The sequence below is a fragment of the Pseudomonas sp. GM25 genome (genome assembly GCF_000282255.1).
Classification (GTDB): domain Bacteria; phylum Pseudomonadota; class Gammaproteobacteria; order Pseudomonadales; family Pseudomonadaceae; genus Aquipseudomonas; species Aquipseudomonas aphyarum.
The window spans coordinates 1-57,671 of sequence record NZ_AKJQ01000045.1 but is presented as its reverse complement, the minus strand read 5'-3'; the positions used below and the strand labels follow the sequence as shown (position 1 = coordinate 57,671).

Genomic DNA, 57,671 nt, shown 5'->3' with positions numbered 1-57,671 from the left:
GCCGAGCCACGGGTCAGCGACTTCGACCCAACGCCCAGGCGCAAACCATTTCACACCATTGACTTCAAGCCGCGTGACCTGACCTGGGTGGAAACGCTCGTGGGCGCGGAACCAGTCTTCCACGCGGTCATCGATCCAGCCGTGGAAATGCCAGAACACCGGGTTCACATGAGATGAAAACGGATCGCCGAGGAAGTCGTTTTCCGGGGCGAACCAGCGCGCGGCAAAATCGTCCAGATCCCGGGCCAGCGGCACCGGCTGACCGTTGGACGGATCACGCGGCACCGAAGCCCAGCGCATGTGCAGCCAGTCGTGCAGCCCCAGCTCGACTTCGGAGCCGAACTGACCGAGGGTCATCTTCGACAGATACTGTGGATCGCGGTACTGCGACTCCCAGACCTCGAAGTTGCTCTGATAGGTCTCGGCGGTCTTGATATCGCTGACCCACTGGCTGAATTCATCGTCGCCATCGGCCAGCCAGGTCGGCGGCAGTGCGGTGCCGTCGTGATTATCGAAGTAGCGGGCAAAACCCTGACGGTCGCGCACCAGCTCCGGCTGCGGCAGCGGAAAGAACTCCCACGACGGCAGATCCTGCAGCGAACGCGCCGTCCCGAGCATGTGCCGGTGCATGAAAAAGAAATCGATCCCTGAACCGTTGCGGTCCTTGCGCTTGCCCCGGGCGTCACGCTCCTGATCGCGAGGGCCGGGCTGCCAGCCGAGGCCGCGTATGGCGTTGCGTTTGTCCTCGGACAGGGTGTGCCATTTGTCCCGCGTCGCGTGCCACACCTGGTGGAACAGCCGATGCTCGGGCGACACCAGCCAGGCCAGCAAAGGCGCATTCAACGGCGTGCGCTGGCGGGCTTCGGGAAACAGGCATTTGACCGCGATGAAGCGGTGATCCTGCGCCGGCAAGGCCAGCGCGCGATCGAGGCGCTGGACACTGCCACTGAGGGTGCCGCTGCCGGCGTTGCCGAAATCCGCCCAGACCTCGTCGAGGATCATGTTCAGTTCGTAGTCGACGCTGCCGCCGGTGCCCAGCAGGCGCCAGCTGAGCTTCGAAGCCTCGGCCCCGGCCAGATCGCCGAGTATTCGGTAACGAGGTGTGTCGGCAGAGCGCAGACGCTCCGGCGTGTCGAGAAAACCGCACACGCCCCGGCCTTTCTGACCGATGTCGATGAACACTTCCAGGCCCTGGGTCGGCAAGCCGTCCAGGCCCGCATCACGCCCAACGAAGCGGATCTTCCAGACCCCGCGCAGCGCATTCGCCAGGCGTTGCCCGGCCACGTCGGCGACATCGAAAGACGCCTCACCGGGGGTGATCGTCGGGTCGGGCTTCGTCCATTCGCGATGCCCGAAATAAGCTGCAGGTACGGCAGCGCCGGTCAGCGCCAGGCCTGCCATGAACCATCGTCGAGAAATCCTCATTGCCCTACCTGTGTTCAGCCCTGAAGCAGGCTTTATCCAAGCTAGAACGTTTGCTGAGCGAACAAATTTAAGCGCCCTCGGGGCGGACTAATTTTCTCCCGCGCCCGCTCGTTCTTCCCAGATAGCAAAGGCCTCTGTGCCTGCACCTCGACGGCGAACCTGACTGAGATGGCAATGACAAAACCACGTTCGAAAAAGGCTCTTTACATCGGCCTGCCGCTGGCCCTGGCGATCAGCGCCGGCGCCGGTTTCGCGGTCTGGGATATCTGGTTCAAGGACAATCCCGGCTACCCTCGCAAAGTCATGCAGCAGGCCGAAGAGCTGCACGAACACATGCTCTCGTTCGACAGCCACATCACCATCACCCAGAACTTCGGCACCACCGGCCACGAAGTCGACAAGGACGGCAGCGACCAGTTCGACCTGGTCAAGGCCAATCGCGGACGCCTGTCCGGCGCGGCACTGACGATCTTCGGCTGGCCGGAAATCTGGAACGGCGCCAATGCCCCGCACAAACCCACCGCCGGCTTCGTCGACGAGGCGCGCAACCAGCAGGAAATCCGCTACAAGATCATTTCCGGCATGGTCCGCGACTTCCCCAACCAGGTCGGCATCGCCTACACCGCCGACGACTTCCGGCGCCTGCACGGCGAAGGCAAGTTCGCGATCTTCATCAGCATGCTCAACGCCTACCCGCTGGGCCACGACCTGAACCTGCTGGACCTGTGGACGGCGCGCGGCATGCGCATGTTCGGCTTCAGTTACATCGGCAACAACGACTGGGCCGACTCGTCGCGCCCGCTGCCGTTCTTCAATGATTCGCCGGACGCCCTCGACGGTCTTTCGGATCTGGGCAAGCAAGCGGTCAAGCGTCTGAACGACCTGGGCGTGATCATCGACGTGTCGCAGATGTCGACCAAGGCCCTGGAGCAAGTCGCGCAACTGAGCCGCACCCCGCTGGTGGCGTCGCACTCGGCGCCACGCGCCATGGTCGATATCCCGCGCAACCTCAGCGACAAGGAAATGCAGCTGATCAAGAACAGCGGCGGCGTGGTGCAGATCGTCGGCTTCTCGCAATACCTGCGACCGCTGACCCAGGGCACCCAGGACAAGCTCAACGAGCTGCGCAAACGCTACGACCTGCCGCCGCTGCCGAACCTGGCCGTAGCCCTGATGCCGGGCGATCCGATCATCTCGGCGTGGTCGGAGCAGAAATTCGGCGAATACGCCGGCCAGCTCTACGCAATCCTCGAAGGCGAACCCAAGGCCAGCCTCAAGGACCTGGGCGACGCCATCGATTACACAGTCAGAAAGATCGGTATCGACCACGTCGGCATCAGCTCGGACTTCAACGAAGGTGGCGGCGTCAAAGGCTGGGAGAACGTCGGCGAGATCCGCAACGTGACCGCCGAACTGCTGTCGCGCGGTTACACCGAAGCCGATATCGCCAAGCTCTGGGGCGGCAATTTCCTGCGGGTCTGGGACCAGGTGGAAAAATCCGCCAAACCGGCACTGGCCACTGCCCGGGAAGCCGCCAAGCCATGAGCAACCGTCGTGACTTTCTCAAGCAGGCCGGGATCCTCGCCGCCGCATTGCCATTGGGTGCGAGCCTGCCGAACATCGCCAACGCTTCGACCGCCGCCGCCTCGCTGCCACGCAACAAGTGGGCGCAGTTGCAGCAATTGTTCGATCAGGATCCGGCGTGGCTGCACTTCTCCAACTTCCTGATCACCACCCACCCGCGCCCGGTGCGCGAGGCGATCGAAATGCACCGCGCCGCCCTCGACAAGAACCCAGGGCTGGCGATGGACTGGGACCACGGCGTCACCGAAAAACGCGAGGAAGCCGTGCGCGTGCTGGCCGGCCAATACGTGCAGGCCGATGCCCGGCAGATTGCGCTTACCGGCAGCACCACCGAAGGCCTGGCGATGATTTACGGCGGCGTGCAAGTGCGCGCCGATCAGGAAATCCTCACCACGGCCCACGAGCATTACGCAACGCACACCATCCTCGAACTGCGCACCCAGCGTGACGGCACCAAGGTGCGCAAGATCCGTCTGTTCAAGGATCCTTACCGGATCAGCAAGGATGAACTGCTGGCCAATATCGACCGCAGCATCCGCCCGGAAACCCGCGTGCTGGGCATGTGCTGGGTGCATTCGGGCAGCGGCGTGAAACTGCCGCTCGCCGACATCGGGGCGCTGGTCGACAAGCATAATCGCGGGCGCAGCGAAGCCGACCGGATCATCTACGTGGTGGACGGCGTGCACGGTTTCGGCGTGGAAGACGTGGGCTTCCCGGCCATGAACTGCGACTTCTTCATCGCCGGCACCCACAAGTGGATGTTCGGCCCGCGCGGCACCGGGATCGTGGTCAGCCGCACGCCGGAAGTGAAATACGTCACGCCGATCATCCCGACCTTTTCCGAGGCCGAGCACTTCTCCACCACCATGACCCCGGGCGGCTATCACGCTTTCGAACACCGCTGGGCGCTGACCGAGGCGTTCAAGTTGCACCTGCAACTGGGCAAGGCCGACGTGCAGGCGCGCATTCATGAACTCAACAGCTACCTGAAAAAACGCCTGCTGCAACGCCCGCAGATCGAGCTGGTCACGCCGTTGAGCCCTGAGTTTTCCGCCGGCTTCACCTTCTTCCGGGTCACTGGCAAGAACAGCGACAAGATCGCCGCGCACCTGATGGCCAACAAAGTCGTGGCCGACGCCGTCGAGCGCGATGTCGGGCCAGTGATCCGCACCGCACCGGGCCTGCTCAACGATGAAGCCCAGATCGACCGCCTGCTGGCGGTGCTGGATCAGGCGCTGTGAGCCGAACCTTTTTCCTTTTGACGAGACTCGAAATGAACAGTGAACTGCCTCGTTTTGCCTTGAAAAGCCTGTCGGCGCTGACGCTCGCCGCCCTCGCCGCCTGCCTGCTGCCGACCACTGCCCAGGCCGCCACCCCGCCGGTACCGGGCAAGGTGTTCAAGGACTGCAAGGACTGCCCGGAAATGGTTGTGCTGCCCACCGGCACGTTCACCATGGGCACGCCTGAAGACGAAGTCGGCCGTGAGCCCGACGAAGGCCCGATGCACCCGGTGACGTTCGCCAAACCGCTGGCGATCAGCCGTTTCCAGGTGCTCAAGGGCGAATGGTTTGCCTACCTCAAGGACACCGGTTACGTCATGCCCGACGGCGATACCCGCCCGGGGCGCGCGTGCAAGGCCGGGGTTCCCGACTACGCCGGCAGCGACCCACGCAAGCAGTACACCGACAAGCACCCGGCGGTGTGCATGGACTTCGCCGAGGCCAACGCGTACGTGGCCTGGCTATTGAAAAAGACCGGCAAGCAATACCGGCTGGTGAGTGAGTCCCTGCGCGAATACGCCGCCCGTGGCGGCACCACCGGGCCGTTCCCGTTCCCGTTCGATGAGGGCAAGGAATACAGCATCGCCAAGCACGCCAATACCTACGGTGCGGCCGATGGCTACAACTTCACCGCGCCGGCCGGCAGCTTCCCGCCCAACGCCTTCGGTGTGTACGACATGCACGGCAACGTCTACGAATGGACCGCCGATTGCTACAACGAAAACTACGAAGGCGCGCCGAGCGACGGCAGTGCGTGGGAGACCGGCAAGTGCCAGTTCAAGCGCATTCGCGGCAACGACTGGGGCGAAGCACCGGTGTTCTCCCGCTCCGGCAACCGCAATGCGCTGGTGCCGACCGAGCGTGGCGACTGGATCGGTTTTCGCGTGGCGCGCGACCTGTAACCGCGAGCACCGCAGCGGCACTCGTCGCTCGCTCGTCGCTTGAGTCCTCGATAAACCCGCGGGCGGCTAAATCGCTGCCCGCGGGTTTCGTCTTTTAACCAGCCCTACCCTTGAACCAATGCCTTGACCGGCACCAAAAGCGGAAACCTCCATGACCACAAAATCGCGCGGAGCCATCAGTGAAGTCCTCGGCCTGCTCAAGCCTTACCGGGTCGTCGTGGCGCTGTCGATCCTGCTCGGCATGCTCGGTGGCGTCAGCGTCACCGCCCTGCTGGCGACCATCAACAAAGCCCTGAACGGCGCCGGCAGCCCTTCGGCCACGGTATTGGCGACGTTTGCCGGCCTCTGCGCCTTTGCCCTGTTGACCTCGATTCTGTCGGACATCGGCACCAACCACGTCGGCCAGCACATCATTGCCGGGCTGCGCAAATCCCTGGGTGAAAAGGTCCTGCTGGCGCCCATCGAACAAATTGAACGGTTCCGCAGCCACCGCCTGATTCCGGTGCTGACCCACGACGTCGACACGGTCAGCGATTTCGCCTTTTCCTTCGCGCCGCTGGCCATCGCCTTTACCGTGACGCTCGGTTGCCTGGGCTATCTGGCGTTCCTGTCGCTGCCGATGTTCATCCTGCTGCTGGTGGCCCTGGTGGTCGGCATTGCGGTGCAATACGTCGCCCGCAACAAAGGCATCAAAGGCTTCGAAACCGCTCGCGAAGCCGAGGATGAACTGCAAAAGCACTACAGCGCGATTGCCGCCGGCGCCAAGGAGTTGCGCATTCATCGGCCGCGTCGCCAGCGCATGTTCAGCCAGCGCATCGAAGGCACCGCCGATTTCATCTGCCGGACCCACATTCGTTCGGTCAACATTTTCGTGATGGCCAAGACGTTCGGCTCGATGCTGTTTTTCGTGGTCATCGGCCTGGTGCTGGCGCTCCAGTCCTTGTGGCTGGGCACTGACAAAGCGGTGCTCAGCGGTTTCGTGTTGGTGCTGCTGTACATGAAAGGCCCGCTGGAATACCTGATCACCACCCTGCCGGTGATCAGCCGCGCGAACATCGCGTTCAAGCGCATCAACGATCTGGCCGAGCAGTTTTCCTCGCCTGAGCCGCACCTGCTGCTGAGCGAATCCGCACCGGTGAGCAAAACCCCGGTCCAGCAGCTGCAAATGCACAACGTGCATTACGCCTTTCCCCCGGTCAAAGGCAGCGCCGCCTTCGAACTGGGCCCGGTCAATCTGAACATCGCTCAGGGCGACATCGTGTTCATCGTCGGCGAGAACGGCGGCGGCAAGACCACCCTGATCAAACTGCTGCTGGGGCTGTATGCGCCACAGCGCGGTGAAGTCCTGCTCAACGGTCAGGTGGTCGATGCCCGGGCCCGCGATGACTACCGCCAGCTGTTCACCACGATTTTTGCCGACTACTACCTGTTCGATGAGCTGGTACAGGGCGATCAACAGGTCCCTGCCGATGCCGGCCGGTATCTGGAGCGCTTGGAAATCGCCCACAAGGTGAGCATTCAGGATGGCGTGTTCAGCACCACCGATCTGTCCACCGGCCAGCGCAAGCGTCTGGCCCTGATCAACGCCTGGCTGGAGGAACGTCCGGTGCTGGTGTTCGACGAATGGGCCGCCGACCAGGACCCGGCATTCCGGCGGATTTTCTACACCGAGTTGCTGCCGGAACTGAAACAGATGGGCAAGACGATCATCGTGATCTCCCACGACGACCGCTATTTCGACGTCGCCGATCAACTGGTGCGCATGGAGGGTGGCCGGGTCGTCACCCACAAAAAGCCCCTCGAAACCGCCTGAGCGAAAGCGCCCTTTCAGCCGACAGCGCCTGTGCGCTGGCGGCCTTCTACCTGAATGTTTATCGCCGTGGACCCGACTGTCGGCAATGCCGTCAGCGACCACGGCGCTGCCAACCACGAGAGACCGATGAACGACTTACTCGATGATGAAGTGCTGGCGCTGCTGATGGCTGATGCCGGCGTGCAACTTCAAGGCATCCCGGCCCGCCCCCACCCGGTCCCGGCGCCGCTCTCCTTCGCCCAGCAACGCTTGTGGTTCGTGCAACAGCTGACGCCTGACAGTGCCGCCTACAATCTGCCCCGCGCCGTGCGCCTGAACGGCGTTGTGCAAGCCCGGCATCTGCAAGCGGCGCTGAACAAAGTCATCGCACGCCACGACGTGCTGCGCAGCGCGATCGTCGAGATCGACGGCGTGGCGATGCAGGTCGTCGATGAGCACGCGACACTCGAATTGGTCGTCGAAGACCTGCGCCATCTGAGCGCCGAAACACGTGATCCCGAACTTGCCCGACGCATTGCCGTCGAGGCCGGTCTGCCCTTCGATCTGAAAACCGCGCCGCTGATGCGCGCGACGCTGCTGCAGACCGCTGACGATCAACACCTGCTGCTGATGAACATGCACCACATCGCCTCCGATGCCTGGTCCAATGCCATTCTCATGCAGGACCTGATGCAGGCCTATGAACAGGTCGTGGCGGGCGATCCGTCGCCACTGCGCCGACCGGCCATCCAGTACGCCGACTACGCCAACTGGCAACGCGGCGAATACCTCGAGAGCGCCGCGTGTGCCGCCAGTGCCGACTATTGGCGCAACTACCTGGGGCAGACCCTGCCGCCGCTGGAACTGCCGACCGACTTTCCTCGCCACGAACAGCAGACCCACCCGGCCGGCAAACACGACTTCAGCCTGCCGACGGCGCTGACACAGAATTTGCACCGCTTCTGCCAACAGTGGGGACTGACACCGTTTGTGGTGGCGCTCGGCGCCTGGCAATTGCTGTTGAGCCGCTACAGCAACCAGCAGGACTTCACGGTCGGCGTGCCGAATGCGAGCCGCAATCGCAGCGAAACCCAGGAACTGGTGGGCTTCTTTGTCAGCGCCCAGGTCTACCGCGTGCGCATCGTTCCACAGCTGCCGTGCCAGGATTTTCTCCAGCGCCTGCGCCGCGAAACCCTCGCCGCGCTGGATCATGCCGACTACCCGCTGGAGCTGAGCTTCGACGACCTGCAACTGCGGGCGAACGGGCAGATCAACCCGCTGTTTCAAACGCTGTTCAACTGGCGCACCGAGGCCTCCGGCGAGGGCCCGCTGATGTTGGGCGACCTGGCGCTGGACTTCCTTCCGGCGGACACGACCCAGGCCAAATTCGACCTGTCACTGGACATCGCCTATTCGCTGGAGCGCATCGACGCCAGCCTCGAATACAGCCGCGACCTGTACACCCCCGCGACCCTCGAACGCCTGGCCGGTCACTGGCAGAATCTGCTGCACGCCATCACCGAAGATCCGCGCCGCGCGCTGAGCGAACTGCCGCTGCTGAGCCGCGATGAACGCCACGTGCAGCTCGAACAATGGAACCCGCCCGCCTCGGCCTTGCCCGACGAAGGCGTGCACCAGTTGTTCGAGCGCCAGGCACTGGCCACACCGGACGCGGTAGCGCTGATCGTCAATGACCTGCACGTGAGTTATGCCCGGCTCAACTCGGCGGCCAACCGACTGGCGAACACCCTGATCGCCTGCGCCGTCGGCCCCGAAGTCCGCGTGGGCATCGCCGTCGAGCGCTCGGCGCACATGATCATCAGCCTGCTGGCGGTGCTCAAGGCCGGCGGGGTCTATGTCCCGCTCGACCCCGACTACCCGCAGGAACGCCTGACCTGGATGATCGAAGACAGCGGCCTGGATGTATTGCTGACGCAGGATACGCTGCTTGAGCGACTGCCATCGCCGCCGTCGGTCAAGGTGGTGTGCGTCGATGAGGTTGATCCTCTCGATGACCGACCTGTCGACAACCCGCCCTGCCGCACCTTCGCCAGCAATCTGGCGTACGTGATGTTCACCTCGGGCTCCACCGGTCGCCCGAAAGGCGTTGGCATCACTCACGGCGCGCTGACCCGTCACGCGCAAATCGGTCGGGAGTTCCACGGTCTGACGCCTGCCGACCGTTTGCTGCAATACGGCACGTTCAATTTCGATGCGTTTGTCGATCAGCTCTACCCGGCGCTGATCTGCGGCGCTTCGGTGGTGCTGCGCGGGCAGGACATCTGGGACAGCGAAACCTGGTATCAGCAGCTGCTGGAGAAAAAATTCACCGTCAGCGAACTGACCACGACGTACTGGAACTTGCTGGCCAAGGACTTCGCGGCCGCCGGCCCACGGGACTACGGATCGCTGCGTCAGGTGGTGGTCGGCGGCGAAGCCATGCCGCCGGAAGCGGTCGCGGCCTGGGGCCAGGCCGGTCTCGGTCACGTGCGTCTGCTCAATGTCTACGGCCCGACGGAGGCGACCGTCGACTCCACGCTGCTCGATTGCAGCGACTACGTCACCGGGTGCACGCCCCTGCCCAAAGCCATGCCGATCGGTCGACCGCTGGCCGGTCGTGCCGTGTACCTGCTCGACAGCGGCGGTCAGCCAGTGCCCGTCGGCACCGTGGGCGAACTGATGATTGCCGGCGACCTGCTCGCGCGGGGCTATTTCAATCGACCGGAGCTGACCGCCGAACGCTTCATCCCGGATCCGTTCAGCAACCGGGGCGGACGCCTCTATCGCACCGGCGATCTGGCCCGCTATGGCGTTGACGGCGTGATCGAATATGTCGGGCGCCTCGACCACCAGGTGAAAATTCGCGGCTTCCGCATCGAACTCGGCGAAATCGAGTCCTGCCTGCTGCAATGGCCCGCCGTGCGTGAAGCCGTGGTCATCGCCCACGAAGGCGCGACCGGCACGCAGTTGATCGGCTATGTCGTGCCGCATGCGAGCGAGCCACCCGAGGACGAACTGCGCGAAGCCCTCAAGGCAGAATTGAAGGTGCGCCTGCCCAACTACATGGTCCCTGCTCACCTGGTGGTGCTGAGTGCATTGCCACTGAGCCCCAACGGCAAACTGGATCGCAAAGCCCTGCCACTGCCTGATCTGCATCAGACGCAGCGGCCGTTTCGTGCGCCGCAAACGCCCCTTGAAACAGCGCTGGCCGAACTCTGGCAGGAGGCGCTGCATGTCGAGCGCGTGAGCCTGGACGACAATTTCTTCGAGCTGGGCGGCCATTCGATTCTGGCCATTCAGTTCATTTCCGCCTTGAACGCGCGCCTGGGGATCAAACTGGCCCTGCAACAAATGCTCGCGCACCCCACGGTCGAAGTGCTGGCCCGGTTCATCGGCATGGAACATCAACAGCAGGTGCAATGCGTGGTCGAACTGACTGGCGCCACGTCAACCGCCACACCGCTGTTCTGCTTGCACCCGAGCGGCGGCATCGTCTTCTGTTATCAGCCGCTGGCCAAGCGTCTGAGCAAGCACGCTCGCACCTTCGGCATCATGCACAAAGGCTTCGCCGACAAGGACGCCAGCACCCAGACCTGGCCCGAGATGATTGCCGAATACACCGAACAGATTGTCGAAAAACACCCCGACGGCCCCTATCGCCTGATGGGTTGGTCGCTGGGTGGCGCGATCGCCATGGACGTGGCTGCTGCACTGGAGCACCAGGGCAAACAGGTGACGTTCCTGGGGCTGGTCGACACCACGCTGCCGGAAAGCATCTTCCCTGCGGATCTGCCACGCAAACCGCTGGAGGAAGACAACCCCGAGTACCTCAGCGCAGACAACGAACTGTCCGTTGCCGTGGAAATGTTCAGCCTGATGTTTGCCCATCTGGAAGAGCCGGCGGCGCGTTACATCGCCGAGAACCCGACAACCAGCCTCAAGGCCTTTTATCAGTGGGCCAGCCAGCAGGCCGCCACCGACGAACAGGAAATGATCGCCACCCTGGAGGCCATCAAACAGGAAATCATGAACGCTCAGGCGTTCGACATCCACGAGCGGCTGGTCAAGAGTTTCGATGCGTTCTCGCTGCCAACCCTCAAGGTCAAGGCCAGCTGCTGGTGGTCGTTGCAGCACAAGACCCTGGAGCAAGTCCTGCACTCGGAGCAGGTGCTGCGCCAGTACAACCTCAGCGGACAGTTGCAAGGTTCCGTCCATTCGCCATTGCCGCACCGCAGCATGATCTATGGCGAAAGCCTGCTGGACTCGTTTGAATCCGTGCTCCTCGCCTGCGAGGGCGTGACGCGGGACTGACCCTTCGGCAACACTCAAAAAACGCAGACGCCTCGGCCTCTGCGTTTTTTCATGCCTGCTGTTTTGTTCGGGTGTGCCTTGTTTCAACAAGGTGCCGGCGAGAAACTCCGGGCATAAAAAAACCGGCCCACCCTCCTTGTTCAGGAGCGTGGGCCGGTTCGGCGCCCGGTCAGTGCATCAGAACTGCGGGGTGTACTTCACGGAGAACATCACGTTGCGTGGGTCACCGAAGTTGTTGTTACCACTGAGCTGGTTGTACGCCGCGTTTACGTAGTTCTTGTCGAACAGGTTATTCGCGTTGACCGCCAGACCGATCTCCGGCGTCAGCTGATAAGCGACACGGGCGTTCCACACGGTGTAACCCGCCACCTCGTAATTGCCTTCGTAGCCCAGGGTGTGGTTTTGAGCGGTGAAACCAAGCCCGGTGCTCAGACGGTTCAAATCACCGGTGAACTGGTAGTTACCCCACACGCGCAGCATGTGTTTCGGCGTCCAGGTGCTGAACGTGCGACCTTCCATGTCCGGGTCGTCGAGGTACTTGGTGGTGTTGTAGGTGTAACCGGCAAACAGTTGCAGGTTGTCGGTCACAGCACCACTGATCTCGGCGTCCAGACCCTGGCTGCGCACTTTGCCCGCCGCCGTGGAGCAGTACCAGCCGTCACATTCCATGCCGCCGGAAACATCATCGACCGCACGGTTTTTCTGGTCGTAGCGGAACAGCGCCAGGGAGGTGTTGACCCGGCCATCCATCAGCTCGCCCTTGAGGCCGATTTCGTAGTTGCTGCCGATGATCGGCTTGAGCATCGAGCCATTGGCATCGCGCACCGTCTGCGGCTGGAACACGTCGGTGTAGCTGGCATACACCGCCCACTCGCGGCTCAGGTCATAGACGATACCGGCGTAAGGGGTGACTTCCCCGGTTTCGTTCGATTTGCTCGGATCGGCGGTGACGTATTCATCGCTGAAGGCGGCACGGTTCTTGGATTTGTAGCTGAAGTCATACCAGCTGACACGCGAACCCAGCACCAGCGTCAGGTCATCGACCGGTTTGACGCGCCAGGTGCCGTACAGACCTTTCTGACGAATATCGTACTTGCTGTCGGTGGCACGGCCGCCGGCGGTGTTGAGCAGACTGTCGTAGCTGATGTCCGGACGATCGTTATTGACGTTGAAGATCGTGTCGGTGGCGTTGTTGTTGAAGGTACGGGCGAGCTGGTCATCCGTCTCCAGCTGGGAGTAGTTGCCGCCGATCATGACTTCCTGCTGCATCGACAAGGCTTCGAACTTGCCGGTGAGGTTCATGTCGAGACCGACCTTGGTGGAGTCGAAGTCGGTGATGAAGTCGGCGTACTGAATACCGCTGCCATCCGGCTTCAGACCGGCACCGGAGCTTTGCAGACGCTGGCTTTTCGACTCGTTGGTTTCGGTCATCTGCACGGCACCGACCTTGAACGCCCAGTCGTCGTTGAAACGGTGTTCGAGATCAGCGTAAAGGGTGGTGACGTTGATCTGCGAGTGGTTCCATTTGGCACCGCCGTAGGTCGAACGCGAAACGTCCGGCATTCTGCCGTCGGCGTAACGCGGCAGGCCACGGATCATCGGACGCGACTCGGCCTCGGTGCGGCTGGCCGCCAGGCCCAGGGTGGTGTCTTCACTCAGGTCGAAGTCCAGCGAGCCGTACAGCGAGTGGGTCTTGCTCCATTCGTAGTCGACGAAGGAATCGCTCTGGTCTTCATCGGCAACGAGACGGCCACGGATAGTGCCGGCCTGGTTCAGCGGGCCGCCCGCGTCCAATTGCAGACCGTAGTGATCCCACGAGCCGGCCTTGCCGGTGATGCTCACGGTCGGTGCCGCCTGACCGCGCTTGCGCACCAGGTTGATGGCACCGCCAGGGCTGCCGGTTCCTTGCAACAGGCCGGATGCACCGCGCAGGATTTCCAGACGGTCGAAGAAGATCAGGTCCTGGGTCGCCCAGTTGCCCAGCGAGTAGGTGTTACGTGGAATCGGCACGCCGTCGTACTGCCAGTCGTCGATCTGGAAACCGCGCGACGACACGATAATGCCCTTGCCGACGCCCTGCAGGCCGACGATGCCAGTGGTCTGGTTCAGCGCGTCCTTGAGGTCGACCAGGTCCTGATCGTCCATCTGCTTGCGGGTCATCACGGTGACCGACTGCGGAATTTCCTTGAGGGTGTGAGTGCCCTTGCCGATCGTGACGGCGTTGGAGGTGTACGAGTTGCTGCCTTCGGTGGTTGCCCCGACCTGTTGCGCACTGATGTTGGTCGCGCCCAGTTCCAGACCCTGTGTGGCCGTGCCGCGCACCAGCATCAGGGTGTTGCCCTCGATGCTGTAACGCACGCCGGTGCCGCGGAGCAATTCGGCGATGGCGGTCTGCGGACTCATCTTGCCGCTGACGGCGTGGCTCTTGAGTCCGGCCATGTCGTCAGCGTTGTAGATCACTTGCTGGTTGGTCTGCTGACCGAACGCCTGCAATGCCTGTGGCAGCGATTGGGCCGGGATGTTGATGCTGACGTCTTCAGCCATCACTTGAGCGCTGAGCGGCAATACGCAGACCAGCCCCAGACCGGTCAACACTCGGCGCGAACGCAGGCCGCGGGACATGACGAGTGCCTTGAACAGAGGTTTCAACTCATGAATTGCTGACATCGTGCTCTCTATTATTGGTAGAAGTGGAAATCCATTGGGCCGAAGGGCCCGCCGCTGTCTGCACAAGTGAGCCGCGCACTCGATGGCCCTCGGGGCGATCTGTCAGTGCGCGGTCGACCGGCCCCTCCCCGGGCACGGTCATCTGGCTGGACAACGGCGAAATTTTTCGCTGAACAAATCCGGTGACCTGGCTGCCCTGCCCGACCCGATTTGCCCACATACCTTAGTAAGACGCAGCACCTCCAAAAAACCGGAATGAGTTTATTTATCATTAGCGCGAAAAGTTAAAAAAAAGGCCGACGCTGTTGGGCGACGGCCTTTTGTTTCATGCCATGTCAGCTGCCTTGCGCAGCCTTGGCGGCTTGCAGCTGCCGCGCCTGCTCGGCCAGGCGGGCCTTTTCCTCGGGGCTCATCGCGTCCATGCGCAGGCGTACCTGGGCCATTTTCTCCAACTGGCCCGGAGTGCTTTCCACCGCCCGCAACGCCATGGCCAGCGACGCCACGGTCGGATGATCGAAGACCAGCCCCGGATGAACTTCGCACTGCAGCAACTTGCGAATCCCGGCCACCAGCTTGATCACCAGCAACGAATGGCCACCGGCGGCAAAGAAGTCACGATCAACGCCCAGCCGCTCGAGCCCGAGCAACTGCGCCATGCGCGAGGCCAGCAATTGCTCGAGTGCATCGCGCGGCGCGACACCTTCGTCATCCGCCGCCCTGCCCGCCAGCTGCTGCAATGCCTTGCGGTCGATCTTGCCGTTGGCCAACCGTGGGAAACGGTCGATCAATTGCAGATGCTGCGGCACCATCACACCGGGCAGACGAGCGCTCAGTTCGGCGCGTGCAGCGTCCAGCAAGCCCGCCGACAGACCCTGATACGCGACGACGAAGGCCAGCAATCCCTGCTCGGCGGACGCGGCCGGCAGCACCAGCGCTTCGGCCACCGGCGCAAGGCGCAGCAGCTCGGCTTCGATCTCCGCCAGTTCAATGCGGAAGCCACGCACCTTGACCTGCTGATCGCGCCGACCGTGCAACTGAATGCCGCCGTCCACGCGATAGCGCGCCAGGTCGCCGCTGCGATACAGACGCTGCGCCGGATCAAACGGGCTCTGAATGAACGTCTGCTCATCAGCTTCGGCATTCAGGTAGCCACGGCACAACTGCGCACCGCCCAGGTACAACTCGCCCAGCACACCGACCGGCGCCAGACGCAATTGCGCGTCCAGCACGTAAACCTGGTTGTTGCCCAGCACCTGCGTCAGCGCCGAACAATCGCCGGCAGCGCCGTGCAGAGCCAGTGGATGAATCATGACCCCGACCGTCGCTTCGGTCGGACCGTAGTGGTTGAACACCCGGCAGTCGCTGCGCAACCGCGCAATGCGCTCGATCAGCGTCGTGGCAATCGGTTCACCGCCCAGCACCAGCGTGCGCGGCAGGCTTGCCCGCTCGCTGTCGAGCAGCGCGGCGAGGTGCGACGGCACGATCTTCAGGCAGTCGATCTGTTGCTGTTGCAGGTACTCGGCGAACAGCGCGCCGTCCTGCATCTGCTCATCGCTGGCAACGTGCAGCGTGGCCCCGTTGAACAACGCACCGAACAACGCGGTGTTGCCCAGATCCGCCGCCACCGTCGAACTGAAACCGACGTTGCGGCACTGTTCCAGACCCAGGGCCTGACTGGCCTGAGCCGTGTAGTTCAGCAGTTGCCGATGCTCGATCACCACGCCTTTCGGCACACCGGTGGAGCCGGAGGTAAACAGTACATACGCAATGTCGTGGCCCTGGGTGGCGAGCGCCGGCAACGCTGCACTCGACTGGCTGACATCAGCCAGGGTCAACGCCTTGTGCGGCTGCCCCTGCCAGGCCGGCAGATGCGCGGCGTCGGTCAGCAACAGTGCGGCGCCGGCCTGTTCCAGCATCAAGGCCTGACGTGCCTGCGGCCATTGCACATCCAGCGGCAGATAAGCCGCACCGATGCGCCAGCTCGCCAGCATGGCGATCACCAGATCCGCCGAGCGCGGCAGCGCCAGCGCAACGATCGAGCCTTCGCCCAGCCCCTGCGCCTTGAGACCTTGCGCGACGCTGTCCACGTGGACTTGCAACTGGCCGTAGCTCAATGACTGTCCGGCGTCGGTCAGGGCGATGACATCCGGGGTGCGCAGCATCAGATCGGCGATTCGCTGCGGCAGAAAACGGCTGTCGGCCAATGGCTGCGCTGACGGATTGATGGCCAGCAAACGCTGCTCTTCGGCATGACCGAGCAGGTTGAGCTGCGCCAGCGGGGTGTGCGGGGCGGCCAGGATCGAATCCAGCAGAACGCCGAACTGCTCCAGCACCACGCTCGCGGCTGCCGGCGAATAACGCGAGCTCGCGTACCGCAGTTCCACCGCCGCCGGTTGCTGTGCGTCGTCCAGTTGCACCTGCAACAAGCATTCAAAGGCATCCGGCTGCACCGGCAAGGCATCCGACACCGTCCAGCGCAAACCGCCGCTGTTGCCGCTGCGACCGGCCTGGCCGAGGGTAAAGCCGTAGGCCGGGCGCGCTGCATCCGGCGCCAGATCCGGGGTCCAGTATTCCTGCCAGGTGCGGTGTTCTTCGAGGCCTGCGGCCAGTTCCACCAGCCAGTCGCTGAAGGCTGCGCCGGCCGGCAACGACACCGACAGCGGCAAGGTTTTCTCGAAAACCCCTACGGCGCTGGCGAAGTATTCATAGTCGCTGCGGCTGTCATGGCGTACACCGACCAGTGCCTGCTCAAGCCCGCTCAAGCGGCCCAGCAACACCCACCACACACCTTGCAACAGCGTGGCGACGGGCTGGCCGAGCTGCTCGGCCAGGGCCTGCAAACCTGCGCGTTGCGCCGGTTGCAGCGTCAGTGACAGGCGCTTGTCGGCGCCGGTCGCTGCCTGACTTGCACTGCGGGCGGCCAGCCAAGGGGTGGCGATGTCGACCTGGGCACCTTGCAGCTGTTGCTGCCAATAAGCCCGCGCCGTGGTCGCGTCTTCGTCGAGCACCACTTCGCTGCGCCATTCCAGGTACTGACTGAACTCGCCCGGTGCCTCGTCTTCGGCAGTCTCAGCACCGGCGTAGGCTTGCTGCACCTGCTCCAGCAGCAGATGCAGCGATTGCGCATCGGCACTGTGGCGAGCGATACCGATCAGGCACTGCCATTGCTGCGGCGCCAGTCGATAAAGCATCGCCTGAACACCCGCCGATTCGCCGACCACAAAAGCGCGGCCCATCGACTCGTCGATCTGCGCCTGAACGTCCTCGGCACCCTGCTCGGTTGCCTGAATCGTCAGCGGAAAACGGGCGACCGGGATCGCGTTCTGACGCAGGCCGTGGAAACCGGCGACCTTGCTCAATTGCGCCAGCAACATCGGCTGTTGCGCCAGCAGCGTATCGAAAGCGGCCTGCAGGCGTTGCGGATCGAGGTCGCCCTCCAGGGTCACGCTCAACCAGCGCAAGGCCTCACCGCAGGTCGCCGTGTTCGACAGTTGCTCCAGCAGCGCCTGTTGCTCGGGCGTCAGGGCGAATCCGCTTTCCTGCGTGTCCATCATGACTTCGTTCATGCTCCGGTTTCCTCGGTGTTCACTGCGCCCGGGGCGGTTTGCCCGGTGGCCGGCGCACGTTCAAGACTGCTGTGGTCGTACATGTCGCCCATCGCCACGACAATCTTGCGCGGCCCCTCGAACGGATCACGGGCATGGGCCACGAGCATGTTGTCGAGCAGGATCGCGTCGCCTTTCTGCCAGTCGAAACGCACGGCGCACTCTTCGTACAGATCGCCGATGCGCTGCATCACTTCGTCTTCGATCGGGGTGCCGTCGCCGTAGTACACGTGACGCGGCATGCGCTCGGGCCCGAACATCGACAACAGGTCCTCACGCACATCCGGTTCCAGCCAGTAGATGTGGTGCAACTGCACCTGATTGAAGAACGACTTGGCGCCCGTGATCGGGTGACGAATGATCGCCGGCCCCGGTGTGCGGGTTTGCAGTTCGTTGTTGTCCAGCCAGCGCCACTCGATGCCGCCGGCCCGGCAACGGGCTTCGACTTCGGCGCGGTCCTCGGTCTTGAAGAAGTGCTGCCACGACACATCGAGGTTGTCGGTGAACGTGCGCACGTACAGCAGGCCCTTGGACTCGAACTTGTCACGCAGGTCGGCCGGCAGTTTTTCGTACATCAACCGGCAATCCACCACCGGCGTCGCACCGCCCACCGGTGCGGCCACCTCGCAATAGAACATCTGCTTGCGCGGCCAGCGGTCCTGGTGGGAGCTCTCGTTGTGGAACAGGATCATCTTGCGTTCCGGGTACGGCGTTGAGCGGTAGGTGTTCTTGCCGCCCTCCTTCTTCGGCAGGTCGCCGTACTGGCCGTACAGGCCCGGCTGAATCGCTTCGGCGAACGCCTCGAAACCCTGAATGCCATCGAGTTCAAAACCGCGGAACAGGATGCCGGCGTGGGTGGCGAGTTTTTCTTCGATCAGCGGCCGGTTGTTCTTGATCCATTCGATCAAGTCCAGTTGCGGCTCGTTCGGCTCCACCAGCAGCGGGAATGGCTGGGGTGCCGCGATCAGCGATTCGCGTACCGGGGCCGGGCGAACCTTGGCCACCGGGGCGGCGCCGCGCTTGAGGAACTTGCCCAGTTTGTCGGCCTTGGGTCCGGGCGCAGCGGGTTTGGCGGCCACTGCGAAATTGTCGACTGGCATGCTGATAGCTCCCAATTGAATGTCCTGATCAGCGACGATCTGTTCCAACAGGGCTATCCAGGCCTTCACCAGGTACTGAATGCGCTCGTGTCCGAACAAGGTTGTGGCGAATTGCCAATTACCCAGCAATTGCCCTTCTTCTTCGTCAACGAACAATGCCATGTCGAATTTAGAATGGGTCTGCAACGCCGCCAGCGGTTCAACGCTCAAGCCTCCCATCGATTGCGTGCGCCCCGGCAGGTTGTTCATCACGAACAACACCTGCACCAGCGGGTTCATGCCCTTGTGACGCGGCACGCCGCAGCTTTCGACGATCATGTCCAGCGGCAGGTCCTGATGCTCCAGCGCACCGAGCAGGTTGTCCTGCGTGCGGGCCAGGAAGTCCGAGAACGCGCTGTGCGCCTCGAAGCGCGAACGCAGCGGCAACACGTTGACGAAGAAGCCAATCAGACGCTCCAGTTCCGGCTGCTCACGCCCGGCGACGTCCGCGCCGACCAGCACATCGTCACCCCCGCTGAACTGATGCAACAGCACCTGGAACGACGCCAGCAGCGTGCTGTACAGCGTCACCCCGGCGTCGGTGGCCACCTTGCGCAAGCCCTGGCTCAGATCCGCCGGCAGACGGAACTGCACGGCATCGCCGTCGTACGACGCCACCGCCCCGCGCGGCTTGTCCAGTGGCAGGTTCAGCTGCCCGCTGTAACCGTCGAGCCGGTCTTTCCAGTAAGCCGCCTGCTGACCGAGAACGCCTGCGCGCTCCAGTTCCTGTTGCCACAGGGCGAAGTCGGAGTACTGCACGTCCAGCGCCGGCAACGGCGTGTGGTCGCCCGCCTTGCTCAGTTCGTAGATCTGCACCAGCTCGTTGACCAGCACGCCCATCGACCAGCCGTCGGAGATGATGTGGTGCATCGAGAACAGCAGCACATGTTCGGTCGGCGAGAGGTGCAGGATGCGCCCGCGCCACAGCGGCGCCTGCTCCAGATCGATCGGCGTGTGCGCGTTGTCCAGCACCGCCTGCGCCACCTGCTCTTCCTGGGCACTGCGCGACAGACCGGACAGATCGAGCACCGGGAAATCGACGTCGACCTGCTCGGCGATCAAGGCGATCGGGTCACCTTCATCGTCCTGGGAGTAAGCGGTACGCAGCACCTCATGACGGCGCACCACTTCGGCGAAGCTGCTGATGAACCGCTCGGTCGACAGCTCGCCGCGCAGGCGCAAGGCCAGCGGCATGCCGTACGCCGAACTGCCGCCGGACAACTGCTCGGCGACCCACAAACGGCGCTGCACCAGCGACAACGGTGCCGTCGACTTGGCGCCAAAGGCCTTGAGCGGCAAGGCCTGGCTGCCAGCGTCGGCAGCCGTCGGCGCCTGGGCCTGACTCATCCACGCCGCCAGATCCTTGAGGCGCGGATGGTTGAACAGATCCCGCAGACCCAGCGAGCCGGTGCTCAACTGACGCAAACGCGACACCGCCTGCGTGGCCAGCAACGAATGCCCGCCCAGCTCGAAGAAGTGGTCTTCGCGGCTCACCTGATCGAGTTCCAGCACGTTCTGCCAGATCGCTGCGATCTGCTGTTCCAGCTCACCGACCGGCGCCACGAAGTCCCCGGCCGAAACCACACTCTCGACACTCGGCAAGGCCTTGCGATCGATCTTGCCGTTCGGCGTCAGCGGCAGGCTGGCGAGGAACAACAGGTGCGCCGGGATCATGTAGTCCGGCAGGTTCGCCTTGAGCTGCGTCTTCAACGCTTCGCGCAGCAAGGTTTGCGCGGCGGCATCGGCGCTCACCACGGCCGCGTCGTCCATCACCACGTACGCCACCAGTTGATGGCTGGAAGCGATCGGTTGCGCGACCACGAGTGCCTGGCTGACACGCTCGATCTGCAACAGACGGGCCTCGATTTCACCCAGCTCGATACGGAAACCGCGCACCTTCACCTGATGGTCGATACGCCCGACGTACTGCAAGGTGCCGTCGGCCTGATAACGGGTCAGGTCGCCGGTGCGGTACATGCGCTCGCCATGGCCGGCGAACGGGTTGGGCACGAACTTCTCGGCGGTCATGGCCGCCCGGCCCAGATAGCCTCGGCTGAGGCCGGCACCGGCCAGGTAAAGCTCGGCCGACACGCCCAGTGGCGCCGGTTGCAGATCGCCGCCCAGCACGTAACTGGCGGTGCGCGCCATCGCCCGGCCAATGTTGGCCGTGCCACCCGCCTCACGACGGGTCCAGGTGGAATAAACGGTGTCTTCCGACGGCCCGTACAGGTCGATGACGTCTTCGATGCTCGCCTGTTTGTAAAGCAGGTCCACCAGATTCTGCTTCAGCGCTTCGCCGCACAGGTTGATGAGCCGCACACCCGCCGGAATGTCGCCGGCGTCCTGCAAGGCATTGATCGCCGACGGCACGGTATTGATCAGGCGCACCTGATCGCGGGCCGGCAGTTGCGGCAGTTCAAGGGCGTTGCGGGCGATGATCAGCGAGCCGCCGTTGGCCAGGGTGACAAACAGCTCCCACACCGACAGGTCGAAACAGACCGAGGTCGAAGCCAGCACGCCTTGAATGTCATCGCGGCTGTAAGTGTTTTTCGACCAGTCGCTCAGCGCCATCACGTTGCTGTGGGTGATCGAAACGCCCTTCGGCTTGCCGGTGGAACCGGAGGTGTAGATCACGTAAGCGAGATTGTCCGCGCACACGTCCGTGACCGGCGCAATCGCGCTGTTGGTCGACAGGTCGAGTTGATCCAGAAGCAACACTTGCGTATCGCCACCGACCGTCAGAATCGCAGCCACCTCGGTTTCAGTCAGCAGCACCCGGGCGCGGCTGTCTTCGAGCATGTAAGCGACCCGATCCGCCGGGTAATCAGGGTCGAGCGGCACGTAAGTGCCACCGGCCTTGAGCACCGCCAGCAGCGCCACCAACAGTTGATCGGAACGCTGCATGGCCACGCCGACCCGCACTTCCGGGCCGACTCCGCAGTCGATCAAACGGTGAGCCAGGCGATTGGCCCGGGTGTCGATGTCGGCATAAGTGAACGACTGATGACCGAAGGTCACGGCCCGCGCGTCCGGCTGGGCAGCCACCTGACGCTCGATGGCCTGGTGGATGCACAGCGCCTCGAGGGGGTTGGCCTCGACCGGATTCCAGTCATGCACGATCCGTTGCTCGTCCGCCGCTTCCAGCAGGTTCCATTCGCCCAGGCAGCCTTCGGCGCTGAGGTCGAGGCGCGTCAGCAGCTGTTGCAGCTGCGCGGCCAGTTTGACCACGGTCTCGGCAGCAAAGCTTGTGCGCTGATAGCTGAAATGCACGGTCAGTTGCTGGTCGAGGTTGACCATCAACGTCAGCGGATAGTTGGTCTGCTCGTAGCGGTCGACCTCGCCGAAGCGCAGGTCATCCGATGCGGCCTGCTGCAAGGCTTCGGCAATCGGGTAGTTCTCGAACACCAGAATGTTGTCGAACAACGCCTCCCCGCTCTGCCCGGCCCAGCGCTGAATGTCGAACAGCGGCGTGTGTTCCTGCTCGCGCAGCAACAGATTCTGCGCCTGCACCTGTTGCAGCCATTGCGACAATGGCTGTTCGGCACGGGGGCTGGCGATGATCGGCAAGGTGTTGATGAACAGGCCGATCTGACCTTCGACGCCGCTCAACTGCGCCGGACGACCCGACACCGTGGCGCCGAACGCGACCGTGTCCTGCCCGGTGTAGCGCTGCAACAGCAACAGCCACGCTGCCTGCACCAGTGTGTTGACCGTGACCTTTTGCACGCGGGCAAAACGGTTGAGTTCAGCGGTCGCGCGACTGTCGAGCGTGAGCAGGTGCTCGCCCTGACCTGCCACCGAGCTGTCCGCGCTGTGCGGCACCGCATCGGCCAGATAGGTCGGCATGTCGAAGTCAGCCAACTGGCCCTTCCAGAATTGCTCCGTGACCTGCGCATCCTGCTGCGCCAGCCACTGGATGTAATCGCGATAGCGCCCGGCACCGCTCACCGGCGCCTGGCCGTGGTAGCGCTGCAGGACTTCGCCGAGCAACTGCGAGTTGCTCCAGCCGTCCATCAGAATGTGGTGCGAGGTGTAAATCAGATGGAAGCGCTCGGCTGCCACCCGCACCACCACCAACCGCAGCAACGGCGCCGCGTGCAGGTCAAAACCTTGCTGACGCTGCGCACGTTCCAGCTCGCTCAGGGCCTGTTCCAGGTCACTGCGCTCACGCCAGTCGAGCACGCTGAACGGCACCTGCAACCCCTTGTGCACCACTTGCAGCGCATGGGGCAGATCACCTTCCCAGACGAAACCGCTGCGCAGCACGTCATGGCTGTCCATCGCCGCTTGCCAGGCCTCGCGGAAACGCTCGACCTGCAAACCGTCCACGGCCACGCACATCTGGTTGATGTAATCGCCCGACTGCTGCGCGTAGAGGGTGTGGAACAACATGCCCTGCTGCATCGGCGACAGTGGATAAATGTCTTCGACCAGACGCGGCGCAGTCGGCAAACCGTCGAGCTGCGCCTGAGTCAGACCCGCCAGCGGGAAGTCCGACGGGGTCAGGCCTTCCACGCCCGGGGTCAGGCAGTGGCCAATCAGCGCGGCGAGTTCATCGGCGTAGTCGCGGGCCAGCGCTTCAATGGTGGCGCTGTCGAAGCGTTCTTCGCTGAACGTCCAGCCGACGCTCAACTCACCGCCATACACCTGACCGTTGAGGGTCAGCCAGTTGCCCAGCGGCGCATCCGGGCTTTGTTCCAGGCCGGCATTGTCCGGGGCCGGCGCGAACAGTGCGCCGTCATCGGCTTCGAAACTGCCGTCGAACTGACCGAGGTAGTTGAAGGTGATGCGCGGGGTCGGCAACGCCTGCAAGCTGCTTTGCGCGTCGGCATCACCGAGGTGACGCAGCGCGCCGAAACCGATGCCCTTGTTCGGGATCGAGCGCAGCTGTTCCTTGATCCGCTTGATCGAGTCGCCCGCGCCTTCGGCCGGGGTCAGACGCACCGGGAACAGGCTGGTGAACCAGCCCACGGTACGGGTCAGGTCGACGCCATCGAACAGCTCTTCGCGACCATGACCTTCCAGTTGAATCAGGGTCGACGACTGCCCGCTCCAGCGCCCGATCACTCGGGCCAGCGCGGTCAGCAGCAAATCGTTGACCTGGGTGCGATAGGCCGCCGGGGCTTCTTGCAGCAGTTGCCGGGTCAGCTCCGCGCTGAGGCGAGTCTGCACGGTTTGCGCCAGACGATTCTGCTGGCCGGCGTCGAGACGCTTGCACGGCAGATCGGTGCTGACGTCGCTCAGGCAGGCCTGCCAGTACGCCAGTTCTTCCTGCAACGCCGGGCTGTTGGCGTAGCGCTGCAAGTGTTCGCTCCAGTCCTTGAAGGCACTGGTCTTGGCCGGCAGACTCAGGGCCTGACCGCTGGTGGCTTGCTGATACGCGGTTTGCAGGTCTTCCAGCAGAATCCGCCACGAAACGCCGTCCACCGCCAGGTGATGGATCACCAGCAGCAGACGTTGACTGCCGTCGGCCAGATTCGCCAGCACCGCCCGCAGTAGCGGGCCGTTTTGCAGGTCGAGGCTGCGCTGGGCGCGGTTGCCCAAGGCTTCAAGATCCGCGATGTCGGCAATATCTTCCTGCCAGAGCAGGTCTTGCGGCAACGCGTCGACCGACAGGTGTTGGGCCTGCCAGACGCTGCCCTGCTGACTGAAGCTCAAGCGCAAGGCATCGTGATGAATGACCAGTGCACGCAACGCTTGCTCGACCCTTTCGGCCGCCAGCGGCTGACGCGGTTTGAGCAGCACCGACTGGTTCCAGTGGTGACGCTCGGGAATTTCGTCCTCGAAGAACTGCTGCTGGATCGGCAACAGCAACGCCGGGCCGGTGACCGGTTGCTGATCGATGGTCGACTCGCTGTCACCGAGCTGCGCGACCAGTGCCAGACGCTGCACGGTCTGGTGCTGGAACAGGTCTTTGGGGTTCAGACGGATGCCGGCCTGACGGGCGCGGCTGACCACTTGAATCGAGATGATCGAATCGCCGCCCAGCTCGAAGAAGTTGTCGTTCAGACCGACCTGCGGCAGTTTCAGCACGTCCTGCCAGATCTCGGCCAGGCGCTGTTCCAGTTCGCTTTGCGGTGCCTGATACGCCTGCTGCGCCTGACTCGCATCCGGCGACGGCAAGGCACTGCGGTTGAGTTTGCCGTTGGCGGTCAGCGGCAATTGTTCGAGCAGCAGCAAGTGCGCCGGGATCATGTGATCCGGCAGGTTTTCCTTGAGCGCGGCCCGCACGCTGTCACGCCATTGGCCCTGTTCGGCAGTGTCGGCATCGAGCAATGCAGCGTCGCTCGGCACCAGGTACGCCACCAGTTGCTGACCACTGAGGCCCGGCTGCGCCAGCACCACGGCCTGACGCACGGCAGTTTGTTCGAGCAGCTGCGCTTCGATCTCGCCGAGTTCGATGCGGAAGCCGCGAATCTTCACCTGATGGTCGATCCGGCCGATGTATTCGATCACGCCGTCGGCGCGATAGCGCGCCAGGTCACCGGTGCGGTACAGACGCCCGCCATCGGCGGCAAACGGATCGGGAATGAAGCGCAGCGTGGTCAAGTCCGGACGGTTCAGATAACCCCGGGCCAGACCGGCACGACCGACGTACAGCTCGCCGATACAACCCTTGGCCACCGGATTCAGGTTGCCGTCGAGCAAGTACCAGGACAAGTCCGGAATCGGCTCGCCGATCGGGCTGCTGGCGTCGCGTTGCAGATCGGCCAGTGAGATCGGCCGGTAGGTCACGTGGACCGTGGTTTCGGTGATGCCGTACATGTTGATCAGTTGCGGGGCCTGATCGCCGAAGCGCTCGAACCATGGGCGCAGGCTCTTGACCTCCAGCGCCTCGCCGCCGAACACCACGTAACGCAGGGCCGGTTGCGCCGCCGCGTGTTCCGGGGCGCACGCCACTTGCATCAGTTGCTTGAACGCCGACGGCGTCTGGTTGAGGACGGTGATCCCTTCACGGCACAGCAGGCCGTAGAAATCTTCCGGCGACCGGCTGGTCTCGTACGGCACGACCACCAGTTTGCCGCCGTACAGCAGCGCTCCGAAGATCTCCCAGACCGAGAAGTCGAACGCGTAGGAATGGAACAGGCTCCAGACATCCTGCGGGCCGAAATCGAACCAGGCATCGGTGGCCTTGAACAGGCGCAGCACGTTGTGATGGGCGAGCAAGGTGCCTTTTGGCTGGCCGGTTGAACCGGAGGTGTAAATCACGTAAGCCAGGTTGTCCGGGCTCATGCACACCTGCGGGTTGGCGTCGCTGTAACCTTCGAGGCCGTCGCGCTCCTGATCGAGCATCACGCTGCGCACCGAATCCGGCACCGGCAGACGGCCGAGCAGATGACTCTGGGTCAGCAGCAGGCCGATACCGCTGTCGCCGATCATGTAGGCCAGACGATCTTCCGGATACGTCGGGTCGAGCGGCACATAGGCGCCGCCGGCCTTGAGAATCGCCAGCAGGCCGACGAGCATTTCCAGGCTGCGCTCCACCGCCAGACCGACACGTACGTCCGGCCCGACACCGCTGGCAATCAGCTTGTGGGCCAACTGGTTGGCGCGGCTGTTGAGCTCAAAGTAGCTCAGGCTCTGTTCGCCGTAGGTCACAGCCACCGCGTGCGGCGCACGCGCAGCCTGCGCTTCGATCAATTGATGCAGGCACGCCTCGCTCGGGAAATCGGCCACGGCCGGGTTCCATTGCAACAGCGTGGCCTGACGCTCGGCCGCCTCATGCAGCGGCAGCTCGGCGATGCGCTGGGCGCAATCGGCGACGATGCCGTGCAGCAGATTCGTCCAGTGTTGCGCCAGACGTTCCATGGTCGCCGCGTCGAACAGGTCGGTGGCGTAAGTCAGTTCGGCCCAGACGTTGTCCGCCGATTCGAAAGTGTCGAGGGTCAGATCGAACTGCGCGGTGTGCGAGACCCAGCTCAGGCCTTCGATCTCGATCTTCGACAGACGCGTCGCGCCTTCGGCCTGACGAGCCTGGCTCTGGTGATTGTGCAGCACCTGGAACAGCGGACTGTGGCTCAGGCTGCGTTCCGGTTGCAGCGCATCGACCAGTTGCTCGAATGGCAGGTCTTGATGGGCCTGAGCACCGAGCACGGTGTTTTTCACTTGCTGCAACAGGCTGCGGAACGTCTGCTGGCTGTCGAACTCGGCCTTCAGCACTTGAGTGTTGACGAAGAAGCCGATCAGGCCTTCGGTCTCGACCCGGTTACGGTTGGCCACCGGCACGCCGACGCGAATGTCGGCCTGACCGCTGTAGCGATGCAGCAGGGTCTGGAACGACGCCAGCAGCAGCGCGAACAGAGTGACGTTTTCTCGTTGTGCGACCTGCTTGAGGCCGGCGGCCAGTTCGGCGCTCAGCGGGATGTCCTGACGCGCGCCCCGGTAGCTTTGCTCCGGTGGACGCGGACGGTCAGTCGGCAGTTCCAGCAACGGCTGATCGCCATCGCCCAGTTGCGCGGTCCAGTAGCTCAGTTGGCGCTCGCGTTCACCGGCGTCCATCCACTGGCGCTGCCACACGGCGTAGTCGGCGTACTGCACCGGCAATGCCGGCAACGGCGCGGTCTTGCCTTCGCTGTGCGCGGCATACAACGCCACCAGCTCGTTGACCATGATGCCCATCGACCAGCCATCGGAGACGATGTGGTGCAAGGTGATGATCAGTGCGTGGTCATCGGCGGCCAGACGCAGCAGCTTGACCCGCAGCAGCGGGCCTTTCTGCAAGTCGAACAGGTGCAGGGTTTCGGCAGCGACCAGGGCTTGCAGCGCGGAATCGTCCAGCTCTCGGTCGATGGTTTCGACGGCGATGTCCAGCGATGCCTGAGCCTGGATCACTTGCAGGGTCTGGCCCTGCTCCTCGACAAAGCAGGTGCGCAGGGATTCGTGGCGGGCGATCAGCGCATCAAAGCTGCGCTGCAGCGCCGGCAGGTCCAGTTCACCGCGCAGGCGCAGTGCGGCCGGCACGTGGTAAGCGGTGCTGGTCGGCTCCAGTTGCCAGAGGAACCACTGACGTTCCTGAGCGTAAGACAGCGTCAGCGGTTGCAGACGCGGCAACGCAACAATCGGCGGCTCTTGATGTGCCTGCTCGACGCCGAGGGCGGCGACGAAATCCACCAGCGTGCTATGTTCGAACAGGGTGCGCAGCGGCACTTGCACGTTGAGCGCCTGACGCACTCGCGAGACGACCTGGGTCACCAGCAGCGAATGGCCGCCGAGTTCGAAGAAGTTGTCGCCCAGCCCCACTTGCTCCAGTTTCAGTACCGTTTGCCAGATTTCGGCGACGGTGTGCTGGGTGGCGGTCTGCGGCGCAATGTAAGTTGATTGCAACTGGCTGGCGTCGGGCGCCGGCAAGGCCTTGCGGTCGACTTTGCCGTTGGGGGTCAGCGGCAGTTGTGCGAGGAACAGCAAGTGCGCCGGCACCATGTATTCCGGCAGCTCAGCCTTGAGGCTGGCCTTCAGTGCAGCGCGCAACGCGGTTTCGCCATCGGCATCCAGCACTTCACCGGACGCTGGCACCACGTAGCCCACCAGTTGCGGGCCGGTCGGGCCGTCCTGAGCGACGACCACGGTTTCGCGCACGCTGTCGAGCGCCAGCAGGCGCGCCTCGATTTCGCCCAGCTCGATACGGAAACCACGGATTTTCACCTGATGGTCGATCCGCCCGATGTACTCGATCACGCCTTCAGCGCGGTAACGGGTCAGGTCGCCGGTGCGATACAGACGCTCGCCGGTGGTCGAGAACGGATCCGGCACAAAGCGTTCGGCGGTCAGCGCAGGACGCTGGAAGTAACCCCGCGCCAGGCCACCGCCACCGATCAGCAGCTCGCCCGGCGCGCCGAGCGGATTGAGCTCCAGATCGCTGCCGAGGATGTACAGCGCCGTGTTATCGATCGGTTTGCCGAGGAATGGACGGCTGTTGTCCACGCTCAGCGGATGCAGCGCCGACCAGATCGTGGTTTCGGTCGGGCCGTAAAGGTTCCAGACTTTCGGCGAGCGCGCCAGCATGCGTTGCGCCAGTTCCTGAGGCAGCGCTTCACCGCCACACAGGAAGGTGCGGCCGTCGAGAATCGCGGCGTGTTCGTTGTCCAGCAGCATGCGCCAGGTCGAAGGTGTGGCTTGCAGCATGGTCACGCCGTGGCGGTCGATCAGTTCGAGCACCGCTTGCGGGTCCTGATGCACGTCCTTGCCGGTCAACACCACAGCGGCGCCGGCCAGCAACGGGCCGTAGATTTCCAGGCCGAAAATATCGAACGAGAAGGTGGTCAGCGACAGCATGCGATCCGCCGCAGCGATGCCCGGTTGCTCGACCATGCTCGCGACGAAGTTGCTCAGGGCTGCGTGACGGACCATCACGCCTTTAGGCTTGCCGGTCGAGCCGGAGGTGTAAATCGTGTAGGCCAGATGCTCGCCGTTCACGGCCACGTCAGGCGCGGTGGTCGGGTATGCCGCGAGCCAGTCCTGCGGTTGATCCAGCAACACCGTGGCAAGGCTGGCCGGGATCGGCAGCAGCGTCTGCAAGTGCGACTGGGTCAGCAGCAATTCAATGCCGCTGTCCTCGATCATGTAGGCCAGACGATCTTCCGGATACGCCGGGTCCAGCGGCACATAAGCGCCGCCGGCCTTGAGGATCGCCAGCAGGCCGACGATCATTTCGACGCTGCGCTCGACCGCGATGCCGACCAGTCGATCCGGGCCGACGCCCAGTTCGATCAGCTTGTGCGCGAGCTGGTTGGCGCGGGCGTTCAACTCGCCGTAAGTCAACACGTCCTCGCCGATGATCAGCGCGGTGGCGTCAGGCGTTTTCCCGGCTTGCAGGGCGATGCGTTGCTGCACGCACGGCGCCGGCGCGGCGTGATCGACCACGCGCTTCCAGTCCTGCAACAACACTTGATGTTCGGTGGTTTCCAGCAGCGGTAGTTCGCCGACACGCTGGCTCGGCGCGGCAACGATGCCGTGCAGCAGGTTCAGCCAGTGGCGTGCCAGACGCTCGATGGTTTCGGGCTTGAACAGGTCGGTGGCGTAAGTCAGTTCCGCCGCCACGCCTTCGCTGGATTCGTAGGTGCCGAGGGTCAGGTCGAACTGCGCAGTGCGGCCTTCCCAGACGATGTCCTCGACGCTCAGTTGCGGCAGTTGCACCTGGCTCTGACGCTGGGTCTGGTCGTTGACCGCCTGGTGGTTGTACATCACCTGGAACACCGGGCTGTGGCTCAGGCTGCGTTCCGGTTGCAGGGCTTCGATCAGTTGCTCGAACGGCAGATCCTGATGGGCCTGGGCGGCCATCGCCGATTGCTTGACCTGGGCCAGCAATTGATTGAACGGCAGTTGCCCGTGGACGTCCGCGCTCAGCACCTGGGTGTTGACGAAGAAGCCGATCAGGCCTTCGGTTTCCACCCGGTTACGGTTGGCGGTCGGCACACCGACGCGGATCTGTGACTGGCCGCTGTAGCGGTGCAGCAAAGCCTGGAACGATGCCAGCAGCACCATGAACAGGCTCGCGCCCTCGCGCTGGGCCAGTTGCTTGAGGGCATCGCCCAGTGCGGTCGGCAGGTTCAGATCGAGGCGCGCGCCACGGAAGCTTTGCACCGCCGGGCGCGGATGATCGATCGGCAACTCCAGCACCGGCTGTTCGCCGCCGAGGGTGTCGATCCAGTACTTCAGCTGCCGCTCACGCTCGCCGGCCTCCAGCCAGTGGCGCTGCCAGATCGCGTAGTCGGCGTATTGCACGTCCAGCGGCGGCAGGCTCAGGGACTGACCGCTGGTGTCGGCGGCGTAATGCTTGATCAGCTCGCCGACCAGCACTTGCATCGACCAGCCATCGGAGATGATGTGGTGCTGGATCAGCGCCAGCACGTGGTCGTCTTCGCCGACCTTGAGCAACGACACCCGCAGCAACGGGCCCTGTTGCAGATTGAACGGACGCGCGGTTTCCTGTTCGACGAAAGCCTTGATCGCAGCGTCGGCGTCCAGACCGGACGCCAGCGTCTCGACCGTGATGCTCAACGGCATCTGCGCGTGAACCTTCTGGCAGAAGGTTTCACCCTGCTCGACGAACGTGGTGCGCAGGCTTTCGTGGCGGGCGACCACGGCGTTGAAACTGCGCTCCAGCGCCGCGACATCCAGCCGGCCCTTCAACCGCAGGGCGCTGGGAATGTGGTACGCGGTGCTGTGCGGGTCCATCTGCCACAGGAACAACTGGCGTTCCTGGGCGTAGGACAGCGGGATCGCCTCGAAGCTTGAGCGAGTTTCCGGAATCGGCAGGTTGGCCGGCGAGACGCCCTCTTCGAGCATCTTTTCCAGGTAGAGCTTACGTTTGTCCAGCGGCAGAGTGATAAAGCGCTTGGCAATCCTCAAAGCAACACTCGTGTCCATCAGAACTCCTCCATATCGTCAAGCAGGGCTTCCAGCTTGTTCAGTTTCTGTTCGTTGATTGCCCCGCCTCCTGTATGGAGGTGAGCGACAAAGTCGCTCAGGACGGGGTGCTGGAATAGCAGTTGCGGCGTCAGCGTCAGGCCCAGTTCCAGGGCGATGCGCGACACGACATTGACCGCCAGCAGCGAGTGCCCGCCGAGTTCGAAGAAGTGATCGTTCAGACCGATGCGTTCCACGGTGAGCACTTGCTGCCAGATTGCCGCGACCTGTTGCTCGAGCTCCGATTGCGGCGCGACATACGCGGCCTGCATCTGGCTGGCATCCACCGCCGGCAGCGCCTTGCGGTCGAGCTTGCCGTTGGGGGTCAGGGGCAACTGCTCAAGGAACAGCAGGTGCGCGGGAATCATGTAGTCAGGTAACGAAGACTTGAGGCCAGTCTTTAGTCCGTCGCGCAGTTGGCGCTGCGCTTCACCGTCGTACACGTCCAGTTGTGGAGCGACCACGTAGGCCACCAGTTGCGCGCCGCCCTCGGCCTCGACAGCCAGCACGGCCGCCTCGCTGATGCCCGGTTGCGCCAGCAGTCGCGCTTCGATTTCGCCGAGTTCGATACGGAAACCACGGATTTTCACCTGATGGTCGATCCGGCCCATGTACTCCAACTCGCCGTCCTCGCGCTGACGAATCAAGTCGCCGGTGCGGTAGAGACGCTCGCCGTTGCGGGCGAACGGATTGGGCACGAACTTCTCGGCGGTCATCGCCGCTTTGCCCAGGTAACCGCGAGTGACACCGGCACCGGACAGGTACAACTCGGCCGACACGCCGTGCGGCACCGCTTGCAGATCGGCATCGAGCAAGTGACTGCCGGAGTGATCCAGCGCCCGACCAATACGCGCCTGACCACCGGCGGTGCGGCGGGTCCAGGTCGAGTAAGTGGTGTCTTCCGACGGGCCGTACAGGTCGTAGACATGCTCGACCGTCGACTGCTGATAAAGCGCGTCCACCAGCCCTTGCTTGAGCGGCTCGCCCGCCAGGTTGATGATCCGCACACCCGGCGGAATCTGCCCGGCGCGCTGCAACGCGTTGATCGCCGACGGCACGGTGTTGATCAGGCGCACCTGATCGCGGGCCGGTAGTTGCGGCAGTTCCAGCGCGTTGCGGGCGATGATCAGCGAACCGCCGTTGGCCAGGGTCACAAACAGCTCCCACACCGACAGGTCGAAGCACACCGAGGTCGAGGCCAGCACGCCTTGAATGTCTTCGCGGCGGTAGACCTTCGCCGACCAGTCGATCAACGCCATGACGTTGCGATGGGCAATCGCCACGCCTTTCGGCTTGCCGGTGGAACCGGAGGTGTAGATCACGTAGGCGAGGTTGTCCGGGGTCACGGCGGTTTGCGGTGCCTGAGCCGAATAGGCATCCAGCACGATCTGATCCAGCAACAACACTTGCGTGTCGGACGGCACGGTCAGTGTTGCCGCCAGTTCTTGCTCAGTCAGCAGCACTCGTGCGCGGCTGTCTTCGAGCATGTAGGCCAAGCGGTCGGCCGGGTAATCCGGGTCCAGCGGCACGTAGGCGCCGCCAGCCTTGAGCACCGCCAGCAGTGCAATCAGCAACTGCTCGGAACGCGGCAACGCCACGCCCACCCGCACTTCCGGGCCCACGCCGAGTTCGATCAGTTTGTGCGCCAGAGGGTTGGCCCGGGCGTCCAGTTCGGCGTAGGTCAGTTGCGTGTCGGCGAAGGTCACGGCCAGTGCATCCGGGGTCGCGGCGACCTGACGGGCGATGCGCTGGTGGATGCACAATTCGGTGACGAAATCGGTGGCAACCGGCGCCGTTTCGATCAGACGCAATTGGCTGAGCGAACGCTCGCCCGCCTCGGTCATCTGCTCAAGCAAACGCTGCAAATGCGCGCCGAGTTGCGCCACGCAGACGTCGGCAAAACGGTCGTGCTGGTAGCTGAAGTGCACCGACAGTTCGGCGCCCAGATGCACCAGCAGGGTCAACGGATAGTTGGTCTGCTCGTGGTTCTCCACCGGACCGAATCGCAAGCCCTGCGGCGCGCCTTGCTCCAATGCCTCGGCAATCGGGTAGTTCTCGAACACCATCAGGCTGTCGAACAGCGCGTCACCGCCCTGCCCGGCCCAGCGCTGGATCTGCGCCAGCGGCGTGTGCTCGAACTCGCGCAGCGCCAGGTTCTGCGCCTGCACGCCTTGCAGCCAGCTGGCCAGGCTCTGCTGCGCTTGTGGCGCGGCGATCACCGGCAAGGTGTTGATGAACAGACCGACCTGCTGCTCGGCCCCCGGCAGATCCGCCGGACGCCCGGCGACGGTGGCGCCGAACGCCACGCAATCCTTGCCGGTGTAGCGCTGCAACAGCAGCAGCCAGGCGGCTTGCACCAACGTGTTGACGGTGACTTTCGAGGCCCGGGCAAACTCGCCCAGACGCTGAGTCAGACCGGCATCGAGCACCTGGAAATGATCGCCATAACCGACGCTCGGCAGACCGGCATTCGGCCGCGCAATGGCATCGGCCAGACGCGTCGGCTCTTGCAGATTGCCCAGTGCTGCCAGCCAGTAGGCTTCAGCGGTCGCGGCGTCCTGACGCTGCAGCCAGGCGATGTAATCGCGGTAACGCCCGGTCGGACGCGGCACCGCTTCGCCGCTGTAATGCTGCAACACTTCGCCGAGCAACTGCGCGCTGCTCCAGCCATCCATCAGGATGTGATGGTTGGTGTAGATCAGGTGATGACGGTTTTCAGCGATGCGTACCAGCACCAGCCGCAGCAACGGTGCGCGGGTCAGATCTAGGCCTTGGGCACGTTCTTCATCGGCAAGTTTTTTCAGCGCGGCATCGAGGTCGGGCTGGCCGTTCCAGTCGAGTACGCGGAACGGCACGTCGAGCTGACGCTGCACCACTTGCACCGGCTGCTCCAGATCGCCCTGCCAGACGAAACCGGTACGCAGGATGTCATGGGCATCCACCACCGCTTGCCACGCGGCGCGGAAACGCTGCGGGTCGACGCCATCGACGTCCAGACGCATCTGGTTGATGTAGTCGCCGTTGCCGTGTTCGAGCAAGGTGTGGAACAGCATGCCCTGCTGCATCGGCGACAGCGGGTAGATGTCGTCGATGGTCTGCGGCTGTGGTGCCAGCACGTCGAGTTGGGCCTGGGTCAGGGTCGCCAGCGGGAAGTCCGACGGGGTCACGCCACGGTTGGCGCTGTCGCAGCAATGGGCGATCAGCGCGGTCAGCTCTTGCAGGTAATCGTCAGCCAGACGCTGGATGGTCGCCGGTTCGAACATCTCGCGGCTGAAGGTCCAGCTCAGGTCCAGCTCGCCGTTGAACACCTTGCCATCGAGGGCCAGCGGGCTGCCCAGCGGGCCTTGCATATTCACTTCTTCGCCGCCGGATTCGCTGGTCGGCACGAACAGCGCTTCATCGCCGGCATCGAAACTGCCGTCGAACTGGCCCAGATAGTTGAAGGTCAGGCGCGGCGTCGGCAGCGCTTGCAGGGTGGCCCGGGCGTGGTCGTCACCCAGGTGCGCCAGCGCACCAAAACCGATGCCTTTGTTCGGGATCGCCCGCAGCTGTTCCTTGATCTGTTTCAGCGAGGCGCCGAGGTCAGCGGTCGGGGTCAGTTTTGCCGGGAACAGGCTGGTGAACCAGCCCACGGTGCGGGTCAGGTCGACGTGGTCGAACAGGTCTTCACGACCGTGCCCTTCCAGTTGCACCAGCACATTGTCGTCACCGGTCCAGCGCACCATCACCCGCGCCAGGGCGGTCAACAGCAAATCGTTGACCTGGGTGCGATAGGCCGCCGGGGCCTCTTGCAGCAATTGGCGGGTCAGGGTCTTGTCCAGCGGCGTGCGAATCGCCAGCGCCTGGCAATGTTGCTGGCCGCCCTGCGGGTTGTCGCACGGCAATGCGTTCGACGCGCCTTGCAGTTGTTGCTGCCAGAAGCTCAGTTCGGCTTGCAGCGGCGCACTGCCGGCGTAGTCCTGCAACGCTTCGGTCCAGGCTTTCACGGCGCTGGTCTTGGCCGGCAGCTGCACGGCCGCCCCCGACTGGATCTGTCGGTAAGCGCTTTGAAGGTCTTCGAACAGAATCCGCCACGACACGCCATCCACCACCAGGTGATGAACCGCCAGCAACAGGCGCTGGCTGCCATCGGCCAGGTTCGCCAGCACCGCACGGATCAGCGAACCGCCGCTCAGTTGCAGGCTGCGCTGAGCCTGATTACCCACCACCTCAAGCGCCGCCAGATCGGCGACCTCGACTTGCCACAGCACGGTTTCACCGGCCTGGGTTTCAACGTCACGGTACTGCGCCGTCCAGCCCTGCGTTTGCTCGGCGAAGTCCAGGCGCAGGCTGTCGTGATGCACGACCAGCGCATCCAGTGCCTGCTCAAGCACAACCGCGTCCAACGGCTGCGCCGTTTTGAGCATTACCGACTGGTTCCAGTGATGACGATCGGGAATCGGCTGGGCGAAGAACCACTGATGAATCGGCAGCAACGCGGTTTCACCGGTCACCGGGCGCTGATCGATCTGCTGCACCGGCTCGCCGGTCTGCACCACATTGGCCAGTGCCTGAATGGTCTGGTGCTGGAACAGGTCTTTCGGCGTGAAGCGCAACCCGGCCTGACGGGCGCGGCTGACCACCTGGATCGAGATGATCGAATCGCCACCCAGCTCGAAGAAGTTGTCGGTCAGGCCGACGCGTTCCAGCTTCAGCACGTCCTGCCAGATGGTTGCCAGTTGCTGCTCAAGCGCGCTTTGCGGCGCCACATAAGATTGCTGCAATTGGCTGACATCAGGCTTGGGCAGGTTCTTGCGATCGAGTTTGCCGTTCGGCGTCAGCGGCATGCGCTCAAGGGTCAGCACGTAGGCCGGGACCATGTGCGCCGGCAGGCTGGCCTTGAGTTGCGCCCGCAGTTGCTCGGCGAAATCCGCCTGTTGCGAGTCGCCGACCACGTACGCCACCAGCCGTTTGCTGCCGGCGCTTTCCTGGGCCACGACCACCGCTTCGCGCACGCCGTCGAGCGCTTGCAGGCTGGCTTCGATCTCGCCCAGTTCGATACGGAAACCACGGATCTTCACCTGGTTGTCGATGCGTTCCAAATAATCGAAGGTGCCGTCGGCACGCTGGCGCACCAGGTCGCCGGTGCGGTACAGCACGCCACCGGTTGCGCTGAACGGGTCCGCGACAAAGCGCTCGGCGGTCATCGCCGGACGATTCAGGTAACCACGGGCCACGCCGCTGCCACCCAGATACAGCTCGCCGGCCATGCCTTGCGGCAACAGGTTCAGATCGGCGTCGAGCACGTAGGCGCTGCGGTCGCCGATGCGGCTGCCGATCGGTGCATACGCGGCGCCGCACGGCACATCGCGACCGGCCTTCCAGATCAGCGGCGTGACCACGGTTTCGGTCGGGCCGTAGCCGTTGATGATGTATTCCGGGTTCAGCGCACGTTTGACTCGCTCGAAACTCGCGTTCGGCACCGCATCGCCGCCGAAGCAGTAGATGCGCACCTTCGGCGGATTGCCCACGCGTTCGGCGTGCTCGGCCAGTTGTTGCAGGTACACCGGCGGGAACGCGACCACGGTCACGCCGTGCTCGATCATCGCGTTGTAGGTTTGCTCCGGCGTCCACAGGCTGTCGTCGCGGATCAGCAGCGAGCCGCCGTGGGTCAGGCTTGTCAGCCAACGCTCATGGGCGCCGTCGAAGGCGAACGACATGAAGTGGAATTCGCAATCGCTGTCGCGCATTTCATAGCGCTCACCGATGGCCAGGCAGTGCATTGCCAGCGGCCCGTGGGTGACGCTGACGCCTTTCGGATTGCCGGTGGAACCGGAGGTGTAGATCACGTAGGCCAGATTGTCCGGATCGATCGTCACCACCGGCGCCTGCGCCGAATGGCGGCTGAGGTCGAGGCGATCCAGTTCCAGCACGCTCATGGCGTCGTCGATCGGCAGTTGTGCCGACACACGGGAATCGGTCAGCAATAACGCCAGACCGGAATCCTGCATCAGGTACGCCAGACGCTCGCGCGGGTAGCTGGTGTCCAGCGGCACATAGGCGCCGCCGGCCTTGAGCACCGCCAGCAAGGCAACGATCAGGCCTTCGCCGCGCGGCATCGCCACGCCGACCCGAACTTCGGCGCGCACGCCACGGGCCACCAGTTCATGGGCCAGACGGTTGGCCCGGGCATCCAGTTCGCCGTAGCTGTAATGCTTGCCATCGAAAATGACCGCGGTGCGATCCGGTTGCTGCGCGGCCAAGCGGGCGTAGCGCTGATGCACGGCAATATCGGTCGGATACGCCTGCGGATGGTTCTGCGCCTGTTGCCGCGCGTGTTCGTCGACCGTGGCCAGGGCGATTTCACCGAGACGACGCTCGGCGGATTCGGCGAACTGTTCCAGCAGATGCAGCAACTGCGCGCTCAAACGCTCGACGGTGGCGACGCTGAAATGCGCCTGGTCGAAGCTCATGTGCAGCGCCAGGGTTTCGCCCAGCGTCACGCCGAGGGTCAGCGGATAGTGGGTCTGATCCTGGTTGGCGACTTCGCCGAACACCACCCCTTGGGCGGTGCCGTGTTGCAGCGCTTCGGAAATCGGGAAGTTCTCGAACACCAGCAGCGTGTCGAACAGCGACTCGCCGCCCTGCCCGGCCCAGCGCTGAATGCTCGCCAGCGGCGTGTGTTCGAACTCGCGCAGCGACAGGTTCTGCGCCTGCACCGCCGCCAGCCACGCGGCCACGGTCTGGTCCGGACGACTGCCGGCGATCACCGGCAAGGTGTTGATGAACAGACCGACCTGCTGCTCGATCCCCACCAGTTCCGCCGGACGCCCGGCCACGGTGGTGCCGAACGCCACGCAGGCGCTGCCGGTGTAGCGCTGCAACAGCAACAGCCACGCGGCTTGCACCAAGGTGTTGACGGTGACTTTCTGCTCACGGGCAAACGCGTTCAAACGACGGGTGCGCGACGCATCGAGGTCGTAATGCTTGAGCAGATGACCGACTTCGCTGCGCACCTCGCCACCGCCGGCAGCGGCTTGCGCCAGCACGGTCGGCTCGTGGAAGTCCGCCAGTTGTTGCAGCCAGAACGCTTCGCTGACCGCCGCGTCCTGACGTTGCAGCCACTGGATGTAATCCGAGTAACGGCTGACCGGACGCGGTGGTTGCTGGCCGGCATAACGTTGCAGGACTTCGCCGAGCATCTGCGCGCTGCTCCAGCCGTCCATCAGGATGTGGTGGTTGGTGAAGATCAGGTGATGACGGTTATCGCTGATGCGGATCAGGGTCACGCGCAGCAGCCCGGCCTGGGTCAGGTCGAACCCTTCGGCAAGATCGGCGGCGGTGAAATCCTTGAGGGCCTGGGCGATGTCGCTGCGCTCGCGCCAGTCGAGCAGCGTGTACGGCAGCGCCAGTTGGCGATGGATGATTTGCAGTTGTTCCTGCAATTCGCCCTGCCAGATAAAGCCGCTGCGCAGGATGTCGTGGGCGTCCATGGTCGCTTGCCACGCCGCGCGGAAACGCTCGGGATCGAGGCCGTCGACATCGACGCACAACTGGTTGATGTAAGTGCCGGTGCCCTGTTCGTACAAGGTGTGGAACAGCATGCCCTGCTGCATCGGCGACAGCGGATAGATGTCTTCGATGCCGGCGGCCGGCACCGGGATCGCGTCCAGTTGCGCCTGATCGATGTGCGCCAGCGGGAAGTCCGACGGCGTCACGCCCATCGAGCTCGCGTCGCAGCAATGGCTGATCAGCGCCTGGAGTTCACGTTCGTAATCTTCGGCCAGACGGGCGATGGTCGCCTCGTTGAACTGCTCGCGGCTGAAGGTCCAGCGCAGGTCGAGTTCGCCGTCGTAGACCTGACCTTCGACGCCCAGCCAGTTGTCCAGCGGCGCGTCGAGGCTTTGCTCGAGCCCGGCGCTTTCACCGGCCGGGCTGAACAGCGCACCGTCTTCGGCATCGAAGCTGCCGTCGAACTGACCGAGGTAGTTGAAGGTGATGCGCGGCATGGCCAGCGCCTTGAGGCTGGCCTGGGTGGATGCGTCGCCGAGATGGCGTAGCACGCCGAAACCGATGCCCTTGTTCGGGATCGCGCGCAGTTGTTCCTTGATCTGCTTGATCGCTGCCGCAACGGAATCCGCCGGGGTCAGGCGCACCGGGAACAGGCTGGTGAACCAGCCGACGGTGCGGGTCAGGTCGACGTCGTCGAACAGGTCTTCGCGGCCGTGGCCTTCCAGCTGGATCAAGGTGTCGGCGTGGCCGGTCCAGCGACTGATGACCCGCGCCAGCGCGGTCAGCAACAGATCGTTGACCTGCGTGCGGTAAGCGGCCGGGGCCTGTTGCAGCAATTGCTGGGTGAAGGTCTTGTCGAGGCGGCTGTGCAGCACCAGTGCGTGACGGCTTTGCAGACTGCCCTGCGGGTTGTCGCACGGCAGATCCAGTGCCGCGCCGTCGAGTTGTTGCTTCCAGAATCCGAGTTCAGCCTGCAACGCATCGGTCGCGGCATAGGCTTGCAGATGCTCGCCCCAGGCCTTGTAGGCACTGGTTTTCGCCGGCAGTTTGATTGCAGTTTTTTGCGCAGCCTGTTGATAAGCCAGTTGCAGGTCTTCCAGCAGAATCCGCCACGAAACACCGTCCACCACGAGGTGATGCACGGCCAGCAGCAGACGCTGACTGCCATCGGCAACGGTCGCCAGCACCGCGCGCAGCAGCGGGCCGTTTTGCAGGTTCAGGCTTTGCTGGGCCTTGGCGTACAGCGCTTGCAGTTCGCTGTCGGCCAGCTTGTCGGCGGTCCACAACAGTTCCGGATCGTGCGCAATTGGCGCGACTTCGGCACGCCAGCCTTCAGTGCTTTCGACGAAGCGCGAACGCAGGCCGTCGTGATGCGCGATCAACGCGTTCAGCGCTTGCAACAGTGCCTCGGCGTTCAGGGTTTGATGGCTGCGCAGCAGCACCGCCTGGTTCCAGTGGTGACGCTGGGGAATCGGGTCTTCGAAGAACACTTGCTGGATCGGCAGCAACGGCAGCTCGCCAGTGACCGGGCCCTGATCGATGCTTACGCCACCGCTGCCCTGCTGCGCCACGCTGGCCAGACCTTGCACGGTCTGGTGCTGGAACAGGTCGCGGGGGCTGAAATGAATGCCGGCCTGACGCGAGCGGCTGACCACCTGAATCGAGATGATCGAGTCGCCGCCCAGCTCGAAGAAGTTATCGGTGAGGCCGACCTGATCGAGCTTGAGCACATCCTGCCAGATGCCGGCGATCTTCTGCTCCAGCTCGCTGCGCGGCGCGACGAACGCCTGCTGCATCTGGCTGGCGTCCGGCGCCGGCAAGGCCTTGCGGTCCAGTTTGCCGTTCGGGCTCAGGGGCAGTTCGGCGAGGAACAACAGCTGCGTCGGCACCATGTAGTCCGGCAGGCTGTCCTTGAGCTGCGCCTTGATCGCTTCACGCGCCGCGCCTTGTTCATCGGCGTTCGCTGCAACCACCGACGCCAGCTTCGGCACCACGTAGGCCACCAGTTGCAGGCTGCTGCCGCCCTGCACCGCCAGCACCACGGCTTCGCTGACGTCGTTCAGTTCCAGCAGGCGCGCTTCGACTTCGCCCAGCTCGATACGGAAACCACGGATCTTCACTTGATGGTCAACGCGGCCGACGTATTCGATCTGGCCGAGGGCGTTGTAACGCGCCAGGTCGCCGGTGCGATACAGACGCGCGCCGCTGCTGGAAAACGGATCGGGAATGAAACGTTCGGCAGTCAGATCGGCCCGCTGGAAGTAACCGCGCGCGAGCAATTCACCACCGATCAGCAGTTCACCGACTACACCGACCGGGGTCGGCTGGCCGTCAGCGTCCAGCAGATAAGTGTGACGGCCCGGCAACGGTTGACCGATTGGCATCGTCAACGGCAACGGCTGGCGACCGAACACGTAGTCGCTGCAATCGAGGGTGGTCGCGGTGACGGTGGCTTCGGTCGGGCCATAGGTGTTGAGCAACTTGACGTGCTCGAGCCCGGCCTGACGCCACGCCTGCACGCCTTCCGGCGGCATCGCTTCACCGCCGCTGTGCACCTGACGCAGCGCCGCGTAATCACGCGGGCCGGCGGCGGCGAATTCCTTGGCGATCATGTTCCAGTAAGCGGTGGTCAGGTCCATGACCGTGATGCCGTGTTCAACAATGTTCCGGTACAGGGTTTCGCTGTCCCACACTTCGTTGCCGCGCAGCACCACCGAGGCGCCGCAGGTCAGCGGGCCAAACAGCTGCTCGCCGAACGCATCGAAGTTGAAGGTCGCGAATTGCAGTGCGCAGTCGGCGGCGCTCAGACCGTAATAATGCTGCGAGGCGAACGCATGCTTGCTCAGGGCACCGTGGCTGATGCCGACGCCTTTCGGGCGACCGGTGGAGCCCGAGGTGAACATCACGTAGGCGAGGTTATCGGCCCACACGGCGCGTTGCAGGTTGCTTTCGTCGGTGTGGGCCCAGACTTCGGCCTGATCCAGGCACAGGCTCTGTACGTTCTGCGGCACCGGCAGACGGTCGAGCAAATGGCTTTGGGTCAGCAGCAAGCGGCTGCCGCTGTCTTCGATCATGCACAGCAGGCGATCACGCGGGTATTGCGGGTCCAGCGGCACATAAGCGCCGCCGGCCTTGAGCACGGCAAGGATGGCGACGATCAGTTCCAGTCCGCGATCCACCGCCACGCCCACCAGCACGTCCGGGCCGACACCTTGCGCCAGCAACGTGCGCGCCAGGCGATTGGCCCGGGCGTTGAGCTGTGCGTAAGTCAGGCGCTGGCCGTCGAAAATCAGCGCGACGGCATCCGGTGTCAGCTCGGCCTGGGCTTCGAACAGCTGATGCACCGGACGCTCGCTCGGCCATTGGGTATCGTGGCGGCCCCACTTCTGAGTCAGTTGTTCCAGCTCGGCCGTTTCCAGCAGCGCGATGTCACCGACACGCTGCTGCGGATCGCTGACGAGGCTGCGCAGCAAGTTCGTCCAGTGGCGCGCCATGCGCTCGATGGTTTCAGGCTCGAACAGATCCGTGGCGTAGGTGAACGCCGCGTGCAGTTGCCCGCCCTTCTCGTAGGTGTCCAGGCTCAGATCGAACTGGGTGCTGCGGCTTTCCCACTCGATGACGCCCAGCTCCAGACCGCTGCCGACCTTGAGCGTGGTGACATCAGCGACTTCCGGCTGGTGGTTGTACATCACCTGGAACAGCGGGTTGTAACTCAGGCTGCGCTCCAGTTTCAGCGCCTCGACCAGACGTTCGAACGGCAAGTCCTGATGGGCCTGCGCGCCGAGGGCGGTTTCCTTGAGATCACGCAGCAGATCGGCGATCGAGGTCTGGCCGTCCAGTTCGACGCGCAGCACTTGGGTGTTGACGAAGAAGCCGATCAGCCCTTCGATTTCCCGGCGGTTGCGATTGGCGATCGGCACGCCGACGCGCAGGTCGGTCTGACCGGTGTAACGGTGCAGCAGAATATTGAAGGTACCGAGCAACAGCATGAACAGCGTCACCCCGTGCTGACGGGCGATGCCGCGCAATTGATCGACCAGTGCGGCGTCCACCACGCTTTCCAGACGCTGGCCCTGATTGCTCGGCAGCATCGGGCGCGGGTGATCCACCGGCAATTCCAGCACCGGGTGTTCGTCGCCCATTTGCGCCAGCCAGTAATCGAGTTGACGCTGCTGTTCGCCGGCCTCCAGCCAGCGGCGCTGCCACAGGGCGTAGTCGCTGTATTGCACCGCCAGCGGCGGCAGTTCGGCAGTGCGGCCCTGATCGTGAGCGTCGTAGAAACGGCAGAATTCGTCGATCAGCACGTTCATCGACCAGCCATCGGAGACGATGTGGTGCAGCGTCAGCAGCAACACATGTTCCTGCTCGGCCAGTTGCAACAGGCGTACCCGCAGCAGCGGGCCGTTGGCCAGGTCGAACGGCAGCAGCGATTGCTCCTGCGCGGCAGCAGCCACACGGGTTTCACGTTCGGCGGCGGGCAAATCGCTGAGGTCGATGCGCTGGATGTCCAGCGGTTGTTGCAGCGGCACTTGCAGCAGGCTGTCGTCGGGCTGCTGCTGGAACACCGTGCGCAGGGTTTCGTGACGTTCGATCAGGCTGGCGAAGGCTTGCTCCAGCGCGGCCTGGTTCAGGCGACCGGTCAGGCGCACCGCCGCCGGCAGGTTGTAGGCGCCGCTTTGCGGGTCCAGATGCCAGAGGAACCACATGCGTTGCTGGGCATAAGACAGCGCCTGCCGATCCTCGGCCTCGACGCCTGCGGGAATCGGGAACCGGGAAAAATCCACCCCTTCTTTCGCCAGGGCAGCCAGGAACATCTGGCGCTTTTCCAGGGGCAACCCGATAAACCGGCGAGCGAGTTTCAAGGAGTCTTCTGCATTCATTTCTTGGCATCCGGATCAGTAGGCAGGCAGCACAAAGGCACGTCGTCCCTATAAAACGAATGCAGACTGGAAAAATTAGCGATTGAGAAGAAGTGTCAGAGAGGAGGTAAAGCGCGGATTTTCTGGTTTTCCAAATACCCCTGTGGGAGCGAGCTCGCTCCCACAGGTAAAGCCTCAGGCCGAGACGGCCAGCGCATGCCGACGATGATGCACCTCAAGTTGATCCTTGATCACCTTGAGCACCCGGGCTTCGTGCTCATGAATGAAGAAGTGCCCGCCAGCCAGCATGTCCACCGAGAAGCTGCCCGAGGTTTCCTTGCTCCAGCCGATCAATTGCTCGGTGGTGGCCTTGTCGGCTTTGCCGCCGAGTACATGCACCGGGCATTTGAGCAGCGGGCGCTGCAACGGCTGGAATTTGCCGCAGAGCAGGAAATCCGCGCGCAGGATCGGCAGGGTCAGGCTCATCAACTCTTCGTTGGCCAGCACTTCCTCGCTGGTGCCGTTGAGCGTGCGCAGCTGATCGATCAGCTCGGCGTCGGTCTTCGGGTCGGCAAAACCGCGGTCGTAATCGGCGCGCATGGTCGGCGCAGCGGTGCCCGAAGCGAACAGTGCCACCGGTTCCGGGCAGCCCAGCGCCCGCAGTGCATGGGCGATTTCGCAGGCGATCAGCGCGCCCAGGCTATGACCGAACAACGCATAAGGGGTCTTGAGCGTCGGGCGCAATTCCCTGGCCAGTTGCATCGCCAGTACGCGCATGTCGGTGTGCAGCGGTTCGTCGAACCGTGCGCCGCGCCCCGGCAGCTCCACCGGTTGCAGTTGCAGCCATTGCGGCAGCTTTGGCCGCCAGCGGCTGTAGACCATGGCACTGGCGCCGGAGTACGGCAGGCACAGCAGGGTCAACTTGGTCACCACGCTTCCCTCGAAAAAATGTCTCTTCAAGAGGGTACGGATCAACGACCCGGAGAATTAGTCGGCGGTGGCTAAATTTCCCCCACAAACCCTCGTTAACCGTTCAGGCCAAAACAACAACGAGGATTCTCCGTGGACTTGCAGACCATCCTGGGTAAGCTGTTCGCCAATGCCGGTGCCGTCGGCATCGAAGGCGTTTTCCAATTCGTGCTGGGTCCACAGCTGGCGTGCTGGTCCGAGGTCAAGGCCAGCACCCGTACCGAGGCGGGTCGACACCCGAACCCGGACGTGACCATTGAAGTGGCGCCGAACGATTTTGCCGGGATCATGAGCGGCACCGCCAACGTCGAAGAACTCTTCGCCAGCGGGCGGCTGAAGATCGGCGGCAACATGGGACTGGCGACGATGCTGCCGCAGATCATCGACCACGCCCGCCACGGTGGTGCGCCGGCGCAAAAGGTCGACATGAACAAACGCTACCCGACGCCGCCGCGCCGCAGTGAAACCATCACAGCCGCACGACCGGCGCAGACTGTCGTCGAGCGCCGGCCGCGCAGCGAGTTGTCAGTCCAGGAATTCGAGGAGCGCTACCTGCCCTTCGGCACGCCGGTGGTCATCAGCAATGCCTTGCACGACTGGCCGCTGTTCAAGCTCAGCCGCGAAGAATCGCTGGTGCATTTCGCCGAACTGCAGGGCATCACCCGCCATGGCGATTATGTGAAGAAAACCTTCTCCACCGAACGGGATTTCCGCTCCACCTCGATGGCCGACTTTATCGCTTCGCTGGACAGCCCGGCGGCCAAGAGTGCGGACGGCGAGCCGCCAGCGTACATGGGCAACAACATCCTGCCGGCCGCGCTGATGCAGCAGATCAAATACCCGCCCTATTTCGATGGCTCGCTGTTCATCCCGCCACGGATCTGGATCGGCCCCAAGGGCACGCTGACGCCGCTGCACCGCGACGACTCCGACAACCTGTTCGCCCAGGTCTGGGGCCAGAAGAAATTCACCCTCGCCGCGCCCCACCATCGCGAAGCGCTGGGCACCTGGTCCACCGCGCCGGAAGGCGGACTGGATGGTTGTGATTTCAATCCGGATGCTCCGGACTATGATCGTTTCCCCGTCGCGCGCGACGTGACATTCCTGCGGGTTACGCTGGAGGCTGGTGATCTGCTGTTCCTGCCAGAGGGCTGGTTCCATCAGGTGGAGTCGGTGTCGACGTCGCTGTCGGTCAACTTCTGGGTGAACTCGGGTCGAGGCTGGTAACCGGCATTATTTGAGGTGACGAAAGCTCTGCACCGCAGAGCCCAGCACCACTGCCCCGGCGGCAATCGCCAGCCAGAAGCCGCTGCGCGCGCCGAACGCATCCACCAGCGCGCCGGAACCCGCCGCGCCGATGGCCACGCCGATGCTCAAACCGGTCACCAGCCAGGTCAGGCCTTCGGTGAGTTTGGCCGGCGGCACGATGCGCTCGATCAACGCCATCGCCACGATCAGGGTCGGCGAGAAGAACAGCCCGGCGATGAACACCGCGACGGCCAACCCGAAGATGTTGCTCGCCAGCAACAACGGCAAAGTGGTCACCGCCGTCGCCAGACCGCCGTAGAGAAACAGGCGCGGCAACGGCAACTTCGAGCGCATCGCGCCGAAGGCAATGCCGGCCAGACAGGAACCGATGGCATACACCGACAACACGATGCTCGCCGCCGCCGGCTGCCCCTGCTGCTGGGCGAACGCGACACTGACCACATCCACCACGCCGACAATCACACCCATGGCGAGCATCAACGCCAACAGCCATTGCACGTCGGTCGAACGAATGATCGAACCCTGATGCTGCGATTCGTGCGGATGCACCGGCGGCTCGGTGCTGCGCTGGGCGACGAAAGCTGTCACGCCGATCGCCAACATCAACAGCGCCGCCAGCGGCCCAGCCTCGGGGAACACACCGACGCACAGTCCCACCGACAACGGCGGGCCGACAATAAAGCAGACTTCATCGAGCACCGACTCCAGCGCATAAGCGGTCTGCAATTGCGGCTGGCCACGATAGATTTCGGTCCAGCGCGCCCGCGCCATCGCCGACATGCTCGGCATGCAACCGGCCAGTGCAGCGCAGACAAACAGGGTCCAGGTCGGCGCCTGCAAACGGGTGCACAGCAGCAACATCAGCAGCGCGCCCCCGCCGATCAGCGCCGCCACCGGCAGCACCCGCCCCTGGCCGAAACGATCCACCAGCCGTGACACCTGCGGCGCGCAAAACGCCGTGGCCAGCGCAAACGTCGCCGCCACCCCGCCCGCCAACGCATAGCCGCCGGTCAATTGCGAGAGCATGGTGATCACGCCGATGCCGGTCATGGAAATCGGCATGCGCGCGATCATCGCGGCAATCACAAAAGCCCGGGCGCCGGGGGCGTTGAACAGTTCGCGGTAAGGGTTTGCCATCGGATGCAGCCTCATCAGGGGCGGCCAAGTTGCCACAAAGCCTGACGGCCGGGGAAGCGAGGAATTGTTGGTGGAATGTGAAGTCCCTGTGGCGTGCAGGGCCAATCGCTGCCACATAAAGCTGTCGATGATTTCATGTACGCGGATGAACTCTCGCCGCCGCCCATCAGTCAGCTAAATAAGCCCTCAACCCAAGGCGCGACCCTGCATGCAGATTTCCCTCGCCCGTCAGGTGGCACTGGTCACCGGCGCCAGTTCCGGCATCGGCCACGGCGCCGCCAAAGCCTTGGCCGCCGCTGGTGCTGCCGTGGTCATCAACTACAACCGTCAGGCCGAGCCCGCCGAAGCGCTGGCCCGGCAGATCGTCGCCGACGGTGGTCAGGCCATCGCCATTCGCGCGGATGTTTCTAAGGAAGAAGACGTAGAGCGGCTGTTCCAGCAGACCCTCGACACCTTCGGCACACTGGACATTCTGGTGGCCAATTCCGGCCTGCAAAAAGACGCGGTGGCTGTGGATATGTCGCTGGCCGACTGGAACGCGGTGATCGGCGTCAACCTCACCGGCCAGTTCCTCTGCGCCCGCGCCGCGCTGCGGATTTTCAATCGCCAGGGCGTGCGCGAAGGCGTGTCCCGGGCTGCCGGCAAGATCATCCACATGAGTTCGGTACACCAGCGCATTCCGTGGGCCGGGCATGTGAACTATGCGGCGTCCAAGGGCGGCGTCGATCAGTTGATGCAGACTTTGGCCCAGGAAGTCAGCCACCAGCGAATCCGCATCAACGGCATCGCACCGGGAGCAATTCGCACGGCCATCAATAAGGATGCCACCGAAGGCGACGCCGGCCAGGCCCTGCTCAAACTCATCCCTTACGGGCGCATCGGCGATGTCGAGGACGTGGCCAACGCGGTGGTGTTTCTCGCCTCCGACGCCTCCGACTACATCGTCGGCACCACCCTGTTCATCGACGGCGGCATGAGCCTCTATCCGGAGTTCCGTGGCAATGGCTGAGCATCATCCAGAACGACAAAGCCCCATCGACGCCCACGGCATCATCGGCGACATGCGCAGCGCCGCGCTGGTCAATGACAAGGGCAGCGTGGATTTCTTCTGCTGGCCGGAGTTCGACAGCCCGTCGATCTTCTGTTCGCTGCTGGACACGCCCGATGCGGGGATTTTCCAGTTGGCCCCGGATCTGCCCGATGCCCGGCGCGAACAAATCTACCTGCCGGACACCAACGTCCTGCAAACCCGCTGGCTCAGCGACCACGCCGTGGTGGAAATCACCGACCTGCTGCCGATTGGCGACAACGACGATGCCTTGCCGCTGTTGATGCGCCGGGTGCGGGTGGTCAGCGGGCAGGCGACGTTTCATCTGCGCTGCGCCGTTCGGCATGACTACGCTCGCGCTGAAACCCGCGCCGCAATCGACAAGAAGGATGTGCTGTTCAGCGCCAGCGGGCAGCCGACGCTGCGACTGGCCTCGGATCAAACCCTGAGCGTCGATAACGAAGCGGCAGTCGGACAATTCACCCTCAAACAGGATCAGACGGCGGCCTTCATGCTCGGCGCCAGCGACGATCCGCGGTTCGCCGAAGGCGCCGCGCAGCTGTGCATCGAACGCACGCTGAAGTTCTGGCGCGACTGGATCGGCCAGTCCAACTATCGCGGTCGCTGGCGCGAAATGGTCAACCGCTCGGCCCTCGCGCTGAAGCTCCTGACCTCGCGCCAGCACGGCGCAATCCTCGCCGCCGCCACGTTCGGCCTGCCGGAAACACCCGGCGGCGAACGCAACTGGGACTATCGCTACACCTGGATCCGCGACGCCTCCTTCACCGTTTACGCCTTCATGCGCCTGGGTTTTGTCGACGAAGCCAACGGCTACATGCGCTGGCTGCGCGGGCGGGTCAGCGATTGCAGCGGCCAGTCGATGAAACTGAACATCCTCTACGCCATCGACGGCCGCCAGGAACTCCCGGAAACCGAACTCGCGCATTTGTCCGGCCACGGCGGCGCGAAACCGGTGCGCATCGGCAATGGCGCCTACGACCAGATTCAACTGGATATCTTCGGCGAACTGATGGACGCCGTTTATCTGGTCAACAAATACGGCGACGCGATTTCCCACGAAGGCTGGAAACATGTGATGGAAGTGGTCGATCAGGTCTGTGAGACCTGGCAGACCAAGGACGTAGGCATCTGGGAAATGCGCGGTGAGCAACATCACTTCCTGCACTCGCGACTGATGTGCTGGGTGGCGCTGGACCGGGCCATCCGCCTGGCCTCGAAACGCTCGCTGCCGGCGCCCTTCGCCCGTTGGGACCAGACCCGTCAGGCAATTCATGCCGACATCTGGGACAACTTCTGGAACGAAGAGCGCGGGCATTTTGTGCAATACCAGGGCGGCACAGCGCTGGATGGCTCGATGTTGCTGATGCCGCTGGTACGTTTCGTCAGCGCCAAGGATCCGAAATGGCTGGCGACGCTGGAAGCCATCGAAAAAAATCTGGTGCGTGACGGCATGGTTTACCGCTATCGCAACGACGACGCGGGTATTGATGGCTTGTCCGGTACTGAGGGCGCTTTTGCCGCGTGCTCGTTCTGGTATGTGGAATGCCTCGCCCGCGCCGGGCAAGTGGAAAAGGCTCATCTGGAATTCGAGCAACTGCTGCGTTATGCCAATCCGTTGGGGTTGTACGCGGAGGAATTCGACAACCGTGGCCGGCATCTGGGCAACACGCCACAGGCGTTGACGCATCTGGCGCTGATCAGCGCGGCGAGTTTTCTGGATCGCAAGTTGAGTGGGGAGAAGAATTACTGGCAGCCGTAGTCATCCATCTTCGCCAGAGCCTGTAAGAAAGATCTCAACTTCAATCGCCGCTTGTAGGAAGGCTACCTACGAGCGGTAAACACCCCCGAGCCTTGCAGTTGAAGGGTTGGCCCACACAATCGATTCCTTTCGATACAACTGGTTGATGGCACGGCCTACAGAAACCTGCCAACCCCGTGTAACGCTTGGCCCGCAACTCGCACTTACACCCCGAAATACCTTGTTGCCAGCTGTTACATCCCCCCCTACCATCCACCGCAACGGGCACAGCGGAGCTGTCCAATAAAAACCCGATTCAAGGAACCAGAATGAGCCAACGCATCCACCGCCAGATCGACACCCCACTGCGCACCGGCCTCAAGCGCGATGAACTATGGGAAGCCGCCGACAAGGGCCTGATCAAATGCTGGGAAATCGGCCGCCAGCGCGCCACCCGTTTCCCCGACCTCGCTCAACGCTGCAGCGCCGATGAACTACCGGTGCTGGGCTGGAAAGGCGGGGTCAGTCGCAGCCTGAAGAAGAATGAAAAGTACGGATCACTGAAATACCTGGCCCAGTGGCAGGGTTTGCGTGGGGAAGATCTGGATATTGATCTGGGTGCCGAACGGGTCATGACCTGCTCGCGGACGAAAATGGTGGTGACGTTTACGCCGGATCGCAGCAAGTATCTCAATCAGGTGGCGGAAGCCGAAACTTGAGGAATCCCGTATGACCCAAGCCGTGATGCAGTTTTGCAAGTCTGAAAGTCTGACTATCGCCTATGAGCATCACGGCCCGGAAAACGGCACGCCGGTCATCCTGCTTCACGGTTTCCCCTACTCCCCCCGCGCCTACGACGAAATCGCCCCGCCCCTCGCCGCCAAGGGTTATCGGGTGATCGTGCCGTACTTGCGCGGCTACGGCCCGACCCGTTTCAACAGCCCGGACACGCTGCGCTCAGGCCAGCAAGCGGCGCTGGCGCAGGATCTGCTGGATCTGATGGATGCACTGGGGATCCAACAAGCGACATTGTGCGGTTACGACTGGGGCGGTCGGGCGGCGTGCATTGTGGCGGCGCTGTTTCCTGAGCGGGTGCGCGGGTTGGTCACCGGCGATGGCTACAACCTGCAAGACATTCCGAATTCGGTCCAGCCGCTGGATCCGCAGAGCGAGCATCGCTACTGGTATCAGTACTACTTCCACACGCCCCGTGGCGTTGAAGGGCTGACGCAGAATCGTCGGGCGATGTGCGAGTTGCTCTGGCAGTTGTGGTCGCCGACCTGGGCGCGGAACGCCGAGCGTTTCCCGCTGAGCGCACCGGCGTTCGACAACCCGGATTTCGTCGAGGTGGTGATTCACTCCTACCGACATCGCTTCATGTATGCGCCGGGCGATCCGGCGCTGGAGGGGATGGAGCAGGCGCTGGTGAAACAACCGGCGATCAGCGTTCCAACGATCTCGCTTTGCGGTGCGGATGATGGCGTTGGCCCGGCACCAGATGACGATGAAGATGCGCACCACTTCACCGGGCCTTATGAGCGGCGAGTGCTGGCGGGTGTCGGGCATAACATTCCCGAGGAAGCGCCGGGTGAAACGCTCAAGGCATTACTGGATCTGCTCCAGCGCTGACCGAAAACCGCTCCCGATACGCCTGCGGCGTCACGCCCATAGCCCGCAGGAAACTGCGTCGTAACGTCTCTTCACTGCCAAACCCACAATTGGCCGCGACCCGTTTGATCGGCAAACCGGTATCGCTCAGCAACCGGCGGGCGGTCTCGACGCGGATCAGTTCGATGGCGCGGGCCGGGGTCTGGCCGGTGTCGGCGCGGTAGTGGCGCACGAAACTGCGTTCGCTCATGCCGGCCTGTTCGGCGAGGGTCGGGATGCCCAGATCGCAAGTCAGGTGTTCGGCAATCCACGCGTGTAAATCATCGAAGCGGTTGCCCTGCTTTTGCAGTGACAGCGTCACGCTGAATTGCGACTGCCCACCCGGCCGCTTGAGGAACACCACCAGTTGCCGGGCGACGTCCAGGGCCATGTCGCGACCGAGGTCGTCTTCGACCATGGCCAGCGCCAGGTCGATGCCGGCGGTGACACCCGCCGAGGTCCAGACCGGGCCGTCGTTGATGAAGATCGGATTGGGCTCGACCTGCAATTGCGGGTGTTGCTGCGCCAGTTGTTCGCAGCGGGTCCAGTGGGTGACGACCCGGCGACCATCGAGCCAGCCGCTGGCCGCCAGCAGAAAGGCGCCGGTGCAGACCGAAGCCACGCGCCGGCAGCCGTTCGCGTACTCTCGCACCCAACTCACCAACTCGGCATCTTCCGCAGCGGCGTAAACACCCCAGCCGCCAGCAATGATCAGGGTATCGCTGGGTTGTTTCGGCAGCGGCTCGGCCAGCATCGCCAACCCGGCAGACGAGTTCACCGCCCCGCCACCGCTGGCAATCACCGTTGGCGCGTACGGCGCAGGCAAACCCTGCTGGCGGGCGATGTCGTTGGCTGAGGCGAAGACCTGCAACGGCCCGGTGACATCGAGCAGTTGCACATTGGCGAACGCGAGGACGTGGATGGTTTTCGGCATTTGGCGTAATTCGTGGGCTGATTGGCGTATGCGCCAAAACCTACGCGCCTACAGTGAAGCCGTCCACCCCTTTTCACGGAGAAGAATCATGGCGTTGCAGATCGGTTTTCTGTTGTTTCCCCAGGTGCAGCAACTCGACCTGACCGGCCCGTATGACGTGCTGGCCTCGTTGCCGGGCGTGCAGGTGCATCTGGTCTGGAAGGATCTGGTGCCGGTCACCGCCAGCACCGGGCTGGTGCTGAAACCGACCACAACGTTCGAGGACTGCCCGGATCTGGATGTGATCTGCGTGCCTGGCGGCGCGGGGGTCGGGCCGTTGATGGAAGATGAACAGACGCTGGCGTTCATCAAGTCGCAAGCGGCGCAGGCGCGTTACGTGACGTCGGTGTGCACAGGTTCGCTGGTGCTCGGCGCGGCAGGTCTGTTGCAGGGCAAACGGGCGACTACGCATTGGGCGTATCACGATCTGCTGCCGAAACTGGGCGCAATTGCGGTGAAGGATCGGGTGGTGCGTGACGGCAATCTGTTTACCGGGGGCGGCATTACGGCCGGGATCGATTTTGCCCTGACCTTGGCGCAGGAACTGGTCGGTGTCGACACGGCGCAACTGGTGCAGTTGCAGCTGGAATATGCGCCGGCGCCACCGTTTGATTCCGGAAGCCCGGACACTGCGCTGAGTGCTGTTGTTGAAGAAGCCCGCAAACGTGCGGCGCCTTCGCTGAAGTTGCGCACGGAAATCACCGAGCGTGCGGCGGCGAAACTCAACCTACGCTGACATTTCAGCCTTACGCAAATCCCTGTGGGAGCGAGCTTGCTCGCGATGAGGGCGTGTCAGTTGACCTTTGTGCCACTGACCCACCGCCATCGCGAGCAAGCTCGCTCCCACAGGGGTACTTGCCCTCCTTCACTTCTCATACAGGGATTGGCGCTGTCCCGGTTTTCCCCTACACCTTCACTTGTCCCCTCGCCCCCACCCGTGTAGAAAGCCTGTCCACAAATCGTGCACAAGGACTTTCCATGACAGCTCTGCCATGGCTCTATCTCGGGCTTCTCAGCCTTGGTTACGGATTGGCGCTGAGTTTCGGCCAGCTCGGCTGGCTGGCGCTGATCTCCATTGCACTGCTGGTTTTCGCCGGTTACGCCGTGCGCCAGCAAACCGTGCCGGTCGGGCGTTTTCTCGGCCATGGCCTGTTTATCGTGCTGGCTCTGGCGCTGGCCCTGCACTGGCTGCCGGGCTTCTACAACGGCCGGGCCATCGAGCCGCAGCGCTTCACCGACAACGCCGTACCGTTCTCGATGTACCTGAATCTCGACAAACCCCTGATTGGTTTCTGGCTGCTACTGGTCTGCCCATGGATCGTCGCGCGACGCTCGTTGCGCCTGACCGTTTACGCCACTGCACTGGCACTGACGTTGAGCGTGATTCTGGCCCTCGGCGGCGCGGTGTTGCTGGGCATGATCACCTGGGCGCCGAAGTGGCCGGATCAGGCGTGGCTGTGGGTGCTGAACAATCTGCTGCTGGTGACGCTGGTCGAAGAAGCACTGTTTCGCGGCTATATACAGGGCGGCCTGAGCCGGCGTTTCAAACACTTGCCCTACGGCGAAAACCTCGCGCTGCTGCTCGCGTCCCTGCTGTTCGGCCTGGTGCATGTGGGCGCCGGCTGGCAATGGGTGTTGCTGGCGAGCCTGGCGGGTGTCGGCTATGGTCTGGCCTACCGTTTTGGCGGCCTCGGTGCGGCGATCGCCACGCACTTTGGCCTGAACCTGCTGCACTTCGGTCTGTTCACCTATCCGATGCTCGCGGGTTGAAGCAAGGGCCGTTTTGCGACGCCGTACATATAAATGAAAAAAAATTTCAATAAATGGCCGCCCCCGCCGACAACCTTTCAAAGCCTTGCGGATTGAAAAACCATGCGTAATAACCAGCCCATTACACAACGCGAACGGACTTTCCCGGCTCAGCAACGGTTGATTTCCACAACCGACGCCAAAGGCGTGATCACCTACTGCAACGACGCTTTCGTCGAAATCAGCGGGTTTTCGCGAGAGGAACTGATCCGTGCGCCGCACAACCTGGTTCGTCACCCCGACGTCCCGGCTGCGGTGTTTTCGCACATGTGGGGCACACTGAAACAAGGCTTGCCATGGATGGGCATTGTCAAGAATCGCTGCAAGACCGGTGATCATTACTGGGTGAACGCCTATGTAACGCCGGTGTTCGATGGCAGTCAGGTGGTCGGTTACGAGTCGGTGCGGGTCAAGCCGTCCGCCGAACAGATCCGCCGTGCCGAAGCGCTCTACCAACGCATCAACCAGGGCAAGTCGGCGATTCCTCAAACAGACAAATGGCTGCCGGTGCTGCAAGACTGGCTGCCGTTCATTCTGGTCAGCCAGTTGAGCTTCATGATCGGCGCCACCCTGAACTCGCAGTGGGGCTTCGCCCTCGCCGCCGGTCTGTCGGTGCCGCTGGGCCTGCTGGGCCTGCAATGGCAACAACGCGGGCTCAAGCGCCTGCTGCGTCTGGCCGAGCAAACCACGTCCGACCCGTTGATCGCGCAGATGTACACCGACAGCCGTGGCCCTCAGGCGCGTCTGGAGATGTCGATCCTCAGCCAGGAAGCCCGCCTGAAAACCTGCCTGACCCGTCTGCAGGACACCGCCGAGCACCTGACCGATCAGGCCAAACAGTCCGACGCCCTGGCGCACAACAGCTCCAGCGGTCTGGAACGTCAGCGCGTGGAAACCGAACAGGTCGCCACCGCCGTCAACCAGATGGCCGCCACCACCCAGGAAGTGGCGAGCCATGTTCAACGCACCGCCGACGCCACCCAGGAAGCCAACCGCCTGACCGGCCGCGGCCGCGACATCGCCGGGGAAACCCGCGAAGCCATCCAGCGTCTGTCCGTAGTCGTGGGTGAAACCGGCCTGACCGTCACGCAACTGGCCAAGGACAGCGACGAAATCGGCGGCGTGGTCGACGTGATCAAAGGCATCGCCGACCAGACCAACCTGCTCGCCCTCAACGCCGCAATTGAAGCAGCGCGTGCCGGCGAGATGGGCCGTGGTTTTGCCGTGGTCGCCGACGAAGTCCGCCAACTGGCGCAACGCACCAGCGAATCCACCGGCCAGATCCACGCCCTGATCGCCAAGCTGCAACAGACTGCGTCCAGCGCCGTACAAACCATGGAAGCCGGCCATCGCCAGGCGGAAGAAGGTGTCGCGCGGGTACTGGAAGCGGATCAAGCACTGGTAGGCATCAGCGAAGCGGTGGCCAACATCACCGACATGACCACCCAGATCGCCGCCGCGACCGAAGAGCAAAGTGCCGTGGCTGAAGAAATCAGCCGCAACATCAGCAACATCTCGGAACTGGCGGACCAGACCTCGGAACAGGCGCATAACTCGGCGTTGCTGAGTGAAGAGCTGACCAAGACCGCCAACACGCAATACTCGTTGGTGGAGCGGTTTAACCGCTGATTGTTCTGACAATAAAGAAACCCCGGACAGCGAAAGCTTCCGGGGTTTTTATTGCCTGTCTGAAATGGACGTAGCCAGCACCGCCCTCTTCGTGGGCAAGCCCACTCCCACAGGGTTTCGCATTGGCCACAAGTTCTCGCAACACCACCATCCTTGTGGGAGCGGGCTTGCCCGCGAAGAGGCCCAGTCTGCCGGCGAAAATCTCATTCAAAAAGCGCGGACAGTGCCTACAACTGAATCAGACCCAACTGACTGGCACGCAATGAAGCCCGGCTCTACTTTGTCGTCCAAACCTATTCACACGGGCTAGCCAGCATGAATACATCACCTACGCAGAATCCGAGGGTCAGGACTGACAAACCTGTGAGAAAGGAAGTCCGAGGTGAACTGACATTCCTTGATGTGCAGCGAGCGGCGCGTGATGGGCAGAAAGCGTTCGATAAATTTGTGATCACTGGCAGGCTGTGAGCTTTTGATATCGATGGAAAAACCGGAAGCCAAACGCTTCCGGTTTTTTTGTGCCGTTTACTCCTTCGGCACGAGGTTATCGAGCGCCTGATTCACCGCCAACTCGCCCAACATCACCACTTGCGCAATGCCCAACAGGGTCTTGCGGTTCGGCCCTTCCAGCAGGCCGGCAAAGTCACCGAGCATGACCGTGGCTGACGCGAGGGATTCGCAGGCGTTGGCCAGCAAGGACTCCGTGTCGGTTTGCGGGTTGACCATGAACATGTCGTTTGGGGTGTAGGGTGTGGCCATGATCCGGGCTGCCGGGGTCAGGTAATAGTCGAGGGCGCGTTCGGCGGCGTCGTGGAGTTTTCTTGAATCGGGAAATTCGTACGGGGACACCGGATCTTCTAACGGTGGAATGACGGTCTTGGACATCAGCTGAAACTCCGGAAAGAGTCGCTTGAGGATTTTCATAGACGGCTGCCAGGCAGTGAGGGGACAAGCCCCTCACCGAGGCGGCAACTACCGCGAAACGTGATGGTTATCCAGCACACGATTGACCAGCAGCTCACTCAGCATGATGACCTGCTGCAGAATCTGCATCGCCTTGCGCTGCGACGGATCGACGGTGTCGCCGATATCCCGGGCCATGTCACTGGCCGACGACAGCGTTTCACACGCTTCGACCAGCAGCGTTTCGTCATCCACCGTTGGATTGACCAGATAGATCTTGCCGGGCTTGCGCGATGGCTTGGACGTCTTCTGCGCCCCAGGATCGAGGTAATGATTGATCGCTCGCTCGGTGGCCGTTTTTATGTTTTCGGCTTCGAGTGCGGCGTCGTAGGGGATTGAATCGGTTTCTGGTGGGTTTGGCGTAATTTTGAACATACGGACTCTCTATCTTGAAAGAATTGAAGAGCCGTCACTTTCGCTACCAAACGAAGGGTGGCGGCCATACGTGGGTTGGTAGACCGGTCAAGACAGAGAAACCCCCGGCGCCCCCGAAGGAGCCCCACGCATGGCCACCATATAAAACCCAGCCCCAAAAATGAGACTGCATAAGGGACGCCACACGGCTGTCAAGAAAACGGGCTACCAAACCCGATCACTGTTTTTCAGTGACAGGGAAACGATATAGCCCACCCCATAGCCGCGTAAGCCGGCGGATTCTGGCGTACGCGTAGGCAACGACGCAAGGTGTTGTAGCCCTTATGGCGTAACGGTTCGTGTACTTTAAACGTGCTTGCAGAACTACGTTTATGCGCCAAAAAGCCGGATGTTTGACTGTTCCTTTGCTGTGTTCTGGCAGACCGCTTTCGCGAGCAAGCCCGCTCCCACAGGGATTGCATGCAGTCTGTAAAAACTGGTCGGCTGTCAGGCCGCCATCGCGAGCAAGCTCGCTCCCACAGGGATTGCATGCAGTCTGTAAAAACTGGTCGGCTGTCAGGCCGCTATCGCGAGCAAGCCCGCTCCCACAGGGATCGCATGCAGTCTGCAGGAAACTGGTCGGCTGTCAGGCCG

The 57,671-nt window shown here is 63.2% G+C and carries 23 protein-coding genes (1 of these 23 running past the window's edge); 13 read left to right on the top strand and 10 right to left on the bottom strand.

The features are described from left to right. Positions 1-1,425 carry the 5' portion of a pyoverdine maturation tyrosinase PvdP gene (gene pvdP, locus PMI24_RS18050; RefSeq protein WP_007956372.1) on the bottom strand. 195 nt of this gene lie to the left of the window's left edge, so 1,425 of the gene's 1,620 nt are visible here — the first part of the coding sequence; it begins with the start codon at positions 1,423-1,425; its stop codon lies off the left edge, out of view. A 174-nt stretch (positions 1,426-1,599) separates the two neighbouring features. On the opposite strand from pvdP, the gene pvdM reads away from it, so the two are divergent. The 5 genes from pvdM (at position 1,600) to PMI24_RS18025 (ending at position 11,294) form a co-directional block, all read left to right on the top strand. Next, a complete protein-coding gene (pvdM, locus tag PMI24_RS18045; protein ID WP_007956370.1) occupies positions 1,600-2,970 on the top strand; it encodes a pyoverdine-tailoring dipeptidase-like protein PvdM in 1,371 nt (456 codons plus the stop codon). Beyond that, positions 2,967-4,250, top strand: coding sequence for a pyoverdine-tailoring periplasmic protein PvdN (gene pvdN / locus PMI24_RS18040; RefSeq protein WP_007956368.1), 1,284 nt, complete (start codon positions 2,967-2,969; stop codon positions 4,248-4,250). The genes pvdM and pvdN overlap by 4 nt, the downstream gene beginning before the upstream one ends. A gap of 32 nt (positions 4,251-4,282) precedes the next feature. Then, complete coding sequence (pvdO, locus tag PMI24_RS18035; RefSeq protein WP_007956367.1) at positions 4,283-5,191, top strand: dihydropyoverdine dehydrogenase; 909 nt, start codon at positions 4,283-4,285, stop codon at positions 5,189-5,191. 151 nt (positions 5,192-5,342) lie between these two features. Next, on the top strand, positions 5,343-7,004 hold the full coding sequence (locus tag PMI24_RS18030) for a cyclic peptide export ABC transporter (RefSeq protein WP_007956365.1): 1,662 nt from the start codon (positions 5,343-5,345) through the stop codon (positions 7,002-7,004). A 126-nt stretch (positions 7,005-7,130) separates the two neighbouring features. Next, positions 7,131-11,294: a non-ribosomal peptide synthetase gene (locus tag PMI24_RS18025; RefSeq protein WP_045121809.1), complete on the top strand. Its 4,164-nt coding sequence runs from the start codon at positions 7,131-7,133 to the stop codon at positions 11,292-11,294. A 177-nt stretch (positions 11,295-11,471) separates the two neighbouring features. On the opposite strand, the gene PMI24_RS18020 is transcribed toward PMI24_RS18025, so the two are convergent. The 5 genes from PMI24_RS18020 to PMI24_RS18000 all read right to left on the bottom strand — a co-directional run bounded on the left by PMI24_RS18020 (position 11,472) and on the right by PMI24_RS18000 (position 44,393). After that, on the bottom strand, positions 11,472-13,961 hold the full coding sequence (locus PMI24_RS18020; protein ID WP_007956360.1) for a TonB-dependent siderophore receptor: 2,490 nt from the start codon (positions 13,959-13,961) through the stop codon (positions 11,472-11,474). 335 nt (positions 13,962-14,296) lie between these two features. Further along, positions 14,297-17,527 (bottom strand): non-ribosomal peptide synthetase, encoded by a 3,231-nt coding sequence (locus PMI24_RS18015; protein ID WP_007956358.1) that lies wholly within the window; start codon positions 17,525-17,527, stop codon positions 14,297-14,299. Continuing rightward, positions 17,524-31,071, bottom strand: coding sequence for a non-ribosomal peptide synthase/polyketide synthase (locus tag PMI24_RS18010; protein WP_007956356.1), 13,548 nt, complete (start codon positions 31,069-31,071; stop codon positions 17,524-17,526). Before PMI24_RS18010 ends, PMI24_RS18015 begins: the two co-directional genes overlap by 4 nt. Continuing rightward, positions 31,071-43,481, bottom strand: a complete 12,411-nt coding sequence (locus PMI24_RS18005) for a non-ribosomal peptide synthetase (protein WP_007956354.1) — start codon at positions 43,479-43,481, stop codon at positions 31,071-31,073. The genes PMI24_RS18010 and PMI24_RS18005 overlap by 1 nt, the downstream gene beginning before the upstream one ends. Before the next feature lie 174 nt (positions 43,482-43,655). Continuing rightward, positions 43,656-44,393, bottom strand: a complete 738-nt coding sequence (locus PMI24_RS18000) for a thioesterase II family protein (RefSeq protein ID WP_007956353.1) — start codon at positions 44,391-44,393, stop codon at positions 43,656-43,658. Positions 44,394-44,522: 129 nt separating this feature from the next. On the opposite strand from PMI24_RS18000, the gene PMI24_RS17995 reads away from it, so the two are divergent. Beyond that, positions 44,523-45,656, top strand: a complete 1,134-nt coding sequence (locus PMI24_RS17995) for a cupin-like domain-containing protein (RefSeq protein WP_007956352.1) — start codon at positions 44,523-44,525, stop codon at positions 45,654-45,656. A gap of 6 nt (positions 45,657-45,662) precedes the next feature. Here PMI24_RS17995 and PMI24_RS17990 read toward each other — a convergent pair whose 3' ends face one another. After that, positions 45,663-46,835: an MFS transporter gene (locus tag PMI24_RS17990; RefSeq protein ID WP_007956351.1), complete on the bottom strand. Its 1,173-nt coding sequence runs from the start codon at positions 46,833-46,835 to the stop codon at positions 45,663-45,665. Between the two features lie 208 nt (positions 46,836-47,043). Here PMI24_RS17990 and PMI24_RS17985 point away from each other — a divergent pair, with 208 nt between their 5' ends. The 4 genes from PMI24_RS17985 to PMI24_RS17970 all read left to right on the top strand — a co-directional run bounded on the left by PMI24_RS17985 (position 47,044) and on the right by PMI24_RS17970 (position 51,271). Continuing rightward, the gene (locus PMI24_RS17985) at positions 47,044-47,844 is read left to right on the top strand and encodes a glucose 1-dehydrogenase (RefSeq protein ID WP_007956350.1); all 801 of its coding nucleotides are present in this window, start codon (positions 47,044-47,046) and stop codon (positions 47,842-47,844) included. Continuing rightward, the gene (locus PMI24_RS17980; protein WP_007956349.1) at positions 47,837-49,663 is read left to right on the top strand and encodes a glycoside hydrolase family 15 protein; all 1,827 of its coding nucleotides are present in this window, start codon (positions 47,837-47,839) and stop codon (positions 49,661-49,663) included. Before PMI24_RS17985 ends, PMI24_RS17980 begins: the two co-directional genes overlap by 8 nt. A 308-nt stretch (positions 49,664-49,971) precedes the next feature. Further along, complete coding sequence (locus PMI24_RS17975) at positions 49,972-50,361, top strand: hypothetical protein (RefSeq protein ID WP_007956348.1); 390 nt, start codon at positions 49,972-49,974, stop codon at positions 50,359-50,361. A gap of 10 nt (positions 50,362-50,371) precedes the next feature. Beyond that, complete coding sequence (locus PMI24_RS17970) at positions 50,372-51,271, top strand: alpha/beta fold hydrolase (protein WP_007956347.1); 900 nt, start codon at positions 50,372-50,374, stop codon at positions 51,269-51,271. Here PMI24_RS17970 and PMI24_RS17965 read toward each other — a convergent pair. Further along, entirely contained in the window at positions 51,240-52,223 is a 984-nt protein-coding gene (locus PMI24_RS17965; RefSeq protein ID WP_007956345.1) for a GlxA family transcriptional regulator, read from the bottom strand. The two genes, PMI24_RS17970 and PMI24_RS17965, sit on opposite strands and share 32 nt — an antisense overlap. Before the next feature lie 88 nt (positions 52,224-52,311). Between PMI24_RS17965 and inhA the strand changes: the two genes are divergently transcribed. The 3 genes from inhA (at position 52,312) to PMI24_RS17950 (ending at position 55,700) form a co-directional block, all read left to right on the top strand. Then, on the top strand, positions 52,312-52,998 hold the full coding sequence (gene inhA, locus PMI24_RS17960; RefSeq protein WP_007956343.1) for an isonitrile hydratase: 687 nt from the start codon (positions 52,312-52,314) through the stop codon (positions 52,996-52,998). A 242-nt stretch (positions 52,999-53,240) separates the two neighbouring features. Beyond that, on the top strand, positions 53,241-54,032 hold the full coding sequence (locus PMI24_RS17955) for a CPBP family intramembrane glutamic endopeptidase (RefSeq protein ID WP_007956341.1): 792 nt from the start codon (positions 53,241-53,243) through the stop codon (positions 54,030-54,032). Positions 54,033-54,134: 102 nt separating this feature from the next. Next, positions 54,135-55,700, top strand: coding sequence for a methyl-accepting chemotaxis protein (locus PMI24_RS17950; protein WP_007956336.1), 1,566 nt, complete (start codon positions 54,135-54,137; stop codon positions 55,698-55,700). 525 nt (positions 55,701-56,225) lie between these two features. Here PMI24_RS17950 and PMI24_RS17945 read toward each other — a convergent pair. After that, complete coding sequence (locus tag PMI24_RS17945; RefSeq protein ID WP_007956335.1) at positions 56,226-56,585, bottom strand: DUF6124 family protein; 360 nt, start codon at positions 56,583-56,585, stop codon at positions 56,226-56,228. Positions 56,586-56,672: 87 nt separating this feature from the next. Further along, positions 56,673-57,038 carry a DUF6124 family protein gene (locus PMI24_RS17940; RefSeq protein ID WP_007956334.1) on the bottom strand — a complete coding sequence of 122 codons (366 nt, stop codon included), beginning with the start codon at positions 57,036-57,038 and terminating at the stop codon, positions 56,673-56,675. Positions 57,039-57,671 lie beyond the last annotated feature (633 nt).

Excerpts from the sequence above, each read along its gene's own strand:
- pvdM (WP_007956370.1), top strand. The coding sequence starts at position 1,600 with ATGACAAAACCACGTTCGAAAAAGGCTCTTTACATCGGCCTGCCGCTG.
- pvdN (WP_007956368.1), top strand. The coding sequence starts at position 2,967 with ATGAGCAACCGTCGTGACTTTCTCAAGCAGGCCGGGATCCTCGCCGCC.
- pvdO (WP_007956367.1), top strand. The coding sequence starts at position 4,283 with ATGAACAGTGAACTGCCTCGTTTTGCCTTGAAAAGCCTGTCGGCGCTG.
- PMI24_RS18030 (WP_007956365.1), top strand. The coding sequence starts at position 5,343 with ATGACCACAAAATCGCGCGGAGCCATCAGTGAAGTCCTCGGCCTGCTC.
- PMI24_RS18025 (WP_045121809.1), top strand. The coding sequence starts at position 7,131 with ATGAACGACTTACTCGATGATGAAGTGCTGGCGCTGCTGATGGCTGAT.
- PMI24_RS18020 (WP_007956360.1), bottom strand. The coding sequence starts at position 13,961 with ATGTCAGCAATTCATGAGTTGAAACCTCTGTTCAAGGCACTCGTCATG.
- PMI24_RS18015 (WP_007956358.1), bottom strand. The coding sequence starts at position 17,527 with ATGAACGAAGTCATGATGGACACGCAGGAAAGCGGATTCGCCCTGACG.
- PMI24_RS18010 (WP_007956356.1), bottom strand. The coding sequence starts at position 31,071 with ATGGACACGAGTGTTGCTTTGAGGATTGCCAAGCGCTTTATCACTCTG.
- PMI24_RS18005 (WP_007956354.1), bottom strand. The coding sequence starts at position 43,481 with ATGAATGCAGAAGACTCCTTGAAACTCGCTCGCCGGTTTATCGGGTTG.
- PMI24_RS17990 (WP_007956351.1), bottom strand. The coding sequence starts at position 46,835 with ATGGCAAACCCTTACCGCGAACTGTTCAACGCCCCCGGCGCCCGGGCT.
- PMI24_RS17985 (WP_007956350.1), top strand. The coding sequence starts at position 47,044 with ATGCAGATTTCCCTCGCCCGTCAGGTGGCACTGGTCACCGGCGCCAGT.
- PMI24_RS17980 (WP_007956349.1), top strand. The coding sequence starts at position 47,837 with ATGGCTGAGCATCATCCAGAACGACAAAGCCCCATCGACGCCCACGGC.
- PMI24_RS17975 (WP_007956348.1), top strand. The coding sequence starts at position 49,972 with ATGAGCCAACGCATCCACCGCCAGATCGACACCCCACTGCGCACCGGC.
- PMI24_RS17970 (WP_007956347.1), top strand. The coding sequence starts at position 50,372 with ATGACCCAAGCCGTGATGCAGTTTTGCAAGTCTGAAAGTCTGACTATC.
- PMI24_RS17965 (WP_007956345.1), bottom strand. The coding sequence starts at position 52,223 with ATGCCGAAAACCATCCACGTCCTCGCGTTCGCCAATGTGCAACTGCTC.
- inhA (WP_007956343.1), top strand. The coding sequence starts at position 52,312 with ATGGCGTTGCAGATCGGTTTTCTGTTGTTTCCCCAGGTGCAGCAACTC.
- PMI24_RS17955 (WP_007956341.1), top strand. The coding sequence starts at position 53,241 with ATGACAGCTCTGCCATGGCTCTATCTCGGGCTTCTCAGCCTTGGTTAC.
- PMI24_RS17950 (WP_007956336.1), top strand. The coding sequence starts at position 54,135 with ATGCGTAATAACCAGCCCATTACACAACGCGAACGGACTTTCCCGGCT.
- PMI24_RS17945 (WP_007956335.1), bottom strand. The coding sequence starts at position 56,585 with ATGTCCAAGACCGTCATTCCACCGTTAGAAGATCCGGTGTCCCCGTAC.
- PMI24_RS17940 (WP_007956334.1), bottom strand. The coding sequence starts at position 57,038 with ATGTTCAAAATTACGCCAAACCCACCAGAAACCGATTCAATCCCCTAC.